Here is a 55,784-nt window from a genome sequence, read left to right on the forward strand (position 1 = left end):
TTTGCCGAGTAGATTTCTCATAAGTCCGACAGACTCCTAGCTGTTGAAATTACTATTTTGACGAAGGCTTATAAATCTTTGTAAATAGCACGAACGCCTTCCGGCTCACATACCAGCAAAGTATCGCATCCTGCCTGTAAGGCCTGTTGAGCAGCCGAAGATACATCTTCACCTACACCTTTCATGCATAGATCATCAGACCAGATCCGGCCAAAAAAGTTCATGCGATCACGCAGTACATGGCGCACCCAGAATGGTGAAAGCGTTGCGACCTCTTTGACGGTGTCGGTATAAATCACATGTGCGGTCATGATATGTTTCAACCCTTCCGGGATCAGGCGTGAAAATGATTCTGCTTCACTCAGGATGGTCGCCAGCGGTGCATCGACTTCAGGCACTGCCACATGCGAGTCTGCATTGGCACGGCCATGGCCGGGGAAATGTTTACCAACAGCTTCAATGCCGGCGTCTTGTAAGCCGCGCATGCAGGCCGTGGCCAAGGCAGTTACTTGCTCGACATGATCACCAAACGCACGTTGCCCGATGATGCCATGTCCATCCGGATGAAAGAGATCCAGTACTGGCGCGCAGTTATGTGTGAAGCCAAGTTCGTTGAGTGCTTCACCAATAGCCAGGCTATCCTGATATACAGCCTGAATGGCTGTGCCTGCATTGCGTTCATACATCACACCGTACTCTGCTGCATGGCGGCGATTATTGAATGGAGCCCATGGCATACGGTTCACACGTCCACCTTCTTCATCAATAGCGGCCCAGGTCTGTTGTCCGGTAGTCGCCCGAACTTCAGCCAACAGCGCTTTCACCTGTTCCGGGCTTTCAATATTGCGCGCAAACAGGATCACGCCCAAGGGTGGTTTCTCTTTGAGCCAGACTCTTTCTTGTTCAGTCAGCGCTGTCCCCAGCAAACCGATAATCAGATGTTCATTCATGCGTACAGCTTCCTGTTAACGTTTTTAGCCGACTAACTAATTATATGACTTAACGAATGTCCGCTTTCGGCCAGAAGCGGTCATTCGGCTAAACTTATTAATTGGCTACCATCCGCCCCAAACAGTCTCTTTTGTAAAAGTGAGCTTTGGTACTTCTATACTTTTACCATCATGCGATACTGGAATGGATAGGTAGAATATTTCTTCTACGGATGGTGGTTTTACTTTAAACATAACAGAAAGCGAAACGACCTCTACCGCAGAGTTTTCGGTACGAGCTTTTGCTTCATATGTCTTCGATTCTTGAGTTGGAATCCAGGTCCTTTTCACTCTTGGAGGTTGTAACACTGAAATGTACTCTCCTTCATGGTACATCTTTCCGGTACTCAGTTCAGTTTCAATGTCACATATGTTCTGCCCTACACTAAGAGAGATTGGGCTATATTTAATCCCCTTTGAATCCTCATATTGAATGCTAGCAGGGCTGATTGAATAATTTCCTTCAAGTGAAAGCATTGATACTGTTACAATAAATACAGGCTCATTTTCTAAGCTTGGCATTGTTCCAAGCGGCACTGGGGGGATCACCATAAAGAAGGTCTTCTGCCCATAGTTGCAGGAAGACACTTCAATCACTAAAGCATTTTCGCCTTTATTTTCATTAGATGCTTTCCAAAGAGTTGTGGATGGTTCATTTAATTGAGTGGGGTGAGCCTCCCATCCATCTAGGTTGTTAATTTTCCCTATACTGGCGATTCGATGTGCAGAACATCCGGATAAAATAACTATTAAAGCAATAAACAACGATAATATCTTCATCTTATTCCGTCCCAATATCTATTTTGTGAATGGCTATTACCAATGTTCTGAATGTCCGCTTTGGGTCGGAAGCAGTCATTTATTTTGTATCCATACGTACATCCAGTTTATCGCGCAGAGCATCACCCAAAAGGTTTACCGCCATGACTAGTGAAAAGAGAATCAGACCGGGCCAGATGACCAGTGTCGGTGAGACCAGCATTAAACGTGTGCCTTCACGAATCATGGTGCCCAGAGACGCATCCGGTGGTTGCACACCCACACCAAGGAACGATAGCCCGGCTTCACCGATAATCACGGCAGCCAACCCGAAGCTGGCTTCAATCAACAGTGGTGCGGCGATGTTGGGTAGCAGGTGACGCACGGCGATATAGGGAGCGGTGGAACCATTGGCGATAGCGGCCTCTACAAAGGGCACCGATTTAAAGGATAAGACCTGCACCCTGGCTAAACGGGCAAAACCGACCCAGCCGACAGCAACCAGTGCCAGAACCAGATTTTCAATGCCGGGGCCGAGCATGGCTGCCATCGCAATAGCCAGCAGGATGCCGGGAAAGGAGAGCACTATATCAGCGAAGCGCATGAGCAGTGCATCCAGCCAGCCGCCTACCCAACCGGCCAGCATGCCGATGCTGATACCAATGATACCACCAAGAAATACGACGGTGATCCCAACCATGAGTGAGAGTTGCAGCCCCTCGGAAAGTCTTGCGAGCAGATCGCGGCCAAGCGCATCGGTTCCTAGCAGGTGGGATCCGCTCATCTGTGCGAGTACAGCATGCAGATCAATGGCATGACCATCCAGCCCGTTGAAAAGTGCCACTAATAGTACCAGTACAGGCAATGATAGGCAGACGATGACCAGTTTATAACTTGAATTAGACATTGCGCTGTCTTGGATCAAGCCATAGGCCAAGTAGATCGGCAGCCAGATTAGCCAACACATAAAATGAGGCGATGATCAGTACACAGCCCTGCACGAGCGGATAATCGCGGCGTTGAATGGCTTCGATGGTTAACAGCCCCAGTCCGGGCCAGTCAAATACGGTTTCCGTGATGACGGCTCCGCCCAGTACGGCCCCTAATTGCAGTGCAAACATGGTGACAACGGGCACAGCCGCTAGTCTTGCAGCATGCCTCCACCAGATCCGTTGTTCAGAAACACCGAAGGCACGAGCAGTGCGTGTGGCATCCATGCTCATCGCTTCCAGCCAGGATGAGCGTGCCATGCGTGATAAAATTGCAGCTAAGGCAGTACCAAGGGTAACGGCCGGTAAAATCATGGAGCCGGGTTGATCCATACCGGATACAGGTAACCAGCCGAGTCCTACAGAAAACAGCAGCATCAACATTGGTCCCAACCAAAAATTGGGAATGGACACACCGACCAATGAAAAACCCATAGCCATCACATCCTGTGATTTGCCAGCATGCTTGGCTGCCCAGTAACCCAGTGGCAGCGCTAGTACAATGGCAAGCAGTAGACTCACCAGAGCCAGTTGGGTGGTAGCGGGCACACGCTCAAGGATGCGTTCCAGCACTGGTCTGTGATCAACAAGGCTGGTGCCCCAGTCACCGGAGATTAAACCGGATAAGTAGTTACCGTATTGCATGAGAATGGGTTGATCCAGATGCAGAGCGATGCGCAGTGCTTCACGATCTGCCGGCATGGCCGTTTCTCCAAGCAGGGCATCCACCGGATCGCCGGGTACCAGATGTAGTAAAAAGAACACCAATGTAGCCACGCCGAGCAGCGTCGGTATGGCCTGCAATGTGCGTGTAAATACAATCTGCCCAAACATGCGGGCAGCCTAGCCGCGAAGAAGGTCGGAAAGAAGTCCTCTAAATCGAGACTGATATTTTATAACGAGGAGAGTGCCGCCATCTGTTGATCTGCCCAGAGCATTGATTCAGTCTGCAGGCGTGTCAGATCGGCATATTTGATGCGTTTGCCATTTTCACTGAATGCCTTGATCACATCCCAATCTCCCGTTTCCAGGGCTCTGGCTACAGCAAGTTTTTCACCCATTGTTGAATTGGCATCAATCAACCCATTATAAACGTGTTCCGCCAGAGATACTTCAACGAGTGACTCCTGCATGGAGCAGTCCAGCAGGGCATCAAGAATAGAGAACAGACCGGTAAGGAAATCATCCTCGATAGCCTTGTCTCCCATCTCCCTTGCCAGCATTTCAAGAAAACGGGCACGCCACAGAGCCTGCCTGATTAACTCTTTCGGTTTATTTTCAGCCAGTGATGTCATGGTAAGCAGCGTCAGCCAGCGGCGAATATTATTCAGCCCCAGCAGACTCAACGCCTGTTCAATCGACTGCACCTCACGCCTGAGCGCAAAAGCTGCAGAATTGATATATTTTAACAAACGATAAGAGAGCGTCACATCCTGTTTCACCACATCAAACATTTCATCAATCGAGGTGGCTGTCATAGCCTGCTGCATTGCGCGCAATACCGACATCCGTGATTCCGGTGGCTTAGTGCCACTTACAGTATCGGGTTTGCAGTAGAAATAACCCTGATACAGATCAAAACCCAGGGCTTTGGCTTTTTCAGCTTCTTCATATGAATCAATTTTTTCGGCCAGAAACTTCACATTCTTATGTCTGAATGCCTTGATGATGTTGGCCGGGTCTTCCTCAGCCTCAATCCAGTCCACCTTGATGATATCAATCAGATCAATGAATGGCTGCGCATGTTCAACGCTAATCACATCATCGAGAGCCAGTGTATAACCCGCATCTTTTAGATTTCTGCAAGCCGCCAATACTGCAGGGTTGGGATTAACATGTTCAAGTACTTCCAGAACGACTTGCTGTTGTGGTAATGCTTGAGAAAGTTCGGACTCATGCAATAAAAATGACTCGTCTATATTGAAGAATACGGGCAATGCACCGGCTATATTTTCCAGCCCGATATCCATAACGGCGTTGACCATCACCTGCGAGGTCATTTCAGCCCCAGACCCCTGAGCCCCGCCCCGAAAGAGCATCTCGTATGCAATCACGTTATAATCACGATCAAAAATAGGTTGGCGACCAATCAAAATTTCATTTGACATGCGGGATCTCCCAAAGAAAACAATATGCATGTGGGTACGCAATTATTATGCCATCAAACAGCTCTTGCCATGCGCGAGCGGCATCGACATGATTTCGCGTATGCAGACACAACATTTTGACGCGGAAGAAATTGCGAAGTTCGAAGCCATGGCTGAGGAATGGTGGGACCCCACCGGTAAATTTAAACCTCTACACCGTATCAATCCACTCAGACTTGATTATATCGCACGTCAGCTGGACATGAAGCAGGCGAAAATTCTCGATGTGGGCTGTGGTGGAGGCCTGTTGGCTGAAGGGATGGCGGTGCGTGGCGGAACCGTTACTGGAATTGATCGCTCTCCTAAGGCATTAAATATAGCGCGTCTGCATGCCGAACAATCGGATGTGCAAGTTGAATATGTTGAGAATGATGCTGAACTTTGGGCTGAATCACATGCTGAATATTATGATGCGGTAACGTGTCTGGAAGTGCTTGAACATGTGCCGGATGTGCCGCGTACGGTGGCAGCATGTGCCTCCATGATTAAACCCGGTGGCCATTTCTTTTTTGCCACATTAAATCGTAATCCTGTCTCTTATGTAAAAGCCATTCTGGGAGCGGAATATGTGCTCGGCTGGTTGCCCAAAGGGACCCATGAATATGCTAAATTTATCAAACCATCGGAAATGAACAGTGCACTGCGCGCAGCTGATCTGGAGATCAAGGATTTGCGCGGCATGAGTTACGCGATGTTTAGTGATCATTTTTCACTTTCAGATGATTTGTCTGTCAATTATCTGGGCTTTGCAATTAAACCAGCTTAAGGATTGACCCAGAGAAGAAGCTCCTATTTAGAGGGCTTACCACAATAGTGCTAATGTCATCGGGTTTGCTTGTATGGCGGTTTGTGATCAAAGCGCATCGACTGATCAGATGTTGCCCATTGGCAGAAAAATATTGTGAGTTATAATGCCGATATGCGACTTATCATGCTGGATACAGAAACTACCGGGTTATCACCGCTAAAGGGTGACCGCATGGTTGAAATTGGTGCTATTGAAGTACTCAACCGAAAAGTGCTATCCGGTGATAAGCATGTATTTCATCACTATATTAATCCTGAACGGGATATCCCTCCGGAAGTTGTCCGTATTCACGGTATTGATAACAAAAAAGTGAAAAATGCTCCCACCTTTAAAGAGATTGCACAGCAGTTTCTGGATTTTATCGAGGGGGCAACGCTGGTTATTCATAATGCCTCATTTGATTTGGGTTTCATCATGAATGAGCTGCGTTTGCACGGCTTGCCTAATATTCAAAATATCCCGGTCATTGATACGCTGGCGTTTGCGCGTAAGAAACATCCTAACCAGAGAAATAATTTGGATGTGCTGTGTGACCGATACAATGTAGAACGTGGTCACCGTGAATTGCATGGCGCGTTACTTGATTCGGAATTGTTGGCCGAAGTATATCTGGGTATGACAGGTGGTCGTCAGTTTTCACTGGGTATGGATATTCCCAGTCTGCCGGCATCAAGCTTTGTTCAGCTGCCCGAGCAGTCACGCGGTCGTGATGAACAGGCAGAGACGGCCAGCATGATGCAACGTAAGCCGCTAACGATTGAAGATCACGAACATCAAGCACACATGTCTATGATGCAGCGCATTCATAAAGAGAGTGGCGGCAAGTCTATCTGGCATCATCCTGAGCTAGTGTGACTGGCTCTGTCTGATCAATGATGGAACGGTTTTTGCGAATCATGGATTGAATCGTTTTGACATATGCCATACCACGTTCAGAGTAATTTTTTAGTCCATTTGCTAACAATTCTGCCTGAATAGGCTGTTGCTGTTTTTGCAGCTTACTGCGAATTGTTCTCAAGTTTGCATAGGCACCGGATGAGTTGATGTTTTTCATGTAGGCGCGCACAGACTTGGTCTTGTTTTTAAAGTACCTGACTTCATGTGCAGCACCTTTAGCGCGTTGCTTGGGCACAATGCCGCAGCCTTTCTGAAAACACCATTGGCCAAAATAATTATTACCTTCACGGGCAAAACGGGATGTGCCCCAGGCAGATTCATTGGCTGCCTGTACCAGAGCTAGCTCAACGGGAATGATATTGACGCGGTTGAGCAGGTTATTCCAGAATGTTTGATCCGGGGTGGTAGGCATGGTGATGCCATATGTTGAGGACAATGTTGCTAAGGTCGCGCTATCTTGTTTACTTAGTACTTTTTTATGCTTTAGTTGCATGATCTGTTGACGCTGTTGTGAAATTTTATTGTTTTCATCTACGATAATGGGTTTCATCAGTGCAAAGAAATTACTCTTTTTCTGCTGCACAGGATGTTTCACGATCGCTTTTTTCACAACAGGCGCAGGAATGGTGGTTTCAACGGCTTTAGGCTGTTCGACAGGGGCAGGCTTTGTATGCGTAGAACAGGCAGACATGACGACTGCTGCAGTCAGCCAGATCAGGGCGGTGGTAAGAGCTTTAATGACTCTTGGAGAGTGGAATGAAAACTTTCGCATCGGCGGAGTATGAATGCATGCACGGTTTTCTCTGTGATGCATGTCACATCGTTATTTCCCGCATAGATTGCTTGTTAGCTTTTACTATGGAATGCATCTATCACAGCGCTTGAATGAGAACTAACGGACAAGTTCTATGTTTGTCTATACGCTGCCGGACATGACAGCAGAGACTTCTTCAACGGTGCCTTCCAAACAAACGGCCTCATTTTATGATCTTGGGCCAGAGCAGGTATTGCAGGCTATCGAAAGTGTTGGTTTTCTATGTGACGGGTATCAACTGGGGCTTAATTCTTATGAAAACAGGGTGTATCAGATTGGCATAGAAGATGGGGAGTCTATCGTTGCCAAATTTTATCGACCCAACCGTTGGCGGAATGACGCTATTATAGAAGAGCATGATTTCACGCTTGAGCTGGAATCTTTGGATATTCCGGTTGTACCACCACTATTGATTGATGATAAGAGCCTGCACCACTACAAAGGCCATCGCTTTTCGCTTTATCCTTTGCAGGCGGGTCGGGCACCAAACCTCGAAAACAAAACACATCTGGAGCAGCTGGGACGTTATTTTGCACGCATTCATGCTTTAGGTGCGGTTTCGGATTTTGAACATCGCCCTGCCTTGGATGTGCATACGTTTGGTGATGATGCCTATGAGTTTCTTATGGAGCATGCATTCATACCGCCGGAGCTGGAGGCGGCCTATGAAAAGGTGATCGAAGATGTGCTGGAGACCGTTGAGCAGGCCTTTGAGAATATTGAGCCCCGATATATCCGGCTGCATGGTGATGGCCATCTGGGTAATATTTTGTGGAAACACGGTTCTCCATATATTGTTGATTTTGATGACGCGCGTATGGGGCCGGCAGTACAGGATTTATGGATGTTTCTTTCCGGTGATCGTGCGCAAATGAGTAGTTCACTGGATACAATCTTGCGTGCCTATAGTGAGTTTCATGATTTTGATTGCTGCGAACTCTCCCTGATTGAACCTTTGAGAACATTGCGAATCATTCATCATTCATCATGGTTGGCTAAACGTTGGGATGATCCGGCTTTTCAACGTGCCTTTCCCTGGTTTAATACACAGAATTTTTGGCAGGATCATATCTTGTCGCTTAAAGAGCAGGCGGCTGCCATGCAGGAGCCGCCACTGCAATGGATCAAGTAAGTTATGAGAGAGGAATAAATGAGCGCTGAAATGAAAGCCAGATCAGAATCAAAACGCAGTGATAAGATGGCACTGTGGATGTTATTGCTTGTCGGTATTGTTACTGGAGCTGTTTTTTTATGGACAAGCTCTCAGTACCAGCAGAGCAGTGGGGCAGTGAGTACCCATGTTGATGATCAAGGTCATTTACATGTATTGGGTGTCACACTCGGCGTTAGCAGTTTGACTCAGACGGAAGATATTCTGCAGAGTAAAAGTGATGTGGCCCTCTATATCTATCCTGAGGGGCATGCCAAGGCAGGACTAAAGTTAGAAGCTTTTTTTCCGGCTATTGCCGACCACACCAAAGTGGTGGTGTTGCTGGATGTGGAAGATAGTGAGCTACAAGCGATTGCTATGCGTGGCACGGTGCCGCGCCTCTATCCCAATCAAGTAGCACGCATGAATCTTGCTCCTGATGATGTGACCAGTGTACATGATGCCATTGTGAAAGAGCTGACACTGATTCCAAATCTGAATGTGACAGCAGAAAACCTGAAAGCGCGTTTTGGAGAACCGGATCGAATAGTTTCTCTTGGAGAGGGGCAGGATCAGTATGAATATGATGCGATTGGACTGAAAGCTGTCATCAGCAAAGAAGAACCGCCTGAATTACATTTTTCTAATCCCAAAATGTAATCGTGCGAATAAAATGATTGCTGAGCTATGTCTTGTTTTATAGCGAATAGTCATTGGCTGGTCGCATCCAGTAATTTGATTTATAAAGGGTCTAAGAGATCAAATGAGCATCATTTAATGATGCATCATCATGCCGCTGCGGGAGATGGTGATGATGCCAATGATGATAAGTATGACTGCGGCGATGCGCATGGCGTTGTTACGTAATGTTGGGCTCATGTTGTGCAGTGCCGATGGGATGAACATCATGGCAGGGACGGTGCCTATGCCAAAAACACACATCATCACCGTGGCTTTGTATGCATTGCCTGAGGCTAGAGATAGCGACAGAGCTGCATAGACGAGGCCACAGGGTAACAGGCCATTGGCTAAACCAAGTGCATACCAGCTTTTGGCGCGCGCATGAGATGAGGCGCGCTGAGCCAGTTGAGCCAAACCTGTTTTTCTACTTGCCCAAGTGCTGAAGTGACGTAACGGATCCGGTAACCAGCCAACCAGATTCAGGGCGAAAATAATCATTACGCTACCTGCTAATATGGCCAAGGCACGTTGCAGTAAGTCGCCGCCAAATGCGCTTAGAGCAACACCACTGAATCCAACCAACAGACCGAGCAGGCTATATGTGCTTATGCGGCCGCATTGGTAGATGAATAATCCACCCCACCATGTTTTGCTTTGGCTCATGCTTACGGCTGTGACCAGTCCACCGCACATGCCAATGCAATGCAGACTGCCCATAAAACCGAGAGAGAGCATTAGCAGTAGCGCCGATGGCAGTGTGTCAGTCATGCTTGAAGTTGTTTGGTTTGTCGGTTGTTGTTGAGCTTGTGTTGTTCTGTGTTTGATCGACGTCATCGTCATCCAGAATGCGATGAGCTGGGCCTTCCATGTCATCATACTGGCCATTTTTTACAGCCCAGAAGAAGACCAACACACTGACCAAGCCAAGCAGAATCATGCCAGGAATTAAACCATAGATAACACTCATGTTTTCTCCTGTATCAGCGATAATTAACACCAAACTTCATCCGAACGATAACATTAATAGTGGGATCGGGCGATTGACAGTCAGGTATTATTATTATATTATGCAATAATAATATATATTATTAAGGAGATTGATATGAAAAAAACTGTAATTGCGATTGGTGCTGCAGCAATATTGTTAAGTGGGATGGCTGTTGGAGAAGCGTTAGCAGCTCCTCAAAGTAAGTGTAAGAGTTGCCATACCTTTGATCAAGGTGGCAAACATAAGACTGGGCCAAACCTGTTTGGCATTATGGGTAGTAAGGCAGGTAGCACAGATTTTGGAAAATACAGTAAGTCATTGAAAGCAGGTGACTGGGTCTGGGATGATGAGAACATGAAGGCCTGGGTGTGTAAATCTAAAGATGCGATCAAAAAGTTGTCTGGCGATGACCATGCTAAAACTAAAATGGGTAACCAGAAGAAGTGTGATGCCAAAGCAGATGCGGTAGTTGCATTTTTACATACGCTTAAATAAATCAACAGCAAGATAGCTCCGGCGTCATTCCCCCTCCCTTTATGACGCCGGGGCTTTTTTTGTCCTAATTCAACACAGTCGGAACCAAAAAAGGTTACATTCAATGCCTTCGTGGTAAAAGTTTTTGTGCAGTTTTACAAGGTTTGATCGGTAAGAGACTAAGATGTAATCAATCAGGTCTTTTATTGCGCATATGCCGTCTGATAAGGATGGCATTTCCAATGACCACCAAAGAACTCAGTGGCATGGCGATCGCAGCGAATAGTGGTGTTACCCATGCCGCCATTGCAGCAGGGACCAGCATGATATTATAAGCTAGTGATAGGGTTAGGTTCTGATGGATGGTGGTGATGGTGCGGTCACCCAGATCAAGTGCCCAGGCGATGCGACTCAAATCACTGCTCATCAATACGATATCGGAACATTCCATCGACACATCTGTGCCACTGCCCATGGCGATACTGATATCGGCCTGCGTTAATGCGGGTGCATCATTGATGCCATCGCCGACCATTAATATATGTTGACCACTCTTTTGCAGGGTTTTGACGTGATTAGCTTTATCTTCAGGCAATACGCCTGCAATCACGTGAATTGGAGCATTTGCATGCGTGGATAAGCGTTGTTGCAAGTGGTTGGCAGCAGCTTTTGAATCACCGCTTAACAGGGTGATGCCAAGACCGTGTTGGCTCAAATTAGTGATAAGATCAAAGGCCTCGTCTCGCAGTTGATCTTCGATGCGAAGAATGCCGAGTAGTTTACCATCTACTGCAACCAGCACTGGCACGGCCATGCTGGATTCGATGTGATTACATGATGTGGATATGGCTTCAGGAAGATGGATGCCTTGTTGCTGCATTAAGCGCTGGTTACCAATCCATACCTGTTGTCCATCCACCATTCCGCTGACTCCCATGCCTGGCAATAGTTGCGCATGTTGGCAGTCGAGGAAATGTAATCCTTCTGTTACTACTGTGGCACATACTGCTTTAGAGATAGGGTGGGAATAGCCTCGTTCTACTGCGCCTGCGAGCAGCAGTAAGCGTTCTTTGCTGTTTTCAGTATCATGCTCATCTACAAGCAAAGTATCTGTTACACGCATCTGGCCGGTTGTTAGCGTGCCTGTTTTATCCAATACCACATGGGTGATTTTTGAGAGACCTTCCAGCGCTTCGCCATTGCGTACAAGTACGCCGTTCCGTGCAGCAAATGCAGTGCTAACGGCAATCGCCATTGGGGTGGCTAAGCCCAGGGCACAGGGGCAGGTGATAATGAGGACGGCTGTTGCAGATAGCAGGGCGGTGTTAAAATCGAGTGTTGTCCACCAATAGATAAAGGTAAGGGTGGCAAGTAGAAGCGTGCTGCTTACAAACCAGGGTGCAATTCGATCTGCTATGCGCTGAATAGGCGCTTTTGAGCCCTGAGCAGATTCAACCAGATGAATAATACGGGCCAGCACAGTGGCCGATCCGGTTGTTTTCACTTGCATAATGAATGGGTTTTCACCATTGACAGTACCAGCGAATACAGTGCCATTACGCTGCTTATGCACAGGCAAGGGTTCACCGGTTAACATGGATTCGTCAATATGGGAGTTGCCTTCAATGATGGCACCATCAGCGGGTACTTTGTCACCCGGTTTGATGCGCAGCAGGTCACCGGGTATTAATTTACGCACTGCAATGCGTTCTTCACTACCATCAGCCATGATGCGGGTTGCCATGCGTGGTTGTAACTCCATCAATCGCAGTGTGGAGGCAGAAGCGTTTTGGCGTGCCAGAGCTTCCAAGTATCGGCCGATCAGAATGACAAATAGAAAACTTACAACGGTATCAAAATATACGTGGGGGCCGCCTTGTATGGTTTGCCAGAGTGAGTATGTGAAAGTGGCCAGTGCACCGATGCTAATGGGCAGGTCCATGGACAGCGTACCGTGGCACACTCCTCGCCAGGCAGATTTGAGAATAGGGCCACCTGAATAGAGTAATACTGGTGTGGCAATTGCGAAGCTAATCCAGTGGAAGAAATGACGGTACTCAATGCTGATGCCAGAAAACGCACCGGCATACAGTGCAATGGATATCCACATGATGTTCATGGCACCAAAACCAGCGAATCCTAAACGAAATAGTAGTGCTCGGTTTTGTTGATGAGCTGCGCCTTCAAGGTGTTCCATGTTAAATGGTATAGCGGTATAACCGAGCGCAGCCAATCGGGTCATGATCTGCGTCAGGGATACGGTTTCAGCTCGCCATTGCAGCAACAAGCGATGATGGACCAAATTGACCTCTGCTTTGATGATGCCAGGCATACCAGCAAGGGCTTTCTCAATCAGCCATACACAGGCCGCACAATGAATACCCTCAACCATGAGGCGCGCCTGTAGTGATCCATTGGACAGATTCTGGGTGAATTCCTGTTGTACTTCGCTAAGATCATATTGATCTATATCCGCGGGTGCTTCAGGAGGTGGCGTTATATTGCTTTCATATTTTTGTAGGCGTTGATAAAAATTATCCAGACCAGCCTCATGGATGACCTGGCATACACTTAAACAACCAGAGCAGCAAAAAAGGTGTTCTTCATCCGGGGCGTCTGTTTGTTGGATAGTACCAGTGCAGGCGGCCGAGCCATTGGCTGGCAGACCACAATGAAAGCACTGTTCGTTGACTATGGGCAATGGAGTTTCTTATAAGCAGATAAGCTATTATCACTGCATATTTGTAACGATATGAAAGAAACACAAAAGCTGGAATGTATTGAGTTCCTTTGTGCCCTTGTGTTGTTGCGGTGAAGGTTGTTCACTGTTTTTCGACAAAAATACGTTGTGCGGTATCAAAGCGCTGCTCATCAGCATCGATACGGGCAATCAGATCCCAGTGACCGGGCATTGGGAATGAAACCGGTGCTGTGAAAGTACCTGTATCGGTGAGTGATAATTCGATGTCAAAATCATGACTGGCATCGCTCGGGCGGTATGCTGTCAATATGACATGACCTGAAGATACCGGGGTTCCTGCATGATCCATGACATATAAACGACAGGTGACCGGCGTGTTGGTGGTAATTTTGTCGGGTAGCATCAATTGTAAACGCCACGCAGATGAGGCTGCATCATCACGCAGTTTAGCATCATGAAAATAGCTTTTTCCACGTTCATAATAATCCTGTACAACGAGATTGGGAGGAGAGATGAATGCGTAGGTGATAAAGATGATGTTGACCGCAACGGTAATGCCAACAGCAGCAAGGATGATACGTAACCAGGGGTTTTTGAGATCTGATTTTAGTTGTTCACTGAACATATTATCCTCTTGTGGTCTCTCTTCGTTGATATGAGATAGTTATTTTTTAGGGCCAATAAAGACAGACTTTTTCTTGATCTTAATATTATCAGTCGAATTGATGCTCTCAAGTATAAATCGAATTTTAGTTTTTTTCTTTTTGAGCTGTGCAGGTGTTGCGCGCAAAAAGACGTGGAAGGGAATGATTCCTTCAGGTTGAAGGGTGATAATATCCCCGTCTGGCATTTTGATGTTGACGCCATCCAAGCCAGTTACGACCAGTTTAAACGTAAGCTGTTGAGGGGTTTTGTTCACAGCTTTAATGGTGTATCTATTTTGAATGCTGCCGTTGCTCATTAGTGTGAACAGTGGCTGCCTCTCATGTACTACAGATAGTTCTACGGGAGGAATATGTGTTAAGCCGTAGATGATGCCAGCAAGAGATAAGAGTAATACGACACTATAGGTGATGACACGTGGACGTTTGTACAGTGGTGGCAGTGTTTCTCCGGATAGCTCTTTTCTTGAAGCATAACGAATCAAGCCACGCGGGCGATTGACTTTATCCATGATGCTATCGCAGGCATCGATACACATGCCGCAGGTGATGCAGCCTTCCTGCATGCCTTCTCGAATATCTACGCCAGTTGGGCAGACACCAACGCAGAGGCGACAATCGATACAGTCGCCCTTCTTATTGTCATCACTACCTCGTTTTACCTTGCCGCGCGGTTCACCACGCGCCAGATCATAAGTGGGAAGCTCTGTATCTTTATCAACCATGACGCTCTGAATACGTGCGTAGGGGCACAACCAGAAGCAGACCTGCTCACGCATAAAACCGGCAAACACATAGGTGAAGAAGATGAGAGACCCGATGGTTACCCATGCAATCAATGGAGCCTGAAGGGTTACAACATCAATCCATAATTGATATGCATCTGTGAAATAGGCGGTGAATGTAACTCCGGTGAGTATGGAGATGAGTATCCAGAGCAGATGTTTGAGCAGTTTTTTACTGAGTTTCTTCACTGTCCATGCTGCAGTATCCAGCTTTCGACGTTGGATGGGGTTGCCTTCAATTTTATCTTCCAGCCAGGTAAACCAGTCGGTCCAGATCGTTTGAAAGCAGAAATATCCACACCACACACGTCCGGCAACGGCAGTAACAGCAAACAGGGTGATGGCCAATAAAATCAGAACCAGAGAGAGCATCCAGACATCTTGCGGCCAGATGGTCAGAGAGCCGAGGTGAAACTGGCGATGTGGAATATCAAACAGGATAGCCTGATGATCTTCGCTGCGGAAGTAGGGCAGAATGAAAAAGGATAACCAGAGACTAGCTGCATACCATTTATAAGTGCGGAAGCGCCCCGGCATACGTTTGGCATGAATGGTTTCTTCACCTGCATTGATATTCCAATGATGGGCATCGGTGTAGAGCGCTTCTATCTCTTTCTGATCTTGTTCCGACATTTCAACTCCCTGTTGAATTCAAATACAATCCATATATGCCGATATTATAATATATTGATATAGCAAAGGCCAGAGTGGTCGTTTTGTTCTTGCACGAAAAAGGGAGGCTCTATGAACCTCCCCCCCTCCAGTTTTATTGTTATAAACTATTCCGAGTCGTCGTCGCTATTCATAAGTACGTACATTTTATAGGCCGCATAAAGGCCGATTAAAATAGTGCCGCCGACTGCGAGAAATGTTCCAATGACTACTGCATCCATATCTTTCTCCTATTTCCCGCCACCGAATTGATGTACTTTGACGGCTAGCATTTTGATCGCTTCAGGGCTGAGTTTTTCACCAAAAGCAGGCATAATAGCTATGCGTGTATTGGGTACTTCATCCGGATCTTCATTGACACCATAACGAATGGTGCGCAGCACTTCTTCCTTCGAGCTGCCAAAACGCCAGATAGCATCGGTAAGGTTGGCAGCACCACTGCCTAAGTCATTGATGGCACCACCTGCAGCATCTTCACCATGGCAATCTGCACAGCCAGACGCATTAAAGTGAGCCAGCCCTTCAGGAGTTGCTTTGCCTTGTGCTGCAGCGATCACGAAATCAGCCAGTTTGTTGATTCCGGCTTCATCAATTGTGTCGATATGAGCTGGCATGGAGCCTTCGCGACCATCCGTAATGCTTTCGACGATAGTGTCAAAATCACCGCCAAATAACCAGGCATCATCAGACAGATTAGGGAACAGGCCAGGAGCACCTTCTCCTCCGGTGCCATGGCAGCCAGCGCAGCTATCACCAAAGATAGCTTTAGCAGATGAGTCGGCAAAGTTACGCATACCAGCATCAGCCATGAGAGCCTGCCCATCCATTTCTGCAACCTTCTTTAAGTAGGGTGCTTTGATGGCGTCATTTTCAGCGACTGCTTCTTTGAACTCTTTAATCTGAGTCCAGCCCAAGATTCCTTTGGTATAATCATTGACCAAAGGAATGGCTGGATAGAGTACAAAGTAGATGATGCAGAATATCCAGCTGGCATGAAAAGAGATCATCCACCAGCGTGGTGGTGGGTTGGTTAACTCGCGGATACCATCCCACTCGTAACCCGTATCCGGGACTTGTTTCGGCTTATTTTGTTTGGCCATGACCAGTCTCCCTTTTCATCTCTTCATTATTGTCGTTGTGAATTACAAAATCACGGTACTGCTCAAAGTGATCGCGGTTGGATGGTTTGAATACCCATGTGTAGAGCCCAATCATTAGTGCTGAAAGGATTAGAACAATAACCATTCCGGTCCAGTCAGCATGCGTCATGGCATCCCAGTCGGTAGAGAAAAATTCAATGAGACTATTCACGATAGTCTTTTCCTTTTTCGAAGTTCACCATGGTGCCAAGTACCTGTAGATAGGCGACGATGGCATCCATTTCTGTTTTACCGTGTACTGCTGCTGCAGCGCCTGCAAAATCAGCTTCCGTGTATGGAACGCCAACCATGGCCAGGGCCCGTAGTTTTTTCTCGGTAAGATTCTCATCAATGATGTTCTCTTCAAAGAATGCATAGTTTGGCATCACAGATTCAGGCACCAGCGAGCGGGGTGCGCGCATATGCTGAACCTGCCATGCATTGGAGTACTTGCCGCCAACACGAGCCAGATCGGGTCCGGTGCGTTTGGAACCCCACTGGAACGGGTGATCATATTTTGATTCAGCCGCTAGTGAGAAGTGACCGTAACGTTCTTTTTCATCACGGAACGGACGTATCATCTGTGAGTGGCAGAGGTAGCAGCCTTCACGGATATAAACATCGCGGCCTTCCTGCTCCAGGGCAGTATAAGGGCGTATGCTATCCTCTTCTTTGCTCAGTTTTTCAATGGTGCTGTCCAGATAGTAAAGTGGAACGATTTCCACGATGCCGCCAATGGATACCACGATGGCAACCATGATAATCAAGCCCATGACGTTCTGTTCCATTTTCTCCTGCAACGACTTTTTTTCGCGCCGTTTCTGAGGGTCGATGGAGCGGCCCAGGTAGTTTTGGATAACTCTTAATAGTCCCATGACTTCCCCCTATGCCTGTGCCGCAGCAGGTTTTGATTCATCTGCATTGGATTGGTCAGCGCCTTTAATGGTCATTACAATATTGTACAGCATGATCAGAGCGCCAAGCAGTACTAATAGTCCGCCGACAGAGCGCAGTACGTAGTAGGGATGCATAGCAACAACCGTTTCTGCAAATGTGTACACCAAATTGCCATAATCATCAGTGGCACGCCACATTAGGCCCTGCATAAGACCGGATACCCACATGGCACAGATGTAAATCACTGTACCTATGGTGTGAATCCAGAAGTGTGTATTAACCATTGTTACGGAGAATATCTTGGTGTTCCACAGGCGCGGAATCAGGTGATAAAGAGCACCAATGGATACCATGGCTACCCAGCCCAACGCACCGGAATGTACATGTCCGATAGTCCAGTCTGTATAATGAGACAGAGCATTGACTGTTTTCAATGACATGACCGGACCTTCGAAGGTGGACATGGCGTAGAATGCCAGTGATACAACCATGAAACGTAATACATAATCATCACGCAACTTGTTCCATGCACCGGATAGCGTCATCAGTCCGTTCACCGCACCACCCCAAGATGGGATGATCATGGCGATGGAAACTGCTGCGCCGAGTGAGCCTGCCCAGTCTGGTAGAGCAGTGTATTGCAGATGATGTGCGCCAAGCCAAACATAACCGAACATCAGAGCCCAGAAATGCAGCACGGATAGTCGATAAGAGTAGATTGGCATATCTGCTTGTTTAGGAATGAAATAATACATGATCCCCAGGAAACCAGCTGTCAGGAAGAAGCCCACAGCATTGTGTCCCCACCACCATTGGATCATGGCATCGTGCACACCGGAGTATATAGAATAGGAGTGCGTCAGAGTGACCGGAATTGCCAGTGAATTCACCACATGTAGATAGGTGATCATGATCATCATGCCAAGGAAGAACCAGTTGGCCACATAGATATGTGAGACCTTTCTGTTGACGATAGTCATGATGAAATTGAACATATATGAGAGCCAGACAACGGCGATGAGGATATCAATCGGCCATTCCAGTTCTGCGTACTCTTTGCCCTGTGTCCAGCCCATCGGGAAGGAGATTACAGCGGCAACAATAATCAGGTTCCAGCCCCAGAAGGTGAACCATGCCATTTTGTTGCTCCACAAGGGGACACCGCAGGTGCGTTGTACAATGTAAAAGGCTGTTGCCATCAATGTGCAGCCGCCAAAGGCAAAAATTACGGCATTCGTATGCAAGGGACGTAAGCGACCAAAACTCATATATTCATTGAAATTGAGGGCGGGGAATGATAGCTGCCATGCAATAAGATCACCGACCAATGAGCCGACGACAAGATAAACAGCGGCACATACTGCAAATGCTTTTACGATCGTCATATTGTAATTGGGGTTTTCCGGGGTGCTTTCGACCACAGTATCCACCTCCTGATGTGTTTTAAAGTTCATTCGGAATACTACTTATGGAGTTGTGCTTGTATATACTTTTTTTATGGTTAATTTTTATACATGGCAGATGCGCATTTAAAGGCTGGATGTTAGTGCTGTTGCGGATGTTGAAATGGCGTAGGCAACACTGCTCTGTGAATGCTGGGACGAAAGAATCATGCGAAAATACAGAACTGTTTAGGATATTTCCGGGTCATTGGTTTAATTAGGTGTTGCGTGGATTTTAGCAACTGATTTTTTATACTGGTTTATCTGCCCGGATGTAATGTTGTGGATATGTCGAAACGGAAGCCTGTTTTTTTTTAGCGTGCAAGTGACTTTATACCATGCAATGAATTGATTGTCGTTTTGGCGAGCCTGACATCTTTGATGTGGATACCAAATTAATAGAAATGAACAGGTGTTCATAAAGAACCATGTTGTGGTTTATGTAAAACTAAGAAAGATTCCTAACAGGGTCAGACAGACCAAACCCAGCGATACAAAGAATGCGAATGCGATTTTTTCAGCCGTTGTGCGTTTGGCTCTGTATTCTAGAATAACTTCGTCAAACATGATCCTCACCTCTCTTATAAAAAATGAGGCAATGATCAGTTTTCAGTCAATGTGATAATATGATGTATATCACACTTTACATGGATGCAGGTATTAGTGGTGGTTTTGTTCTATGGCATGAATAAGCGTGGTTAAAAATCGGTTGGCTGTCGCAGATAATTGTTTTTCTTCCGTTTTTCTGGCGATATAGCCGTTGATGAAATCAACTTCAGTGGTATGCCCTGCTTCAATGTCTTGCCACATGCTGGTTTTGACTGGACCCATGGAGAGTGTGATGTGGATATGTTTGTGAATATCACCTTCTCCAAGGTTAATGCCGAATGATTGAGCGAGTGCGACTGTTTCCTGCATGGCCTGTTCTACAATGATAAGTGTTTCGTGATTGGCTGCCGTGTCGTGGGCATAACGACGGGTGATCGCCGTAATAGCATTAAATCCACAGTTCCAAAGTAGTTTGCGCCATAACATGGCGGCGGGGTCTGATTCGATACGAATGGGAACCGATGCACGTTGAAATGCTTCCATTAATGTGTGGAGATAATGATCGCCTGATCCTGTTTGCCAGAGTCCCATGCGAATGCCGCCGGCAGCAGAGTGAATGATATGGCCGGGTTGCGCTATTCTGGCTCCGATAAAGGCGCTGCCTGCAGCAATGCTGTTGTTTGGGAAGGTGGTGCGCAGTAGATCAGGAGCTTCGACGCCATTTTGAAGTGTGACCAGCAGCGTATCCGGGGAGATGAAAGGCTGAATCGTCGAAAGCATGTTGGATAGACCAGTCATTTTACAACATAAGATAATAACCTGACATGTGTTGAGATCTTCAGCTTTATCGGTGGCGCTGATAGCGATGGATATTTCAGTATTTTCAGATTTATGTCGTAATCCATGCGCTTGCAATGCTTTCAGATGGTTACCGCGCGCAAGCAATAATACATCAAAACCAGCTTGTTGAAGTTTACTGCCATAGTGGCAACCGACGGCACCTGCACCTGCAAATCCTATCTTCATATGATTCCCTCCATGACCCAGCATCAATACGACGCTATGCTTGCGATCCTTCACGACTATAACCAAAGGGGTTAGAGATGCCAAAAGAACAACTGCGCAAAGATGCTTTTGAATATCACAGTAAACCAAAACCGGGTAAAATAAGTGTTCAGCCGACCAAGCCTTGCGTCACACAGCGGGATCTGGCTCTGGCATATACACCTGGTGTGGCGGAACCCTGTCTGGCAATTGAAAAGAATCCTGAACTGGCCGATGAGTTTACCTCCCGTGCCAATCTGGTTGGAGTGATTAGTAATGGTACTGCGGTACTTGGTCTGGGCAATATTGGTCCTTTAGCCAGTAAGCCGGTAATGGAAGGAAAAGGTGTATTGTTCAAACGTTTTGCGGATATTGATGTGTTTGATATCGAATTGGCTGAAAACGATCCGATGGCGTTTGTTGAAACGGTAGCGCGCATGGAGCCCACTTTCGGCGGCATCAACCTGGAAGATATTAAAGCACCTGAATGTTTTATTATTGAAGAAGAACTGAAAAAACGTATGAATATACCGGTGTTGCATGATGATCAACACGGCACAGCGGTGATCCTGGCGGCGGCTTTTCTAAATGCTCTTATTTTGCAAAATAAAAAAATTGAAGATGTGAAAATTGCCTGCCTTGGAGCAGGGGCGGCCGGCTTTGCCTGCATGCGCTTGATTGAACAGCTTGGTGCAACACGTGAAAATATTCTGTTTCTGGATCGTAAGGGTGTGATCAGTAAAGATCGCAATGAAGATCTGCCGCCGCATAAAGCATATTACGCCACAGAAAGAACTGAGCGTACGCTTGAGGAAGCGATGGCTGGCGCTGATGTGTTTGTCGGCCTGTCACAGGGCAATATCGTGAATGCGGATATGCTTAAATCAATGGCCGACAAGCCGATTGTGTTTGCCATGGCTAATCCAGACCCTGAAATTGATTATGATCTGGCTATGAGTGCCCGCGATGATCTGATTATGGCCACCGGGCGCTCGGACCATCCTAATCAGGTGAATAATGTGCTTGGTTTTCCATTCCTGTTCCGTGGTGCGCTTGATGCCAGAGCCACTACATTTAATGAAGAGATGAAAGTTGCTGCCGTGCATGCGCTGGCTGAGCTAGCCCGACAGGATGTGCCGGATTCGGTGTTGAAAGTGTATGGTGTCAGTGAGTTGCGTTTCGGCCCTAAATACATTTTACCCAAACCATTCGATCCTCGCTTGATTGAGGTGGTGCCTGTTGCAGTTGCCAAAGCTGCCACTGAAACTGGGGTTGCACGCAAGCCAATGGTAGATGCATCGGCATATGCGCAGGAACTGGCTGGGCGTATCGATAACTCACGCCTGTTTATGCGTATCATTTCTGATAAGGCGCGTGCGCATTCTATCCGGTTGGTGTTGCCTGAGGGTGAGGATGAGACTGTCATTCGTGCTGCTCTTGAAATGAAGGATCAGGGTATTGCTGATCCGATTCTGATCGGTCGTGCTGATCGCTTTCAGGCAAGTTGTCGCAGCGCTCAGATAGATGCTACTGGCCTTACTCTGATTGATCCAAGTGTTGATGATGCGCGTTTCACTGCACTTGCGGATGCCTATTATGAAGATCGTAAACGCAATGGTGTTCTGCCAGCTGATGCCAGAAAAGCATTGCGAAGTGATACGAATATGCTTGCAGCAATGCTGGTACGTAGTGGCGATGCTGATGGCATGCTGTCCGGACGCACGGCACATTATCCCAATGTGTTACGTCCAATCCTGAAAGTGCTTGGCCATAATGAAGATGGTGTGCGCCACCATGTTTATGGTATGTATTTGATGATTATGGAAAACAGCGCCTATTTCCTGGCTGACTGTACGGTGAATGTGGATATGAATGCTGAGCAGTTGGCAGAGTTGGGTGAGCTGGCAGCAGAGACAGCTATTTCACTGGGTTGTGAAGCGCGTGTTGCAATGCTGTCATTCTCCAACTTTGGCAGTGTCGAGCATGCAGAAACTAACAAGGTTGCAGAGGCGACCCGTCTGTTGCATGAAAGAAGACCGGATCTGATTGTAGATGGTGAAATGCAGGCCGACACAGCGGTGAACAGTGCTATTCTTAAAGATTACCCTTTCAGTAAATTAAAAGAGCCAGCCAATATTCTGGTATTTCCGACCATGCAGGCCGGTAATATCTCTTATAAACTATTGCGTGAATTGGGCGGCGGCACTGCCATTGGTCCGATTCTGCTGGGCTTGCCTGAGCAGGCACATGTCTTGCAAACCGGCGCATCGGTTGATGATATCGTGAATATGGCGGCCATCGCCGCTGCACGAGCCGCCGATCAGTAAAGCAATCAGTCAAAAGGATTCACCGCAGAGGACGCAGAGTAGGGTCAAAGGCATCAATATGTATGGTTTTACTTTGCGTACTCTGCGGTAAATTATTAATTATTCGGGAGCTAATCACCGTGACGTTTCAAGATCTTATACTTACATTGCAGCAATTCTGGGCCAAACAGGGCTGTGTGTTGCAGCAGCCTTACGATAGTTCGATGGGAGCAGGTACATTCCATCCTGCCACTTTCTTACGTGTCTTGGATGATAAAGACTGGCGTACTGCTTATGTGCAGCCATGCCGTCGTCCGACCGATGGGCGTTATGGTGAAAACCCCAACCGCTTGCAGCACTATTACCAGTTTCAGGTGATTTTAAAACCGGCACCGAACAATATTCTTGAGCTCTATCTCGACTCCCTGCGCACCATAGGTATTGATCCTGAAGTACATGATATTCGTTTTGTTGAGGATGATTGGGAATCGCCAACGCTCGGAGCGTGGGGTTTGGGCTGGGAAGTCTGGCTCAATGGTATGGAGGTGACGCAGTTCACCTACTTCCAGCAGGTAGGCAGTGTTGAGCTTACACGTACACCGGGTGAAATTACTTATGGTTTAGAGCGTTTGGCAATGTACCTGCAGGGTGTGGATAATATCTATGACCTGGTCTGGGTTGAGGATGCCGATGGTAAGCAAGTTACGTATGGTGATGTGTTCCACCGCAATGAGGTGGAATTTTCAGCCTATAATTTTGAGCAGGCTGATGCGGCCAGATTACATGAATCATTTGATCATGCAGAGGGCGAATGCAAACGATTGACCGAACATGACTTGGTCTTGCCTGCTTATGAGGAAGTGATGAAAGCATCGCATGCATTTAACCTGTTGGATGCGCGTGGAGCCATCTCAGTAGCGGAACGGCAGCGCTTTATTGGCCGCGTGCGCGGGCTTGCCCGTACCGTGGCGAGAGCTTATGCGGGGGAGCAAGCATGACAGAAGCAATGGGTGTTGCTTCTGTCATGCGCGATAGTGCTGCATCTCATGCAGCAGTGAGAGATTTTTCCAGGATGAATATGAAATGAGTGAATTACAGCCTTTATTGATTGAAATTGGAACAGAAGAGATACCTGCCGGTGTTGCGCCGCGTATGGGAGAAGCATTGAAGGTGGCAGTTGAGAAGCTGCTGGCCGATGCCAATGTGGCACCACAATCACTGCGTTTGGGTGTAACGCCGCGCCGCCTGCTATTGCATGCTGATGCTTGTCCTGTAGTGCAGGCTGATGCTGAAGAGACACTGTGGGGGCCACCGGAGCGGGTGGCATTCCCTGATGGTAAAGCCGGTGGAGCAGCAATCGGTTTTGCTAAGAAGTCGGGGCTGTCATTGGATGATTTTGAGTTGGCTGATAAAGGCGATGGTAAAGGCAATTACATGAAAGCTGTGCGCACGGTGAAGGGGCGTATGGTTGCTGATATGCTTGCTGAAGCCATGCCTGCTATCTTGCGTAAGTTACCTAGTCCCAAGCAGATGCAATGGCGTGATGGGGATGAGCGTAGTGATGCCTTTATCCGTCCTGTTCGCTGGATGGTCGCAAGGCTTGGTGATGATGTAATTGATTTCAGCTTTGCCGGCATCACAGCAGGGCTAATCAGTCGTGGCCATCGTATGCATGGTTCAGAGGGTGAACTTGATGTGAGCGATCCATTTGGCTGGCTGGAAGGCCAGTGTGTGCGTGCTGATCGGGATGCACGCAAAGCGTTGATTGCCAAACAGTTGATGGATGCTGCAAGTGAAGCTGGTGTGACACTGGTTGATGATGAAGATCTATTGGATGAAGTGACTGACCTGGTTGAATGGCCACATGCGATTGCAGCACGTTATGATGATGATTTTTTGCGTTTGCCGGAAGAGGTGAGTCGTATTGAGTTGAAACATCATCAGCGCTGTTTTTCTTCGCATGATGTAGACGGAAACGTGACGCCAGTCTTTTTTACGGTAGCCAATATTCAATCTAAGAACCCAGCGGCAGTAGCGCAAGGCAATGAGCGCGTAGTGAATGCCCGCTTGGCTGATGCAGCGTTCTATTTTGATCGTGATCCACAGCAGGCGCTGGAAGCACGGGTCGAAAAACTGTCTGAGATCGTTTTTCAGGACGGTCTTGGTATGGTGGGAGATCAGGTGCGCCGTATGCGTGCGTTTGTGCTCGATAATGCCACTGCACTTGGTGTGAATGCCAATGATGCGCAGCGCGCCGCGTATTTGTGCAAGTCTGATTTAACCACTGGTTTGGTTGGTGAATTCCCTGAATTACAGGGTTATATGGGTGGTATTTATGCCCGTATGGATGGAGAGAATGAGTCTGTAGCAGGGGGCATTGCGCAGCATTATGCGCCGTCTGGTGCAGAAGATGACCTGCCGGATAACCGTATTGCGCGTGCTATTGGCGTGGTTGAGCGTGCGGATAAGTTGCTGGGTTATTTTCACCTTGGCCGTATTCCTACCGCCAGTGCTGATCCGTTTGGCTTGCGTCGTGCGGCGATTGGTTTGATTCGTCTCTTGAGTGATACCACTCAGCCGATTGATATGACGCTGGATCAAGTCATTGATGAAGTGGCAAAACAGTGGAATCAACAGCGTGTGACGATTGCCATCAGTGATGAGACTAAAGCTAAGGTACATGCGTTTGTTATTGAGCGCCTGTTGGGACTGAGCAGTGCATTGGGCTTCTCTAAAACATCTATTGATGCAGCGGTGCATTCATCAGAAAATAGACCGTTGTATCGTGAGACATTGATTGCGCGTCACTTAATGGGTTTTGAAGATTCAGATGAAGGGCAGGCGATTGCAGCAGCCAACAAACGAACAGCTAATATTTTGAAGAAAGCGGCTGATATTCCAGCGGCAGTGGATGTTGCTTTGTTTGCAGAGTCGGCTGAACGCGCCTTGTATGATGCGTTGCTGAAAGCCGAAACTGATTTCCGCAGTGCTGTATCGGTAGCTGGGTTTGATGATTCCATTGCACCTGCTTTGAGTGTGCTAGCGACACTTAGGGAACCGGTAGATACATTTTTCGATGATGTGATGGTGATGGCTGAGGATATGCAGGTGCGCGGCAATCGACTGGCTCTGTTGGCGCGTTTGCGTCAGTTGTTTTTGAATCTGGCCGACGTATCGCGCCTGTAGATTTGTTAGTGCTTTTTATTGCAAGGGGCCTTCTCTTGCACAAGTGCTATCACCTTGGCGCAGAGAAGGCGATTGCTAGCCGGTAGTTGCGTTGCTTTTGATTTTACTTTGCGTAACTCTGCGTACTTTGCGGTAAATAAAACTTTAGTGTGATAAAAGAAATGAGAGGTATAGAAATGACAGTAGCGACAGCCCGCCATATTTTGGTGGATTCAGAAGAGAAATGTGCAGAGTTAAAAGTACAAATTGAAGCAGGTTCGGAGTTTGCTGATCTGGCAAAAGAGCATTCAAGCTGCCCATCCGGTCGTAATGGTGGTGACCTGGGTGAGTTTGGCCCGGGTATGATGGTGCCAGAATTTGATGAGGTCGTTTTTTCGGCTGAAGTTGGCACGGTGCAAGGCCCTGTGAAAACGCAGTTTGGTTATCATCTGTTGGAAGTTACAAGCCGTAGTTAATTAGAATGCAAAGGTTCATGGTTGTGCTGAATGGCAATCATGCACCTTTTAGGATGGGCTGATTTTTTGCAGGATGCAATCAATCAGCATATTCTTGAATATAAAGCACAAAAAGGGCGTCTATCTCAATAGACGCCCTTTTTTAATGATTGATGGTAGAGCTGATTCTATCTGAATCAGCGGTACGGGTTTTTAAGCGGCTTTTTGAATCTTGCCTGAACGCAGGCAGCTTGAGCACACTTTTACTTTACGGGTCTGTCCGCTAACGACAGCGCGAACCTGCTGTAAATTCGGCAGGAAACGACGGCGAGTCGTATTATGCGCATGACTGACATTATTGCCTGACATAGGACCTTTTCCACATACTTCACAACGCTTAGCCATTTCAAATACCTCCAGAGAAAGGCGGCGCACTTTATGAGAATGCGATCAAGCACACAAGTAAAAAAATACATTTTATTTTGCGGCTGTGTATTGAGATCTGTTTCTGAAATTATTTTTATGGCGTAAGACTATGATTTCATTGTCTTTATGGTCACTTGAAGGCGATTTTTAAGCTATTCTCGTTCTATCAGTTCAATAGCATATCCATCCACATCTTTCACAAAAGCGATCACAGTTGTGCCATGTTTCATAGGGCCGGGTTGCCGGGTAATGGTGCAGCCAGCCGCGCGAATACGCTCACAGATGCCATAAATATCATCCACGCCGATGGCGATATGACCAAAAGCAGTGCCTTGTTCATAGGCTGATGTGTCCCAATTGTGGGTTAATTCAATCACGGCATTCTCTGATTCATCCCCATAGCCGACAAAAGCGAGTGTGAAACGACCGGCAGGATAGTCTTTGCGGCGTAGTAGTTTCATGCTCAGAATACGGGTGTAGAAGTCAATGGACTGATCCAGATCGCCAACGCGAATCATAGTATGTAATAGTCTCATGATGTTTTGTCCTCATCTGTTGGTAGTACATCGTCTTGTCTGGCTAACCAGCGCACCTGCATCATCCAGACAGGGCTGACTAACAGTGTCATCGCTATGACGATCACGGTGAGTTCATGTAGTTGGGGGGAGAGTATGCCTGCAAAGGTACCGACAGCGGCGAGTAGAAATGAGAATTCTCCAATCTGACTGAGCAGGCCTCCGGTAATCAATGCCATTCTCCAGCTTTCACCGAGCGCGCGCATGACAAATACATTTACGCCGGAGTTGAATAGGAATACCGCTGTGGTTGCCCCCCATACCAGCCATAGATGTGACATCAAATAATCCATATTTACCATCATGCCGATAGAAAGAAAAAAGATCATGACGAAGATGACATACACGGACTCCAGATGTTGGTGAATCCAGTCAGACTGATTACTCGATGCCAATAGCATACCTGCAAGGAAAGCTCCGAGGCCGGCAGAAAGCCCCAGCCATGATGTGAGTGTGGCGGCACCCAGACACAATAGCAGGCCGAGCAGTACACGCTTTTCAACGCTGCCCTTTAAAAAGCCGGGGATCTGCAAAGCATCTGTTTTCATCAAAAACACTACCAATGTGATGATCGCCAAACCGCCGCCAACCTGTTTGATCAGTTCGGTGCTATTGAATTCACCATCACCCATTAGGCTCAATACAATCATCATTGGTACGATGGCTATATCTTGAACGAGCAATACACCAACAGCATTCTGTCCGAACGGCTCATCCATTTCTCCTGCATCCTGCAACTCTTTGAGCACCACCGCTGTGCTGGAGAGAGAGATGACAAAGCCGAATAAAATACCGAGGTTGGTTGGCAGATCAAACATCCAGACCAGTGCTACACATGCCGCGACACTGGTGGCGATTTGAACGCTTGTACCGATAAATGCGATGCGCCAGCGTTTCATAAGTCTGGGAATGGAGACTTCCATGCCAACAAAAAAGAGCAACATGACCACGCCGATCTCGCCGATTCGGGTTACCGTATCCTGATCAGAAATGACGCCCAACATGGTAGGGCCAAGCATAATGCCGGTAATGATATAGGCGACCACAATAGGGAGTCCTAAACGTACGGTGAGATAAGCCAGAGCCAGTGCGACCGATAATACAATCGTGATGTTCATCATCATGGGGTCTAAGTGCATGTGTTTTCCTTTATTCTTATTTTAAAGTCATTATAGGAGAAAAATGATATAGTGCATACGAGTGGATTAGCAAGGTTCATGCAATAAATCATTACTGGTGTTGAAAATATATGTGTGAATGAGCTATGATCTGGCATCTTCAATGTGGTTTGATAACCGTTGAGTGTTGTGATTGGGAGTCCTTGTGTCTAAAAAGGTACAGCGTAATGCGCCATGTCCATGTGGCAGTGGCAAGAAATATAAAAAATGTTGTAAGGTTAATGAACGCGACCAGATGGTGGCCAGTGGTCACCGACGTGATGGGGTAATGCATGCGCTAACCTGGGTCAGCGATCATTATACGAAAGAGACCGACCAGTGGGTGGATCAGGTCTGGTTGTCTGATATCTCTGAAGAGCAGCGCTCAGGTATTGCGCTTGCCGATGCTACAATTCGCAGTATTCACGATGTTAATCTGTTGGAGTATTTGGTAGCCGCTGGACGTTATAGTGATATGGAGGGTGAAGACCGTCCGTTGGAATTAATTTTGAATGCACCGGAGTTGACTCTGGATGAGGCACAGCGAGCCTACCTCAAGCAGTTGTCTGAGCGCCCATTGCGTCTATATAAAGTGATAACATGTGTGGCGGGCGAAAGCTTTACGGTCAGTGATGCGATGCTTGAAAAAGCTGAACAGATCACCATTAATGACGCCTATGCCAGTCGCATGTTGGATGTGGAAGATGTGGTGGGTTTACGGTTGATGCAGACGCCTGCCGGCTGGGAAGCTTCCGGTGCGGTTTATCATTTTCCTACTGAATATTTGGAAGAATTGGGTGATCTGTTGCGTGCGGCAGATGATGATGCGTTTAGTGCAACCATGATTCACTTTTGGCTTAAATTAGTGGCTGCGCATGTCTGATGCGTTGATGCAGGCTGACCTTAGCAGTCTGAAACTACTGCACCGCGGTAAGGTGCGCGATATGTATGAGGTGGATGATACACATATTCTTATTGTGACCACTGATCGTTTGTCTGCCTTTGATGTGATCCTGCCAACGGCTATCCCGGGTAAGGGTGGAGTGTTGAATGCTGTGTCCGATTTCTGGTTTAAGCAATTGTCACATGTCGTAGCCAATCATGTGTCGGATATGAGCCTTGAAGAAGCCATCCCCGATGCAGTAGAGCGCCAGCGCGTTGCTTCACATGCCATTGTAGTGAAGCGCTTGAAACCCGTGCCTATTGAGGCAATTGTGCGCGGTTATCTGATTGGTTCAGGCTGGAAAGAGTATCAAAAACAGGGTTCTGTCTGTGGTATTACACTGCCTGAAGGGCTTGGTCTGGCTGATCAGTTGCCTGAACCGATTTTCACACCTTCGACCAAGGCCGATGTTGGTGATCATGATGAGAATATCAGTTTTGATGTGATGGCTACCATTATTGATGCCGATTTGGCTGAGCAAATTCGTGATGTGAGTCTGGCTCTGTATAAAGAGGCTGCTGCGTTTGCCTTGCAGAAGGGTATTATTATTGCTGATACCAAATTTGAGTTCGGACTTGATGAACATGGTACTTTAACACTGATTGATGAAGTGCTTACGCCTGACTCTTCACGTTTCTGGCCTGTCTCAGAATATAAGCCGGGCATGAGTCCTCCGAGTTTTGATAAACAGATCGTACGCGATTGGCTGGAGACACAGGATTGGGACAAGAAAGCGCCTGGCCCTGTATTGCCGGATGAAATCAAACATAGAACATCAGAAAAATACTTGGAAGCACTGACCCGTTTAACGAGTCTGAATTAATGGATCTAGTGACTGCAGTTGCTGCGGTAGCTATTGGTGTAGCACTGCTTATTTGGGGCGCTGATCTGTTTGTCGATGGTGCATCCTCAGTCGCTAAAAATATGCGTGTGCCACCGATGGTGATCGGTCTGACCATCGTCAGTATAGGTACGTCACTGCCTGAAATGATTGTTGCTGCCATGGCTGCGTTTGATGGAAATCGTGATCTGGGTATTGGTAATGCGATCGGTTCGAATATTGCCAATATCGGGCTGGTGTTAGGTATTACAGCGCTGATTATTCCTCTGACGGTAAAATCGTTAACCTTAAGGCGTGAGATGCCGGTACTGTTTCTGGTTACTGCTTTGGCATTTGCATTGATGGCTGATGGCGAGTTGAGCTTTAATGATGGTCTGATTCTGATTGTCGGGCTTGTGATGTTATTGGCATGGATGACACGCATAGGCATGAAAGATCGCCATGATCCACTCATTGAAGAGTTTACCGATGCCATTCCTGATAATTTAAGCATGGGTAAATCGGTGCTATTTTTTATCGTGGGACTCGTGGTGTTGATTGTTAGCTCACGTATGGTGGTTTGGGGAGCGGTGGATATCGCCCACTATCTGGGTGTCAGTGATCTGATTATCGGCCTGACCATTGTAGCGATCGGTACCAGTTTGCCTGAGTTGGTTGCGTCCGTTGTCAGTGCCTTGAAAGGTGAGGCTGATTTGGCCATTGGTAATGTGATTGGCTCCAATTTGTTTAATATTTTAGCTGTTCTGGCAATGCCGGCCTTAATTCATCCGGGGGCGTTTGCTCCGGAAGCACTGATGCGTGATTTTCCGATTATGCTGGGCTTTACGTTTGCTCTGTTTGTTGTCTCTTTTGGTCTAAAGGGTGGCAAAGTGACGCGTTTTGAGGGTGCCTTGCTGGGTTCTGGTTTTGTGGCGTATTTGTTTCTGTTGTATTTACAGGCGTGATGTTGTGATTATTTGATGCGAGTCGTACATGCTCGATGCAATGCATTGGCATGTATTGGCATACTTATGTATGAGGCGTTACCTTTGCGCCACTAAGATTTTGGAGAGTAGAGATGAATTTTGCTGATCGTGATGGTGTGATTTGGTTTGATGGCGAAATGGTGGACTGGCGAGAGGCCAAGATCCATGTGTTAACGCATACACTGCATTATGGCATGGGGGTATTTGAAGGTGTGCGCGCCTATCATGCTGATGAAGGTACGGCGATTTTCCGGCTGCAGGCACATACTGATCGCCTGTTTCGTTCTGCTAAAATCATGAATATGGAGATGCCGTTCAGTAAAGAAGAGATCAATCATGCGCAGCTTGCAGCGGTGCGTGAAAACAAGCTGGATTCTGCTTATTTGCGACCGATGGTATTCTACGGCTCTGAAGGTATGGGCTTGCGCGCAGATAATCTGAAAACGCATGTCATCGTTGCTGCCTGGAGCTGGGGAGCCTATCTGGGGCAGGATGCGCTGGAGAAGGGCATTCGTATCCGTACTTCTTCATTCTCCCGCCATCATGTCAATGTTGCCATGTGTAAAGCCAAAGCGAATGGTAATTATATCAACTCCATGCTGGCGCTCTCTGATGCTCAGCGAGATGGTTATGATGAAGCATTATTGCTGGATGTGGATGGTTTTGTAGCAGAAGGTACTGGCGAGAACTTCTTTATGGTCTATGACGGTGTGATCTATACGCCCGAACTGACCAGTGCACTCGATGGCATTACCCGTGCAACCGTGATTCAGCTGGCCAAAGAAGAGGGTTATGAGGTGCGTGAAAAACGCATTACCCGTGATGAAGTCTATGTGGCTGACGAAGCATTCTTTACCGGTACTGCCGCAGAAGTCACACCAATTCGTGAACTTGATGGCCGCACGATCGGTTGTGGCTCACGCGGGCCTGTTACCGAAGTGCTACAACGCAAATATTTCGATGCTGTACACGGTAGAACGGGCACCCACGGAGATTGGCTCTCATACGTGAAATAAGCACACACATTTCACATATCAATATAATAAAAAGGGCGCCTGTGGGTGCCCTTTTTATTTTACTGTGTAGAAGAAAGGCATGGCTTGAGTGTTGAATGGATCTGTCAGTCGGGCAGAAGTTTGATGGTTGCTTGCGCAGAGGTCTTATCAATATCGATCATGATCTCGCAATGCTCGTTGCATTCATCAACCGGTGTAGGGTCATCGGAGCAGCTGCACCCGGCAATGATGGCTTTGTAAAAGATGGCTGCTTTCACCTGAATGGATGTGTCTGATGCTTGTATCTGAAGAATCATCGCTTCGATACCATTATCCAGGGCATAACTGCCATGCGTTAGCCCCTGCTGCAGAGGCAGCTCATGGCAGGAGAGTGATTCGATCTCCTGCTTGATGACTGCTTTAAAACCAGCCGTACCCAGTGCTTTGCGTGTGTTGGGAAACAGCGGTAGAGCTTGCATTACCCTGCGCGGGTGAAGGTGAATTCATCATCCGATGACATCTCGGCATTGAAGCTATAGTCCGCGATATCGAATGCTTTTATCTGTTCAGGGTTTTCGATGATGTTCTCGATGATATAGCGGGACATAAAGCCACGCGCTTTTTTGGCATTGAAGCTGATAATGCGATATCTACCCTGACGTAACTCTTTGAATACAGGGGTGATGATGCGGCCGTTAATGTTGGCTGTTTGCACGGATGAAAAATATTCGCTGGATGCTAGGTTGATGAGCACATCATCACCTTGCGCAGCCAGCGCATCATTGATGCTGTTGGTGATAATATCTCCCCAGAATTGGTAGAGGTTATTGCCTCTATCCGTAGTGAGTTTTGTACCCATCTCCAATCGATAGGCTTGCATCAGATCGAGCGGGCGCAATAGTCCATAGAGGCCGGAAAGAATGCAGAGGTGATTTTGCGCATAGGTAATGCCCTCGTTATTTAATGTTGCCGCATCCAGCCCCTGGTACACATCACCATGAAAGGCAAACAGTGCTTGTTTGGCATTCTCAGTGGTGAACGGTATGTGCCAATCCTGATAGCGCTGCATGTTCAGATCAGCCAGTTTCATGGATAGCTTCATTAAATCAGCTATTTCAAAGCTATCCTTTTGGGCCATAATATCTATTAGTTCTGCGGCATGTTCCAGATGCATGGGCTGAGTGAAATCAGCAGTAGGGCATGGGGTGGTGAAATCGAGTTTTTTGGCGGGTGAGATGGCAATCAGCATGGCCATATACTATGCTTGCAGTTAGGAAGGACAATCTTGTTTGTCAGATGGGTATATCGACAGGGTGACATGCAGTGGAGGGTGATACCGGCGTGGAAGAAGTCAGCAGCTATTGTAAAGCATTGATGCGACAGGCGATTGCGTTAGCGAAAAAGGGCATGGGCACTACACACCCGAATCCGCGCGTGGGTGCGGTGGTTGTGAATCATGGTGAGATCGTTGGTGAAGGTTGGCATGAGCGGCCGGGTGGGCCACATGCTGAAGTGATGGCCTTGGGTAATGCCGGAGAAAAAGCGCGTGGTGGAGCAATCTATGTCACGCTTGAGCCATGTGCGGCACACGGACGTACACCAGCCTGTACTGAAGCGATTCGTAGAGCCGGCATTAAACATGTGATTTTTGCCTCATCCGACCCCAATCCTGTCATGGCAGGAGGAGCTAAAGTATTGCGGGCAATGGGTATTGAAGTTACTGCTGGCGTGTTGAGCGATGAAGCGGATGCTATCAATAAACCATTCTTTCACTATCAGCGTACCGGTCGCCCCTATGTGATTGCCAAGGCTGCGATCTCGCTGGATGGCAAGCTGGCGACACATACTCACCATTCCCAATGGATCAGTGGTACGGGATGCCGTGAACATGCACATGAACTGCGGGCTACATGTGATGCTGTCCTGGTAGGTGCAGGCACGCTGAAACACGATAACCCATCTTTAACGGTACGTGATGTGGAGATGGTCGGTAATGTGCCGTTAAGGGTAGTGTTATGTTTTGAAACACCAGTGTTCAGTGCTGCGTATAAAGTGCTATCTGACGAAGCCCCAACACGTCTGTATGTCCGTAGTTTGAATGAACATGCTGATGCCTGGCGGGAGGCTGGGGTGGATGTGCAGCATGTCCCGAGTCTGTTGTCTGTATTAAAACATCTCGCCGATGATGGTTATCTGCAGTTACTACTTGAAGGTGGTGGTGCCCTGCATACCTCTTTTTTAGAAGCAGGATTTAGTGATGAAATGGTGCTGTACCAAGCGCCTATCATGATCGGTGGCCGTGATGCTGTAAGTTTATGGGGGGGCACGGGGGCACCAACATTGGATCAGGCCATTCGTTTGTCAGGTGTTGAGCGTCTGAGCATGGGCGATGACCAGATGATTCGTGGCACTGTGGTTTATCCGGATTAGCTGATTGGGCCAGTGATGCGGGGTATGATGATTAACCTGCGGCGCTGGCCACTGTTCTATCCTGTTGTCGTTGCAGTTATCGGCTTGGCACTAACACGCACAGACCTTACCGATATTCCGACTGCTTGCGTTCTTTTGGCGCTGTTTATTGCTACTCTGCTATGGTTTCGACAGTACTTGCTGGCCTTGTTATTGATGTTGGGGGTGCTGTGGGGGCTGGGTGATTTAATCTTTGATGCTTCGCGTGTCGCCGTGGATAGGCAATGGTTGAATGGTGATATAGTTGTGACGGCAGATGTAGAGAAGCTTGAGCAGTTACCTACTGGCCGACGTTATCTGTTGCGGCATATTCGATCTGATCATGATCTGCTTTTACCTGGCAAAGCACTGCTTTATCAATACAGAAATCGAAAGCATACGAGCGATGTTTCCATACAGGCTGGTCAACGAATCAGTGCCCGCGTGCGTTGGCGTGAGCCGCGGAATTACCGTAATCCGGGCGCCTTTGATTATCGTGCGTGGTGTTTTGACAGGCAGGTAGCTCTGATTGGCTCTGTGCGTGGTAGCCCTGAAATCATTGTCTCAAATGTGTCATGGCTAGAGATGCAGCGTCAAAAGGTGCGTAGGATCATTTCTAAGGTGGCAGCCGGCCATGATAATGGTGTGTTATCTGCGTTGCTGTTGGGTGAACGGGCACAAATCACAGAATCGGTGAACCGTTTTTTCTCAGCCAGTGGTACTGCGCATCTGCTGGCAATCTCTGGAATGCATATCGGTATGGCTGCGGCATGGGCCTTTGCATTGGTGTGGTTTGTGTTGACCCGGCGGGAGTCGTGGATTGTACGTTTTCCTGTGCGAAAGATTGCACTGTTCAGTGCTTTTCTGGCGGCAGCTGCTTATGCCAGCATGGCGGCTTGGCCGTTGCCCGCTATTCGGGCTACGGTAATGTTGGCTGCCGCAGCACTGGCCTGGCATCTGTCTTCGCGTAGTGAACCGATGAATACGCTGTTGGCAGCACTGGCTTTGATATTGTTGTTTGACCCCTCTGCCATTGCATCGCTCTCGTTGTGGTTATCCTTTATAGCGACAGCAGCGTTGCTTCTATGGGCTTTGAAACTGGATCGGAAGGAAGAGCTTGCTTGGTATCAACGTTTGTTCGGGGGGATGCGATCACTATTATGGATCTCATTGCTGGCGACATTGGCAACCCTTCCCATGATTATCTCTACCTTTGGTCGTATCCCGGTCTATTCTATACCGGCTAATATGCTCATGGTGCCGCTGTATGCACTGTTTGTGATGCCAGCTGCGTTATTGGGAGAGTTGTGTGCGTTATTGGGGCTGGATGCTTGGGCCTTGGGGTTGATGCAGTTTGCATCCGTGGCGGTGAATCAGGGTTTGAATCTGTTATCACTGCTGGCATCACTGCCTGCCGGAGAGTTGTGGGCAGTGGCTCCGTCGATGCTTTTGAACGCACTGTATGGCACAGGGATGTTACTGGCCGGTTACCTGTTCTGGTCTGAAAAGCAGCTGAGAGCAGCGGGTGTGGCTGCTATCGTACTTACTATATATATAGTAGGTGTTTTGTTTGAATCAGAGGTGAAGCAGCCGCAATGGATTGTTTGGGATGTGGGGCAGGGCGCTGCTTCGACACTGCTATTGCCGGGAAACAGCGTGGTTGTTGTTGATGCGCCGGGACACAGTGGGAGTAAGTTTAATGGTGGCACAAGCGTGGCGGCCGGCTTGCGGTATTTAGGCTTGTCACATATTGATGTGTTGGTGTTGAGTCATGCGCAGTCGGATCATCTTGGCGGGGCGCTATCGTTAATGCGGCAAGTCAATAGTGTGGGAGAAGTGTGGTTGCCGGATGTTGCCGATGCTCACGCGGATAAAAGGGTGAAGGCGATTGAGACATACGCAGCGGAGAAACATATTCCAATACACTGGAAAGGGCGTGGGGATGAACGGCTTGTAGTAAAATCTGACTATCGACTGTCGCTGAAGGTGCTTTGGCCTCCGCGTGCGTTGTCGTTGCGTAATGCGAATAACACATCATTGGTCTTGCTGGCAGGTGTAGATGATCAAAAGACGGGGGGAAAGTTCAACCTTCTTTGGCCGGGCGACATAGAAATTGGGGCAGAAAGGGCGCTTGTGAATACTGGACTGGAAAAGGTCGATGCTATGCTGATACCGCATCATGGCAGTCGCAGCTCGAGTCATCAGGCATTTGTGCAAGCATTGCAGTCTGATTGGGCGGTGGCACAGGCAGGTTTTGCTAACCGTTATGGTTTTCCTGCTAAAGCAGTGGTGGAGCGTTATCTTGAGCGTGGTGTCGAAGTGAAAAACACAGCGGATGGGGCAGTTATGATACGTTGGACAGGAGCAAAACAGGGGGCTGTTTTGCAGCAATGGTCAATAAATGCCGGCCATCGCCGTGACATGGCACGATCATGGTGGCAGTCATGGTCGGCAGGGCAACCGCATTAATATATAAGGGTTTACTCTGTGAAACTTGGCGTGCTCTACGGTAAATGGTTTTAAAATTTTATTGCAATTGCCCTACCATGGTCGGTGTTGATGATGACTTTTGCCGTGGGCTATTCATAATTGCCGCGCGTGAATGCAGAGTTTGGTGTGTGGATGCAGTTGTATTTGTGAAATATAAACGTTTAAAGTGAATTCATTTGAGTAAATTAGTGCATAACTATTTGAATGAAGCGCAATCGACGGGCGAGTGATCGGTCGTTATGGAGGTGTCAGTGTTAGAGTTTATCCAGCAGGGCGGCATTGTGATGTATATTTTATTGGCGGCATCGGTGTTATCGCTCACGATTATTTTTGAACGTGCATGGAGTTTACGTCGCTCGGTCGTGATTCCGTTGACAGAAGTAAAATTTGTTGAGAAGGCTGTGCGTGAAGGTGATGTGAAAAAAGCCATGCAGTCGTGCCAGTCCAATAATACAGCCATGAGTCGTGTGTTGTGGGTGGCGCTGTCCAATCGTGGCGTGCGCCGTTCGGTGATGAAAGAGATCCTTGAAGAGACCGGGCGTCAGGAAGTGGCTCATATGGATCGTTTTATTGGTGTGTTGGGTTTGATTGCTGCGATTGCTCCGTTATTAGGCTTACTGGGTACGGTGATTGGTATGATCGAAGTGTTTCAGCAGATCTCACTGGTGGGTGTTGGTAAAGCCGATGTGCTGGCTGGTGGTATTTCAAAAGCTCTGAATACCACGGCGTTCGGGCTCTCCGTGGCCATTCCATCGTTGGTGGCATACCGTTTCTTTGAATCACGGGTCGATAGTTTTGTGCTGGAGATTGAGCAGCATGCGATGCGTTTTGTTGAGTTGTTGAAAGGGGAGCGTGCATGATTCTGCGCCCTAAAAAACGTATCGATTATCTGGTGGATATCACGCCACTGGTCGATGTTGTTTTTTTGATGCTGATTTTTTTCATGGTATCAACAACCTTTAATGTGAGCTCTAGTCTTAAGCTGGATTTGCCATCGAGTAAGGCAACTGTGCAGCAAAAGGAAATCAAACAGATAACAGTAAGTATTGATGCCAAGGGTGGTTTTTATATTGAGGATAAACTTGTTGCGGATGCTGACTTGCGTAAACGTATTTTGAGTCTCTCCAAGGGTGACCCGAATATGCGCGTGGTGCTGCGTGCCGATGCTGAGACACACCATAAACGGGTGGTATTTGTGCTGGATACATTGCGTGGATTACATATGAGTAAAATTGGCATTGCTACAGTTGCGCCAGCTGAGGGTGAAAACTAATGCGCGTTGTACAAAAATTTGGTGGTACGTCGGTAGGTTCTATTGAGCGTATTAAAAAAACAGCCGATATTGTGCAGGCAGAGCTTGAGCGTGGCGTGCAGGTGGCTGTGGTGGTTTCTGCTATGAGTGGAGAAACCAATCGTCTGTTAGCGTTGGCTAAAGAGATGAGTGAGCAACCGAAGGGACGTGAGATGGATGCTCTGCTGGCAACGGGTGAGCAGGTTAGTGCTGCCCTGCTGGCGATTGAGTTGCAGGCGCGTGGCATTGCTGCATATTCATATAATGGTGGACAGGCTGGTTTTGTAACGAGCGGGGATCATGTGCGTGCTCGTATCAAGCATGTGGAAGGCGCACATTTGATAGCACATCTGGAGGCCGGAGAAGTGCCTGTAGTGACTGGCTTTCAGGGGATGGATGAAAAGGGAAATATCACGACCTTGGGACGTGGTGGTTCGGATACATCAGCTGTGGCGCTGGCTGTTGCTGTTGATGCAGATGTGTGTGATATTTATACGGATGTGGATGGTATTTATACGACCGATCCCCGTATGGTGCCCAAAGCACAGAAGATGAATCAAATTAGTTATGAAGAGATGTTGGAGTTTGCATCTTTAGGGGCAAAGGTGTTGCAAACGCGTTCGGTTGAACTGGCCATGCGTTTTCAGATGCCTCTGCATTTGCGCTCCAGTTTTGAGCCGGTGCAAGGCACGATGGTAGTTGGAGAGGATGAAACAATGGAGAGAGCAGCAGTGTCCGGAGTGGCCTACAATCGGGATGAGGCCAAAATCACTATTATGGGGATTCCTGATCAGCCGGGTATTGCAGCCAATGTCTTTGGGCCAATTGCTGCTGCAGGCGTGAACGTGGATGTGATTGTACAGAATGTTTCAGAGCAGGGTTTTACTGATATTACATTTACCGTACCACGCAGTGATTACAAACAGACCATGGGAATTATGCACATGCTGTGTGAGCAGATGCAGGGGCGAGTTGTTAAAGGTGACGACGGTGTTGCTAAAGTATCCGTGATTGGTGTTGGTATGCGTTCGCATGCTGGTGTAGCGAAGGATATGTTTGATGTTTTGGCTAAAGAAGGCGTCAATATTCAGATGATCACGACCAGTGAAATCAAAGTGACAGTGGTGATTGAAGAGAAGTATATCGAATTGGCTGTGCGTACATTGCATACCGCTTTCGGACTTGATCAGGCAAACAGCTAAAGGTTTTGAATCTTTAAATGATAGGTGTTGTGTTTGCGCTGGCATGTTGGGCGTTGTTTTTTTTGGCGCCACATAATATTTCTACAATGGATTTAAATCGGGAGGCCATTGCCGGGGGAGAATACTGGCGGCTGTGGACCGCGCAGCTCACACACTACAAACTTTATCCCCTGATTATGAACAGCGTCATTATTGCGGTAATGGGCTTGGTTGTCAGGCGTTTTGCAAAAGAGTACCAGGTGGCCTTGAGTCTGCTTATTGCGATGCCTGCCATGACTGGTTTAATGTTCATTATGGTGCCCGGTTTCACTGTATATAGAGGGGCATTTGGTGTGGCTGCAGTGATAGCAATGATGGGGATCTGGTTTCTGATACTTGAGACCAGGCGATTCTCATTGGGTTATTGGGCAGGAATCGCATTGTTTTTGTTATTTGTCTCCAAAGTAGGCATGGAAACAATGGCGGTGTTTTCACCTTTGCATGCGCATCCTTTGCTGAGTGTGCGTATGGATTGGTTGATGCAGTGCATAGGCGTGTTGATTGGTTTGATGGTTTTCAATGCATTGCACCAAATTCATGTGACCAATGCCCATAATCTAAAACAGAAGCAGCGTCGGCATGCTGCAAAAGCTGCATCGGCGGCATCCATGGCAGCAGTGCAGCGTAAGAAGGTAAATGACTAATGTCGGAAATTGCAGTTGCTCTGTTGCATTATCCTATTTTAAATCGTCATGGTGAAACCAGTACGACTGCTATCACCTCCATTGATGTGCATGACTTTGCCCGGACCTGTGCCTTTTATGATGTGGGGCCGGTCTATTTTGTGCATCCTGCTGCCGGCATGCATGCACTGCTTGGTGATATGACAAATTATTATCTAAGCGGGGCTGGTGGTGAGAAAAACCCAGCCCGAAAAACGATGTTACAAGCAGTTCGATGTGTGTATTCATTGCAGGAAATACTCGATCAAGACGATTATCAGCTTTGGTACACTTCAGCCACGCCACCGGCGGCTGATTGCATTGATCCTTCTAAGTTGCTGGAAATAGAGGGAAAACATCTTATAGTATTCGGAACGGGCTGGGGATTGGACCTGAAAAACCTGCGGGAAGAAAATGGATGGTTGTCACCCATCGAAGGTGTGGGTAAAGTGCGCCACCTTTCTGTCAGGGGTGCACTAGCGATATATTTGGATCGTTTGCGGCGCTAGTAAAACTGACACAAGTTTCGGAGGCAAAACAATGCGCGCACTGGATGATGTAACTAAGGATCAGCTACGTGACGATATCCCGTCATTCCGCGAGGGCGATACTGTCCGCGTGAATGTTCGTATTATCGATTTTAAAGATACCAAAAACGGTGTGGTGAAAACCGAGCGCCTGCAGGCTTATGAGGGTGTTGTAATAGCACGTCATAACAATGGTATTTCAAGCAGCTTTACGGTTCGTAAGATTTCGAACAATGTTGGAGTGGAGCGTGTGTTCCCTCTGCATTCACCAATGTTAGAGAGTGTTAGCGTTATTCGTCACGGTCGTGTGCGTCGTGCTAAGCTTTATTATCTACGTGAATTGCGTGGTAAAGCGGCTCGTATTCGCGAGCGCCGTTTCTAAGCTTTATTACATAATTTTTTAAAAAGGGAGCTTCGGCTCCCTTTTTTTTGTTGAAATTATATTTTAGGAAAGGTTTAATGTGACTTTGTTTTAACCGCTATTTAATTTAACGTTTATAATTGCTTGAGTTGTTAATAAAAATAAGTCAGTCTGGCGACCTGAATTTATTTAGGGATATTCCTAATGCTGGGAGGCATATATGTTAGGTGAATTTATTGAAGCGTCCATTGATTTTACAAATGCTGACATTTGGCAAATGTACGGTGTTTTGACAGTTGTGTTTTTTGGGATTGCTATCATGATGTATAAAGCATCACTGAAAGACGATTAATTAATTTTTTTATATAAAGGGAGGATTGGAATGAAGCGTTTAATGATGTTAATCAGTGCTGCGGCACTGCTGAGCCTGAGCTGGACTGCTGCATCTGCTGTGGCAGCGGTACATGATGGAATAAGTGGTGGCGTTGGTGATGCTGCTAAAGGCCGTATTATATTTGATAGTGGTAAGGGTGATGATGTGCCTGCCTGTGCTGGTTGTCATGGAACAGGTGGTATGGGTTCTGATGAAATGAGTACGCCTCGCCTTGCTTATCAAGTTAGAAAGTATGTTTGGAAGCAGTTGGAAGATTTTGCTTCTGGTAAGCGTTGGGATAATAAAATGTTCCAGATGAACGATATTGCTAAGGCTTTGACCAGGGAAGAGCGCCGCGATGTAGCTGCTTATGTGCATACGCTGAAGACTCCTACCCTGGGTTCTGATCTGGATGCTATGCGTAGAGAAGGTTCTGAAGATGGTGAACCAATTGGTGTTGTGCATAAAGGTAAGATCATTGCTGAATATGGTTTGCCTGATCATGGTGTGCCTGCATGTATGAGTTGCCACGCATTCCACGGCCGTTCTGCCGGTAATATGTATCCGGCTATTGGCGGACAAAAATATGTTTATCTGAAGCATGAGCTTGAGGCATTCCGTATGGGTGCAACCTCACCTTCATCTGAAGATAACATGGATTCACGTGATAACGATCATAATGCTCAGATGCGTAAAGTTGCAGTGAATATGACTGATGAAGATATTGCTAATGTAGCGGCGTTCCTGACAGTGGCGCGTCCATCAACTGGCGGTAATCCTTCTGCACCACGTCATTGATCTGTAGATAATCATTGATTCGATAAAATGGGAGGCTTTGCCTCCCATTTTTTTTATCTGAAATAAGCTTGGTTTTATCATTTAGGCGTTGTTGGTCGAGATGGTTATAGTGTCAATCAAATGATGGACAAAAAAAGAGAGGCAATGATGCCTCTCTTTTTTTATGTACTCAGGTGGAATGTTGCGTTGTTGTATCTGCTTGATTGAATAAGTTGTTTGTGAAGGTCGGGCTAAGTTATTGGGTGTTTGCCTTATGAAACGTAACAGGTTCTTTATCAGGGAATCTAACCGTGATGCTGTTGTTGAAAATTTTAGATGTATTGATTAATAAGGGGCCGCTCCAGAATCCGCCCAGAGCGATGCCGATCGTGTTCTCTTTAATGCCGGAATATGGTGATATCAGTTTAATTGACGGTTTGTTGTTGGGGAATTCTATTTTGGCAGTTTCATCGGGATAAAAGCGAATTTTTCCAGTGTTGTCGCTATTTACCCATAGGCCTGAAAGTTGCTGATTGACGGCTTCATCAATAGGAGTTTCGTTGGATTGAATGCAGCCTGATATGAGCAGCCCTGAGAGTATGAAGTAGCCATTTTTTTTCACTGTTTGCTCCGGATTTTGAATTGGTGACCCGCAATGCTGAGTTGGTCGTTGTCGATGTTTTTAAGAATGGTTACGGTTTCATTGCTAAACCCATGTTCATGCTGAATGGAGACAATGTAGATATAAAAGTCACCACTAAAGCGCGGGTCTTTGCTTTTGGATGAAATGTTGAATGATAAAATTTCACCTAAGGATGATTGAAGATCTTCCATGCTTTTTTGCCATGCGTCCTTGGGGGTGGTTGCAAAAAATGATGGTTCAAAAAGAGTTTTCGCTGTATTCCAATCTTGCGATTGGATGGCTTGGTGAAATTGTTTCAGCAGAGTGTCGGCCTGTTGTTGATTGTCGGCCTGAATAAGACAAGATGGTAATAGAAAAAGACAGCAGAGAATAGCAATGAAACGACTGCGCATGTAGGGCTCCTTGTTGCAAAGATAGATTGATGACGGATAATGCCGACCCTATGACAGATGACACCAAACACCCACTAAAAACTGGCGAAAAACTCTTATTTATTGTTGCAGGTATATTTATACTGTTTGCATCAATTGCCTTTGGTATTATGCAATATGTAATGGCAACGAGTGACACCCCCATTTTTGATCAGAAAACGCATTATAATCTCACTGCAGAAGGCAATCAGGGTTCTTTGATTTTTCGGGAAAGCGCATGTACTGAGTGCCATCGCGCCATGCGTGGTGGAACCAATATGGGTAATAATCTTGATGGTATCGGCAATAAACGCGGATTAAAATGGATTGAAGCTTTTTTGAAAGATCCCGAAGCTGTATATGGGCATGAGACAATGGATCATGGTCCAAAACCCAAGCAGGCTTCTTATGTGGCTGAAATGTCTGAGCATGATCGTCATCTGATGGCTGTTTTTTTGTCTGAATTGATTTCAGAGCAGGGGTCTGCTTCATCATATGTGCCGCCTAAGGGGGATTCTCCATTTATTGATTCTATGGTTGACACCTGGGCGCCGAATAATTGGAAAGATAAATATACAGATATACGAGAAAAACCTGCAGATTTAAATAATGAAGCAACAACAGGAGTGAAGTAATGCAACGCCAGCCTTGGGAAGATCCGGAATATATTAAATACACCCTGTGGTTCGTATTTGCATGTATTATATATAGTATTATTGGCTTTACGTGGGGAGCCTTGATGGGTGGTATTCACGAATTCAGGCACTTTGTTGATCACCGTATGCATGGTAATTTGATTGTGCGCGCACATACGCATATTAATCTGCTGGGTTGGGTTGAGATGGCAATTTTTGCAGCGGTGTATTATATCGTACCTCGTCTGGTACAGCGTCCAATTTACAGTCTTAAGTTAGTGAAGTGGCATTTCTGGATTCATAACTTTGGTCTGATTGGTATGGTGGTGTTCTTTACTACTGCCGGTGTTGCCGGTGGTATTGCATCCGAGCACGTTTCTCCGGCAGAAGTTGAGGCTATTGTAAAACCTTGGCTTGCTACCATGGGTATATTTGGTTCTATGGTGCTGTTGGCTAACTTTATCTGGGCCTATAATCTATTCCGCACATGTTCCAATAGAGATAAGGGCTAATGATGATTAAGTTAAGACAACTGTCGTTCTTGCTGTTGATCTCACCAGTGTTGCTGTTGTCGGCATGTGATGATATGGACTTTGGTACTGGTGGTGGTGGCGTATTTACTGTTGGGCAGGATGTGCCATCCTTGAGGACTAAAACTCTGGCTGACGTTGGTGGTGATATGTCGAAAATCACCAGTTACCGTTATCCGGACCCCCGCATGTACCAGCTCTCCTTTGATGATGCATTGAAAACAGGTAAACCTATCATTCTGGAGTTCGCTACACCGGGTCATTGCACCCAGTGTGACCAGCAGTTGCAGATGCTGAAGGTCGTGATGGATACGTATGAAGATAAGGTTCTTTTTTTACATATGGATCAATATTATAACCCGGAAGCGTACGATGCATTTCAGGTGCGTGGTGAACCTTGGACGTTTGTAATAAACGGACAGGGTAAGGTGCAGCACATTGCCCCCGGACGCATGTTATACAGTGAATTGATGCCTGTGTTGAAGACATTGTTGGGGGATGGCAAGGATGGCTAAGTCGTGGAGAGAGGTTGAATGCGAGTTGCATCCGGATAAAAGCGGCATCTTATGGGATCTGTTGTTGTATGTGCCTACTGTATTGTTTCTCATTCTATGGGGGCTGAAGGTTTGGTATGGCACTGATGATCAGTGGATGGGTCAGGGCTTAATGTTTCTTGGTTTTTTCTTCTTGCTGGTTGGTGGCGGGCGTATTTTTCGCCGTCTGTTGTTGTTGCCGTCGGTGCCTGTGGCATTGGATGTGCGCAAAGAACAAATTACCTTCCGTCTGAAAAATGGAAAACGCCGTCTCTTGATGAAAAATTTGCGTTTTTTTTCGGACAAAGCAGGCAAGTCTTTCGGTTTGACGGGTGTCGATGATGCTGGTGCAAAACAGCAGTATGTGTTTCATAAAGGGCAATTTACTGCTGAAGATTATGCTGCCGTGACCAAGGCACTGGAATTTTATAAATAGTTTTGTTTGATGGTTTTAAAAAAAGTCATTGTTGCCCTGGTAGGGGCAAAACCAATAGGTTTTATTGTAAGTGGTTGATCTGTAAGGAAGATGTGTGTGTGGCTTTAGCCTTACTGCTTTGCCTTATTTGAGGCGACGACTTCTCAGGATATCCCATGCCATCCAGCCTACAAGCAGCGCCCCAAGGCAGACTGCAACTATGATGCTGATGACTTCAGTCTGTTCGTCAACCAAGCCTCCAATGAAGATATGGACGGTATAGCCAAGGATAAAGAGAGAGGCGCATCCGCTGATGCCGTAGATAATCAATTCACGCATAACTGAATCATGAAAGTTATTTTATGCGCTGGCAATAGTATTTAATAACCTTGAAGGATTTATGGGGTTGACACTCATAGGAAAGATTACAATACTTGCGAAGTATTAAAATAAATTCATATTTTCTTAATAGGGAGAGGGCATGAAAAATTCAATATGGTTAATTATCGTTGCGGGTTTCGTTACTGGAATGGGTAACGGGTCTGTATTTACCATTGCTACACAGTTGGCAGTGGGTCGCGGACCGTTTCCTGAAGCTGGTTTATGGGGTTCGGATGCATATTCACCGTTCACCTTCGAAGGTTTCGGTAACTGGGTAATGATTGTGTTTGGTCTGGCGTTCGTCTGGATTCTGGCTTCAGCACTTAAATTGCATGCGGTTAACGAAGGTTATCAGAAAGAATAATAAATAAATCTAGGTAGGGAGAGTAATATGGCTGGTTTTGCATCAGTATTGGGTATTATTTTGGCGTTCTCAAGCATGTGGTTTGCATGGTACTTGTTAATGCCGGGTCAGCATGACGAAGAGCATGATGAGTAATATCGGTTATAATTGGTTTTAAGTTTTAAGTATATTAAAAGGGGAAATACATGATTAAATATCTGTTTGCGAAAGAGAAGGATATTCCTGGCGGTACTGCAGCAATCTTCTTTAGTTTTTCAGCAATTATGTGGTTTATTATTGGTACGGGGATCGGTTCGTTTAATGCGGCCAAGCTAGCGTTCCCGGATTGGTTTACACATTTATATGCTCTGCAGTTTGGTCATATGCGCCAGGTGCATGTACATGCTGTAATTTTTGGTTGGATCACCGGTGCGTTTGCTGCATCAGCGATGTATGTTGTACCTCAGCTGGGTAACACCAAATTGTGGTCTGAGAAACTTGGTGTTTGGAACTGTTTCTTATGGAACGTCGGCCTTGCGCTTGGTTTGTCAACATTGTGGTTCGGTATGACTTCAGGTCGTGAGTATTCTGATTTCATCTGGCCAATTGATATATATATTGCGTTAGTGATGGTGTTGCCACTGTTTATTAACATCTTTATGTCTATTGTTACACGCCGTACACAGGGTATCTATACTACAAACTGGTTCTTTGCTGGTTCGTTCTTCATGCTCATTATTGTGTTCCTGGTTGGTAACGCACCTGAGTTCTTCCACTTAACAGGTTTGAACGAAGCATATATGACATGGTGGTTTGCACATAACGTGCTTGGTCTGTTGATCACGCCGGTTGCAGCAGCTATTACCTACTATATCGTGCCTAAAGTAACGGGTAACCCGCTGTATTCACATCGTGTTGGTCATTTGCACTTCTGGTCAATTGTTGTGTTCTACTCAACACCAGCTGCACATCACCTGATGAGCTCTCCACTTCCTGAGTGGTTGAAATCATTCGCATCTGTTGAAGGTGTATTGATTCTGGTTCCTGCGGTTGCTTATGTATGTAACATTTTGCTGACCATGCAGGGTAAATGGGCAATGTTCGTTGAGAATGTTGAAATCAAGTACACCATTACTGGTGTGTTGCTTGCAATCCCGTTGAACATGCAGGGTGGTTTCCAGCAGACACGTGCAATTAACTGGTATGTACATGGTACAGGTTGGATTGTTGCACATGCTCACTTGGCACTGCTTGGCTTCTCAACGTTCGCTGAAGCAGCTGCGGTATATTACGGTATTCAAACTATCGCACGCCGCAAACTGTACTCACTGAGTCTGGCTAACTTCCACTTCTGGATGTTGTTGATCGGTTTCTCTCTGTACTGGGTTTCTATGACTATCGCTGGCCTGATTCAGGGCGCCGGTAAAATCTACGAAGTACCATACATGGATATCGTGATTGCTGAGCATCCTTACATGATCGTAAGATGGTTGGGTGGAACTATGGTATTCCTGGGTAACTTCGTATGGTTGTACAATATGTACATGACTGTGAAAGCAGGTGATAAACTACCTGTAGGTCTACAGCCACAGGATGTTGCATACGTACGCTAAAAGATTGGGCTGGAGCCCCGCTAAAGGGCTCCAGCATTTTTTATACAGATTTTAAATTAATAGGGAGGAGTTAGAATGGGATTCCGAGAGTACCGAGTTGGATCGATTCTTTTTGGCGTAGCCTTGTCAGGATCGATGTTTGTAACAGTGTATATGCCTGGTTTAGATATATCAGGTGTATCATCTACAGCCACAGCATTAGAAAAACAGTTGACCTATGGTAAGAACAGTGGGTTTGATTACGGCGATTTGTTCCTGCATGGAACAGATAAACCAATAAAAGTGATTCTGAAAACAGATCCGGTTACTGGTGCTAGTATTGATGATACTGCTGCATACGTCTTTAAGCCCGGCACATCATTTCCAAGTGGTTTGATTCATGACCATATTTTGGGAGAGAAAGTACAGGCATTGAGTACATCTGAAGGTAAAGTTGGTCAGGCTAATCAAGCTGCCGGTGGCGTTTTTCTGGTAACTTCAAAAGTAACCAATGGTGTTGAAACTCCATATATTGAGTTTGCAACAGCAACCAAGGGTTGGGGTGTTGATGCAACCTTAAGTGCTGCATCTGAAACCATCCTTGCTGGTGCAGGTAAAACAATGTTTGTTCGTGAAGGTTGCTGGTGGTGTCATACACTGCTGCCTGAGCAGACACATGATTGGCAGTCCTTTGGTCGTCCGCCAGTTCTAGGTGATTTCAATGGTGAGTCTCCAACTACATTTGGTTCTGACCGTAAAGCACCTGATTTGTTGCATGTTGGTTCACGTAACTCATCTAAAGAATGGATGACGTTACACTTCTTTAACCCACGTCTGGTTCAGCCACATTCAATCATGCCGCGTTATGATTACTTGTGGGGTCCTAAAGACAAAGCTGGTAAAGCAATTGATCTGGCTAAATGGGATGAAGAGTTTGTTGCATATCGTGATGGTGAAAGTGTATATCCACCAGATGTTCCTGAATACGCCGATGATTCTGAAATCCGTTATTTGATGGATTTCGTTTTGAACTTGAAATAAGGGGGGGATAGAATGTCTAAATTTTTACCATTATTTGATGGTCTGAAACTTAATAGTCCACTGAAAACAATGTCTGATGATGCTGGCGTTGAAAATGCCAAACACATTTGGGAAAACGAAAGTCTCGGTGGTATTGCTGAAAATAATAATCCTCTACCGCGTCCTGTGGTTGGGTTGTTACTATTGACCTTCATCACTGCTATGGCATGGACCTTCCCATTGTTTGGTCAGCGACCTAGTGCGGCAATCTATTCTGATTATATCGGGATATATAAGTCTGATCCTGTGCAACGTATATTGAATGATACTACATTAACTTCCAAAGAAGCTGATGAAAGAGCTATGGCAATGATTGAAAAAGCATTGGCAGAGTTTCCGTCTAAGTATGAATTTCAGCGTACACAGCACCCAATCACTATGAGCGATCTACGCATCATGGAAGATAAATTGATTGAGTTGCAGCAGACACCTGGTATTGATCTTGAAGAGTATTCTATCATTGGTAACGAAATTGTGGTTGCGAATTTTGAAGGTAACTACAAAGCAGACGGTACCCGTGAAAAGAAACAGCCTTGGTGGGATAAGGGATACAAGACTGCAATTTTCTGGTTCCTTGGATTCTGTCTAGCTGTGATCATTACTGTTAAACGTCTTCCTCCGATCGACTGGAAGCCAGATCACAGTGTAGCACATTGATAATAATAGATTAGGAGATTTGATATGATTGATATGGATAATGCTCAATTTGCAGGCTTACTAATTATTGCAATTGCTCTACTGGTACCTGTTTTGTATAGCTTTTTTGTGGATAACCACAAAAAAGGTACGCCAGATCCACGCAATAGACAGTTTTAATATAGTCGTTAAGTTGTAAAAAAATGCCGCCCTTTATGGGCGGCATTTTTCGTTGTGGTTAGAATTGCTTTCTATTTCATGCATCGGCTCTACAATGCCCCATCATGAATAGATTTTTGTCTTACATTACTACAGTGGCTATATCGTGTTGCTGTTTGTCAGGTATAAGCCAGGCCGCTGAGGAACCGGTATTTGATCTGGGTATCGAAAGTATGCGTAGCCAGGAATACAGTATCGGTATTTTTATCTTTATGATCATATCCATGCTGGTATTTGTTGGTGTGATTGTCCTGTTTTATCAAAAGACAGATATGAGTAATGTAAAAACCGGTGAAAAAGCATTGATGGGCTTGATTGTCCTGGGTGTGATTGTTTCGGCAATATTTGCGGCTGTACAGATGTTAGACGGATTCTTGTTTTAGTAGGTTGAGCATTAAAGGAGTGTGTAATGGTTGAGTGGAGTGATGGTTGGACAATATATATATGGTTGATCAGTGGCGTTGCTATTTTGATTGCCGTGGTCTTTGGTCTGCGTTGGGCGAGTAAGAATGAGCAGTTTGATGAAGATATTAAGTATCTTGTTTTTGATGATAACGACCGTGATAAAATGTCACCTGAAGAATTTAAAAAATATCAGGAAGCAACTGCCAAGCAGGAAAACCGCCGTAGTGAATTGTTGAACCAGGCGCATGAGGGTTCCAAGTAACAGATATGCGAAAAGGTGATTGGTTAATTACAGGGCTGATCGGCTTGGTTGTCGTTGGGGCGATCGGAAAGGGTGCTTATAATTTATTTCATCCGCTCAAGGATGAAGGTATTCCTTTTTATTCAACGGCTAGTCATGAGGTGCAAGCAAAAGCATCTGATATGTATCGCGATATGGGTTGCCGGGACTGTCACTCTATATGGGGCGTAAAAAACCCTATGGAGAGCGTGCCGGCACCTAGTCTTGATGGCATTGGATCATTACGCAGTGAGCAGTGGTTATATGAATATTTTTCTGCTGAAAACCCGCAGAAAATCATTCCGACGCGTTTAAAAGCTAAATATGCAATGCCTTCGTATGCCTCATTATCAGAAGACGATCGTCGTTTCATGGCTAAATACTTTTCCAGTCTGCGCGTTAAGGATTGGTATCTGGAAAAAGTAAAAGCTTCCGAGTACAAAAAATTGACAGGAAATCCTTATCCTAACGATAAATAATTAAGCAAAGATCGTAATCGACTGACGGAGTCTTCAGATATGCAAAAACAATTACCACAACCTTGGGCGCCCAAATGGCAGCGCTTTTTAGTCGCTTTCTTTGCCGCAGGTTTGATTTATCAGCTTGGCCATTTGTTGTTTGGTGTACGGATTGAACTATTTTGGGGTGTGGCAGGTTATGATCTTGCATGGGTTGCAACGATGTTTATTCTGCCTGTAGTGACGGGGATTGTGGTCGGTTTCATCTATGGCTGGGGTGGAAAGCTGGTTGCACATTTTCCTCCGCTGATCATTCTCGGCATTGATTACTATTCAATGATGCACGGTACAGTACCTGAAGGTGCTAAATTAATTCCGCTCATGTGGTGGGGCTTCTTTGTCATTTTGAATATGGAGTTCTGTGCTGCCGGTGGTGTGATTGGTGAACTATTGTTGAAAAAATACTATGGCACTTGGGATTTACCGGGTACATCAGACTATGCTCCTGCTGACTCTGAAATTATACCAAGAGATGACGGTAAATAAGAATTATAATGTCGCGACAAGCTATTTCAGAAAAAGAGTTAATAAAACGTAAACGACTCGGTATGGCGATATTATTGACATGTGTTGCTGCTGCTATGATCGGTGGTTCATTGCATGTGATTGAACTTGGTTCAATGCGTATGGATGAGATGCGTGGTAAAATTTCCTATGACATTGCCGAAGTGGATGATCATGTTCGCGCTGCCGGTGAGGATATTCGTATTCAGGCCGCTCATGAAGCAAGAGAACATGATAATGAATTCTACTCTGTTGATACGCTGTCTGAACTGGTGAGCGCGGATGTCAAAGCAGAATTAGATCAAATGATCTTTATAGCAGCAGGTAGCTTTGAAATGGGTACCAACGCTTCGCGAAGTAACGAGACTGACCAACCTGCTCACTATGTTGATGTACCGGCTTTCTGGATAGATAAATATCCGGTCACCCAGGCTCAATATGCCCACTTTGTTGTTGCAGAACATTATCGTGCCCCATTGAACTGGGAAAAAGGCAAGATCCCTACGGGCCTTGAAGAGCATCCGGTGACATTAGTATCCTGGTATAATGCGCGTGATTATTGTGCATGGGCTGGCAAACGTTTGCCACAAGAGGCTGAGTGGGAAAAAGCTGCTCGTGGTACGACAGCGAATCGTTGGCCATGGGGCAATAAGATGGATGTGAGCCGTTTAAATACGTATTACAACATTGGTCATACCACGCCAGTACGTCAATATGAGCATGGATCGAGTCCTTATGGTGCGATGGATATGGCGGGCAATGTAACCGAATGGGTATTTGATGAATTCAAACCGTACAACGTAGTGAAGGGTCAACGTATCTCATTTCAACCATTAAAAGATCAATTTACAGGTACGGGTAGTGAAGATGTGGAACGCACAACGAACCGAGTAATGCGCGGTGGGTCATGGAAAAGTGATCCATTTTCAACGGAAAGTTATCATCGCAATTATTCGTTGCCGAATATGGCCTCTGACTTTTATGGTTTTAGATGCGCATCCAGCAAACAAATCAATGAGGTGAAACCATGAACGGCTTAAAACAAATCAAATTCATGATGTTGTTGATACTGAGTTTATGTTGGGCAATGCCTGCCTGGGCTGTTGATAGCTATCGCTATTTGCACGTTAGTATTGATACACCATGGGCTATTTTTGTATTGCTGTTTTTTATGGTCTTTGCACCCATGGTTCTGGCCGTTGTATTATATTGGCGTTACGCCTTGAAAAAAGACGAAGATGATCATGATGCGTAAAAGTCTTTTTCTCTGTTTCTCCCTGTTGATGTTGTGTACAGGTTTTAACGCTGTGGCAGTTGCCGCGGGTGCAAATGCACAGATTGGGTCAGAATCAACTGCAGTTAATGAACATTCCTCTGATGTTATGCGGCAATTTAATGAGGAAAAGGCGTTGGCTGCAGAGCGTGCGATCTCTACCAATCGTAAACATCAAATTCTGTTTTGGATGGGCGGCGCACTTTTATGCCTGGTTCTGCTGGCAGCCGGTTTTGGTGTAGCGATGGGGATCTTTGGTAAGGATGTGTTCCTCTGGCATGTATTGTCTGCCGGCTTGGCGACAACACTTGCGATTGCCCATGCCGTAGTTGCTTTTGTCTGGTTCTACCCAGATCGATTGTTGTAGTACGCTCTTTTCACACGCTGCCACTATTATTTAGCATGAATACATCCAAACAAGCTTCCATATTACTATTGTTATATGGACTATCGGGTGTAACTGCACTGGCTTATGAGGTGCTTTGGACACGGATGCTGAGCTTACTGTTTGGCGTCACTGTGTTTGGTGTGGTGATAACTGTTGCCGCTTTCATGTTGGGTCTGGGACTGGGTAGTTTCATGGGCAGTCGTTGGTTCTCATCCATTAAAAACACACTGCGTTTGTTGGCTGGTATTGAAGTTTCTGTGGCAATATATGCCTTGATGCTGCCTGTGTTGATGCAATGGGTGCAAGGCATGTGGCTGTCTGTTGATGATGTTCAGACATGGCAGTTCTGGCAAATGTTTTCTGCTCTATGGGTGTTATGCATTCCCGCTACAGCATTGGGGTTTGCTTTTCCTGCGATGCTTCGCGTTGGTAAAACACTCAAGGTTTCTCTCGGTTCTCTGTATGGTGTAAATACAATAGGTGGCGCACTTGGTGCGCTGTTGCCATTACTGTTATTGCCTCTGTTTGGCTGGCTCACTTCCCTGCAGTGGGTGGCTGCATTAGGTGCGGCGATAGCGTTTGGTTTGTTTTACTTATCGTTACAAACGAAAGATGAACCTGTAAGTGATGGTACGCCCGTGCGCGCAACATTCCCGCAAATAAGCATGTTGTTGGCCTATGCCGGTATGGGGGCGGGTGCTTTGATGCTGGAAATTGCATGGACACGTGCATACGGCATGATTCTATTGCGTACGGAATATGTATTGGCCGTTATTCTGGCTGTTTTTCTGATTGGCATAGGGCTAGGGAGCGTAGTGGCAAGACATCTGCCGCGAGAGCGTGCTCTGCAGGTCTTACCGATGCTTGTCGCTGTGATTGCTATTGTTGGCTTATATCTGTTTCCATACGTCAATGATTGGGGACAAGGTGCAATATTTGATTCACTCCTGGCTGCATTGTTGTTTCAAGGAATGTTGATTGCGTTGTGCACCTTGCCAGTGACGCTGGCATTGGGGGCATGGTTGCCGTTGATCGCCAAGCATGATGAGGGTGCATTTCTATATGCAGCCAACAGTGTGGGTGCATGTGCAGGAGCCTTATTAGCAGGCTTTGTTCTGATTCCCTGGATTGGAACGGCAGCTACATGGTTATGCGCGGCAGGCTTAGTCATGTTGTGTGCCTGTTTCTGGCTGCAACAAGGCAGACGATTGCTGAGCGCTGTGATCAGCTTGGCACTGTTTACAGCACTTTCCTGGCCAGTCTGGCAGTTGCCTTCAGCATCAAGATTGTTGCAGGCTGAACTGCCTGCTGCTGCGGATCTGTTTGAGAGAGAAGATGCGATTTCAATTACGCACGTCATACAACGGCAGGATGGTCAGCGGCTGCTATTAGCTGATCTGCAGCGTATGGATGCATCCAGTGATCCGACATCTGTAGCGGTACAGCAAAATCAGGCACGGTTACCGATGTTTTTGCAGGCGAATGCTACCGATGTACTGTTTTTGGGATTGGGAACCGGTATTACGGCCTCCGGGGCATTGCCATGGTCACAAGCGAAGATTGAAGCTATTGAACTTTCACAAGGTGCTATCACAGCTGCGCAGTACTATTTTGATAAGGTGAATAGTCATGTGCCATCCAAAATCAGTATTGTGCATGATGATGCACGCCGGTTCCTCATGCGCAGTGGAAAATCTTATGATGTGATTGTTGGTGATCTATTTCATCCTGATATGGTTGGTCGGGGCGCATTGCTTTCGGTTGAACAATTTCAACGTGCTAAATCACATTTGACTGAACAAGGATTATTTGTGCAATGGTTGGCATTCAATCAATTTGATAAAGAATCCATGCAGGTTGTATTGCGCAGTTTTGCACAGGTGTTTGAAAACAATGCGTTGTTTGTAGATGGGTATCGTCTCGGCATGGTCGGTTTTATGGGCCAGCAAAAACGTGCGGCTGAATTGATGCGCGCGGCACCTGCAGATGATCTTTGGGGTGGTGAAGGCGGTTGGACATGGTTAGGGCGTTATTGGGGTGCAGCAGCCGATCTGGTGGGTGATTCTGGCTCGAGGCTGGTACAAGGTGAATGGTCACCGGTGATTGAATTTGATCTGCCGCATCTGCGACATAAAACAGCTGTGCTACCGGAATTGATGCAGTGGTTGATGGCCCATCGCACCTCGTTCAAAGAGGCTGTGCATGTTTGGACGGTGAATACATCAGACGCTTTGGCTTTCAAGCGTGCCTGGGCAAGTACTGAATTAAGCATACGTGCTCAGATCGATATGCTGCAAAACAAACCGGGTGTGCAACGGCTGCAATCCTTGGCATATCGCGCCAATGCTAAAGATCGTTGGGCAGGCTTTGCTTTGGCTGACGCGATGTTTGCCAGTTTAGAGCATGGTTTGCCA

The 55,784-nt window shown here is 46.6% G+C and carries 65 protein-coding genes (1 of these 65 running past the window's edge); 40 read left to right on the forward strand and 25 right to left on the reverse strand.

The window, feature by feature from the left end; translation table 11 throughout:
- Positions 1-68: 68 nt before the first annotated feature.
- The 5 genes from nagZ to D8Y20_RS06135 all read right to left on the reverse strand — a co-directional run bounded on the left by nagZ (position 69) and on the right by D8Y20_RS06135 (position 4,845).
- A complete protein-coding gene (nagZ, locus tag D8Y20_RS06115; protein WP_121542161.1) occupies positions 69-950 on the reverse strand; it encodes a beta-N-acetylhexosaminidase in 882 nt (293 codons plus the stop codon).
- A 105-nt stretch (positions 951-1,055) separates the two neighbouring features.
- Positions 1,056-1,769 (reverse strand): hypothetical protein, encoded by a 714-nt coding sequence (locus D8Y20_RS06120; RefSeq protein WP_121542162.1) that lies wholly within the window; start codon positions 1,767-1,769, stop codon positions 1,056-1,058.
- 79 nt (positions 1,770-1,848) lie between these two features.
- On the reverse strand, positions 1,849-2,655 hold the full coding sequence (locus D8Y20_RS06125) for an ABC transporter permease (protein WP_121542163.1): 807 nt from the start codon (positions 2,653-2,655) through the stop codon (positions 1,849-1,851).
- A complete protein-coding gene (locus D8Y20_RS06130; RefSeq protein ID WP_121542164.1) occupies positions 2,648-3,571 on the reverse strand; it encodes an ABC transporter permease in 924 nt (307 codons plus the stop codon). The genes D8Y20_RS06125 and D8Y20_RS06130 overlap by 8 nt, the downstream gene beginning before the upstream one ends.
- A gap of 59 nt (positions 3,572-3,630) precedes the next feature.
- Positions 3,631-4,845, reverse strand: a complete 1,215-nt coding sequence (locus D8Y20_RS06135; protein WP_161957591.1) for an EAL and HDOD domain-containing protein — start codon at positions 4,843-4,845, stop codon at positions 3,631-3,633.
- A gap of 100 nt (positions 4,846-4,945) precedes the next feature.
- Between D8Y20_RS06135 and ubiG the strand changes: the two genes are divergently transcribed.
- Together ubiG and dnaQ are read left to right on the forward strand one after the other, a co-directional pair.
- Positions 4,946-5,650, forward strand: coding sequence for a bifunctional 2-polyprenyl-6-hydroxyphenol methylase/3-demethylubiquinol 3-O-methyltransferase UbiG (gene ubiG, locus D8Y20_RS06140; RefSeq protein ID WP_121542243.1), 705 nt, complete (start codon positions 4,946-4,948; stop codon positions 5,648-5,650).
- Between the two features lie 153 nt (positions 5,651-5,803).
- The gene (gene dnaQ, locus D8Y20_RS06145; RefSeq protein WP_121542244.1) at positions 5,804-6,547 is read left to right on the forward strand and encodes a DNA polymerase III subunit epsilon; all 744 of its coding nucleotides are present in this window, start codon (positions 5,804-5,806) and stop codon (positions 6,545-6,547) included.
- Here the strand turns inward: dnaQ and D8Y20_RS06150 are convergent.
- Positions 6,519-7,361: a glucosaminidase domain-containing protein gene (locus tag D8Y20_RS06150; RefSeq protein ID WP_121542245.1), complete on the reverse strand. Its 843-nt coding sequence runs from the start codon at positions 7,359-7,361 to the stop codon at positions 6,519-6,521. The two genes, dnaQ and D8Y20_RS06150, sit on opposite strands and share 29 nt — an antisense overlap.
- A gap of 160 nt (positions 7,362-7,521) precedes the next feature.
- On the opposite strand from D8Y20_RS06150, the gene D8Y20_RS06155 reads away from it, so the two are divergent.
- Both D8Y20_RS06155 and D8Y20_RS06160 read left to right on the forward strand, forming a co-directional pair.
- Complete coding sequence (locus D8Y20_RS06155; RefSeq protein WP_121542246.1) at positions 7,522-8,535, forward strand: serine/threonine protein kinase; 1,014 nt, start codon at positions 7,522-7,524, stop codon at positions 8,533-8,535.
- 18 nt (positions 8,536-8,553) lie between these two features.
- Positions 8,554-9,213 carry a hypothetical protein gene (locus D8Y20_RS06160; RefSeq protein ID WP_236075291.1) on the forward strand — a complete coding sequence of 220 codons (660 nt, stop codon included), beginning with the start codon at positions 8,554-8,556 and terminating at the stop codon, positions 9,211-9,213.
- Between the two features lie 114 nt (positions 9,214-9,327).
- Here D8Y20_RS06160 and D8Y20_RS06165 read toward each other — a convergent pair whose 3' ends face one another.
- Together D8Y20_RS06165 and ccoS are read right to left on the reverse strand one after the other, a co-directional pair.
- Entirely contained in the window at positions 9,328-10,002 is a 675-nt protein-coding gene (locus tag D8Y20_RS06165; protein WP_121542166.1) for a sulfite exporter TauE/SafE family protein, read from the reverse strand.
- On the reverse strand, positions 9,995-10,201 hold the full coding sequence (gene ccoS, locus D8Y20_RS06170; RefSeq protein ID WP_121542167.1) for a cbb3-type cytochrome oxidase assembly protein CcoS: 207 nt from the start codon (positions 10,199-10,201) through the stop codon (positions 9,995-9,997). The genes D8Y20_RS06165 and ccoS overlap by 8 nt, the downstream gene beginning before the upstream one ends.
- A gap of 135 nt (positions 10,202-10,336) precedes the next feature.
- Here ccoS and D8Y20_RS06175 point away from each other — a divergent pair, with 135 nt between their 5' ends.
- Entirely contained in the window at positions 10,337-10,717 is a 381-nt protein-coding gene (locus D8Y20_RS06175; RefSeq protein WP_121542168.1) for a cytochrome c family protein, read from the forward strand.
- A 169-nt stretch (positions 10,718-10,886) separates the two neighbouring features.
- Here the strand turns inward: D8Y20_RS06175 and D8Y20_RS06180 are convergent, their stop codons facing one another.
- The 9 genes from D8Y20_RS06180 to D8Y20_RS06215 all read right to left on the reverse strand — a co-directional run bounded on the left by D8Y20_RS06180 (position 10,887) and on the right by D8Y20_RS06215 (position 20,569).
- A complete protein-coding gene (locus tag D8Y20_RS06180) occupies positions 10,887-13,397 on the reverse strand; it encodes a heavy metal translocating P-type ATPase (RefSeq protein WP_201265555.1) in 2,511 nt (836 codons plus the stop codon).
- Positions 13,398-13,518: 121 nt separating this feature from the next.
- On the reverse strand, positions 13,519-14,022 hold the full coding sequence (locus D8Y20_RS06185) for a FixH family protein (RefSeq protein ID WP_121542169.1): 504 nt from the start codon (positions 14,020-14,022) through the stop codon (positions 13,519-13,521).
- 39 nt (positions 14,023-14,061) lie between these two features.
- A complete protein-coding gene (gene ccoG, locus D8Y20_RS06190) occupies positions 14,062-15,477 on the reverse strand; it encodes a cytochrome c oxidase accessory protein CcoG (RefSeq protein WP_121542170.1) in 1,416 nt (471 codons plus the stop codon).
- Positions 15,478-15,746: 269 nt separating this feature from the next.
- Positions 15,747-16,616 (reverse strand): cytochrome-c oxidase, cbb3-type subunit III, encoded by an 870-nt coding sequence (gene ccoP / locus D8Y20_RS06195; protein WP_121542171.1) that lies wholly within the window; start codon positions 16,614-16,616, stop codon positions 15,747-15,749.
- The gene (locus D8Y20_RS06200) at positions 16,600-16,827 is read right to left on the reverse strand and encodes a cbb3-type cytochrome c oxidase subunit 3 (protein WP_121542172.1); all 228 of its coding nucleotides are present in this window, start codon (positions 16,825-16,827) and stop codon (positions 16,600-16,602) included. The genes ccoP and D8Y20_RS06200 overlap by 17 nt, the downstream gene beginning before the upstream one ends.
- On the reverse strand, positions 16,820-17,530 hold the full coding sequence (ccoO, locus tag D8Y20_RS06205) for a cytochrome-c oxidase, cbb3-type subunit II (protein ID WP_121542173.1): 711 nt from the start codon (positions 17,528-17,530) through the stop codon (positions 16,820-16,822). Before ccoO ends, D8Y20_RS06200 begins: the two co-directional genes overlap by 8 nt.
- Before the next feature lie 9 nt (positions 17,531-17,539).
- Entirely contained in the window at positions 17,540-18,937 is a 1,398-nt protein-coding gene (ccoN, locus tag D8Y20_RS06210; RefSeq protein WP_121542249.1) for a cytochrome-c oxidase, cbb3-type subunit I, read from the reverse strand.
- A gap of 495 nt (positions 18,938-19,432) precedes the next feature.
- The gene (locus tag D8Y20_RS13900; protein WP_255418407.1) at positions 19,433-19,561 is read right to left on the reverse strand and encodes a hypothetical protein; all 129 of its coding nucleotides are present in this window, start codon (positions 19,559-19,561) and stop codon (positions 19,433-19,435) included.
- Between the two features lie 93 nt (positions 19,562-19,654).
- Positions 19,655-20,569: a ketopantoate reductase family protein gene (locus D8Y20_RS06215; RefSeq protein WP_121542174.1), complete on the reverse strand. Its 915-nt coding sequence runs from the start codon at positions 20,567-20,569 to the stop codon at positions 19,655-19,657.
- Between the two features lie 77 nt (positions 20,570-20,646).
- Here D8Y20_RS06215 and D8Y20_RS06220 point away from each other — a divergent pair, with 77 nt between their 5' ends.
- The 4 genes from D8Y20_RS06220 to D8Y20_RS06235 all read left to right on the forward strand — a co-directional run bounded on the left by D8Y20_RS06220 (position 20,647) and on the right by D8Y20_RS06235 (position 26,534).
- On the forward strand, positions 20,647-22,914 hold the full coding sequence (locus tag D8Y20_RS06220) for an NADP-dependent malic enzyme (RefSeq protein ID WP_121542175.1): 2,268 nt from the start codon (positions 20,647-20,649) through the stop codon (positions 22,912-22,914).
- Between the two features lie 62 nt (positions 22,915-22,976).
- Positions 22,977-23,891, forward strand: a complete 915-nt coding sequence (locus tag D8Y20_RS06225) for a glycine--tRNA ligase subunit alpha (RefSeq protein WP_121542176.1) — start codon at positions 22,977-22,979, stop codon at positions 23,889-23,891.
- A gap of 85 nt (positions 23,892-23,976) precedes the next feature.
- Entirely contained in the window at positions 23,977-26,079 is a 2,103-nt protein-coding gene (gene glyS / locus D8Y20_RS06230; protein WP_121542177.1) for a glycine--tRNA ligase subunit beta, read from the forward strand.
- A 176-nt stretch (positions 26,080-26,255) separates the two neighbouring features.
- A complete protein-coding gene (locus D8Y20_RS06235) occupies positions 26,256-26,534 on the forward strand; it encodes a peptidylprolyl isomerase (RefSeq protein ID WP_121542178.1) in 279 nt (92 codons plus the stop codon).
- Between the two features lie 192 nt (positions 26,535-26,726).
- Here the strand turns inward: D8Y20_RS06235 and rpmB are convergent, their stop codons facing one another.
- The 3 genes from rpmB to D8Y20_RS06250 form a co-directional block, all read right to left on the reverse strand.
- On the reverse strand, positions 26,727-26,918 hold the full coding sequence (gene rpmB / locus D8Y20_RS06240) for a 50S ribosomal protein L28 (RefSeq protein WP_121542179.1): 192 nt from the start codon (positions 26,916-26,918) through the stop codon (positions 26,727-26,729).
- Positions 26,919-27,091: 173 nt separating this feature from the next.
- Positions 27,092-27,475, reverse strand: coding sequence for a lactoylglutathione lyase (gene gloA / locus D8Y20_RS06245; protein ID WP_121542180.1), 384 nt, complete (start codon positions 27,473-27,475; stop codon positions 27,092-27,094).
- A complete protein-coding gene (locus tag D8Y20_RS06250) occupies positions 27,472-28,653 on the reverse strand; it encodes a cation:proton antiporter (RefSeq protein WP_121542181.1) in 1,182 nt (393 codons plus the stop codon). Before D8Y20_RS06250 ends, gloA begins: the two co-directional genes overlap by 4 nt.
- Positions 28,654-28,837: 184 nt before the next feature.
- On the opposite strand from D8Y20_RS06250, the gene D8Y20_RS06255 reads away from it, so the two are divergent.
- From D8Y20_RS06255 to D8Y20_RS06270, 4 genes are all read left to right on the forward strand, one after another.
- Positions 28,838-29,554: a YecA family protein gene (locus tag D8Y20_RS06255; RefSeq protein WP_121542182.1), complete on the forward strand. Its 717-nt coding sequence runs from the start codon at positions 28,838-28,840 to the stop codon at positions 29,552-29,554.
- Positions 29,547-30,437 (forward strand): phosphoribosylaminoimidazolesuccinocarboxamide synthase, encoded by an 891-nt coding sequence (locus D8Y20_RS06260; RefSeq protein ID WP_121542183.1) that lies wholly within the window; start codon positions 29,547-29,549, stop codon positions 30,435-30,437. Before D8Y20_RS06255 ends, D8Y20_RS06260 begins: the two co-directional genes overlap by 8 nt.
- Positions 30,437-31,399 (forward strand): calcium/sodium antiporter, encoded by a 963-nt coding sequence (locus D8Y20_RS06265; RefSeq protein ID WP_121542184.1) that lies wholly within the window; start codon positions 30,437-30,439, stop codon positions 31,397-31,399. Before D8Y20_RS06260 ends, D8Y20_RS06265 begins: the two co-directional genes overlap by 1 nt.
- A 113-nt stretch (positions 31,400-31,512) precedes the next feature.
- Complete coding sequence (locus tag D8Y20_RS06270; RefSeq protein WP_121542185.1) at positions 31,513-32,436, forward strand: branched-chain amino acid transaminase; 924 nt, start codon at positions 31,513-31,515, stop codon at positions 32,434-32,436.
- Positions 32,437-32,540: 104 nt separating this feature from the next.
- Here the strand turns inward: D8Y20_RS06270 and D8Y20_RS06275 are convergent, their stop codons facing one another.
- Together D8Y20_RS06275 and yaaA are read right to left on the reverse strand one after the other, a co-directional pair.
- Positions 32,541-32,894, reverse strand: coding sequence for a hypothetical protein (locus tag D8Y20_RS06275; protein ID WP_121542186.1), 354 nt, complete (start codon positions 32,892-32,894; stop codon positions 32,541-32,543).
- Positions 32,894-33,664: a peroxide stress protein YaaA gene (yaaA, locus tag D8Y20_RS06280; RefSeq protein WP_121542250.1), complete on the reverse strand. Its 771-nt coding sequence runs from the start codon at positions 33,662-33,664 to the stop codon at positions 32,894-32,896. Before yaaA ends, D8Y20_RS06275 begins: the two co-directional genes overlap by 1 nt.
- 74 nt (positions 33,665-33,738) lie before the next feature.
- Here yaaA and ribD point away from each other — a divergent pair, with 74 nt between their 5' ends.
- From ribD to D8Y20_RS06325, 10 genes are all read left to right on the forward strand, one after another.
- Positions 33,739-34,845 (forward strand): bifunctional diaminohydroxyphosphoribosylaminopyrimidine deaminase/5-amino-6-(5-phosphoribosylamino)uracil reductase RibD, encoded by a 1,107-nt coding sequence (gene ribD, locus D8Y20_RS06285; protein ID WP_236075294.1) that lies wholly within the window; start codon positions 33,739-33,741, stop codon positions 34,843-34,845.
- Positions 34,846-34,869: 24 nt separating this feature from the next.
- Positions 34,870-37,332, forward strand: coding sequence for a DNA internalization-related competence protein ComEC/Rec2 (locus tag D8Y20_RS06290; protein WP_201265556.1), 2,463 nt, complete (start codon positions 34,870-34,872; stop codon positions 37,330-37,332).
- 272 nt (positions 37,333-37,604) lie between these two features.
- Positions 37,605-38,213, forward strand: coding sequence for a MotA/TolQ/ExbB proton channel family protein (locus D8Y20_RS06295; RefSeq protein ID WP_236075295.1), 609 nt, complete (start codon positions 37,605-37,607; stop codon positions 38,211-38,213).
- Complete coding sequence (locus tag D8Y20_RS06300) at positions 38,210-38,626, forward strand: biopolymer transporter ExbD (protein ID WP_121542189.1); 417 nt, start codon at positions 38,210-38,212, stop codon at positions 38,624-38,626. Before D8Y20_RS06295 ends, D8Y20_RS06300 begins: the two co-directional genes overlap by 4 nt.
- Positions 38,626-39,846, forward strand: coding sequence for an aspartate kinase (locus D8Y20_RS06305; protein WP_121542190.1), 1,221 nt, complete (start codon positions 38,626-38,628; stop codon positions 39,844-39,846). Before D8Y20_RS06300 ends, D8Y20_RS06305 begins: the two co-directional genes overlap by 1 nt.
- A gap of 17 nt (positions 39,847-39,863) precedes the next feature.
- A complete protein-coding gene (locus tag D8Y20_RS06310) occupies positions 39,864-40,529 on the forward strand; it encodes a hypothetical protein (RefSeq protein ID WP_121542191.1) in 666 nt (221 codons plus the stop codon).
- Positions 40,529-41,056 carry an RNA methyltransferase gene (locus tag D8Y20_RS06315; RefSeq protein WP_121542192.1) on the forward strand — a complete coding sequence of 176 codons (528 nt, stop codon included), beginning with the start codon at positions 40,529-40,531 and terminating at the stop codon, positions 41,054-41,056. The genes D8Y20_RS06310 and D8Y20_RS06315 overlap by 1 nt, the downstream gene beginning before the upstream one ends.
- Before the next feature lie 31 nt (positions 41,057-41,087).
- Complete coding sequence (rplS, locus tag D8Y20_RS06320; protein ID WP_121542193.1) at positions 41,088-41,456, forward strand: 50S ribosomal protein L19; 369 nt, start codon at positions 41,088-41,090, stop codon at positions 41,454-41,456.
- 199 nt (positions 41,457-41,655) lie between these two features.
- Positions 41,656-41,787, forward strand: a complete 132-nt coding sequence (locus tag D8Y20_RS13905; RefSeq protein ID WP_255418408.1) for a hypothetical protein — start codon at positions 41,656-41,658, stop codon at positions 41,785-41,787.
- 30 nt (positions 41,788-41,817) lie between these two features.
- Positions 41,818-42,606 carry a c-type cytochrome gene (locus D8Y20_RS06325; protein ID WP_121542194.1) on the forward strand — a complete coding sequence of 263 codons (789 nt, stop codon included), beginning with the start codon at positions 41,818-41,820 and terminating at the stop codon, positions 42,604-42,606.
- Between the two features lie 235 nt (positions 42,607-42,841).
- On the opposite strand, the gene D8Y20_RS06330 is transcribed toward D8Y20_RS06325, so the two are convergent.
- Positions 42,842-43,207 carry a hypothetical protein gene (locus D8Y20_RS06330; RefSeq protein ID WP_121542195.1) on the reverse strand — a complete coding sequence of 122 codons (366 nt, stop codon included), beginning with the start codon at positions 43,205-43,207 and terminating at the stop codon, positions 42,842-42,844.
- Positions 43,204-43,620, reverse strand: a complete 417-nt coding sequence (locus tag D8Y20_RS06335) for a hypothetical protein (protein WP_121542196.1) — start codon at positions 43,618-43,620, stop codon at positions 43,204-43,206. Before D8Y20_RS06335 ends, D8Y20_RS06330 begins: the two co-directional genes overlap by 4 nt.
- Before the next feature lie 29 nt (positions 43,621-43,649).
- Between D8Y20_RS06335 and D8Y20_RS06340 the strand changes: the two genes are divergently transcribed.
- Genes D8Y20_RS06340 through D8Y20_RS06355 form a run of 4 tightly spaced genes read left to right on the forward strand, consistent with a single transcriptional unit; the run spans position 43,650 to position 45,772 of the window.
- The gene (locus tag D8Y20_RS06340) at positions 43,650-44,273 is read left to right on the forward strand and encodes a c-type cytochrome (RefSeq protein ID WP_121542197.1); all 624 of its coding nucleotides are present in this window, start codon (positions 43,650-43,652) and stop codon (positions 44,271-44,273) included.
- On the forward strand, positions 44,273-44,785 hold the full coding sequence (locus D8Y20_RS06345) for a cbb3-type cytochrome c oxidase subunit I (protein ID WP_121542198.1): 513 nt from the start codon (positions 44,273-44,275) through the stop codon (positions 44,783-44,785). Before D8Y20_RS06340 ends, D8Y20_RS06345 begins: the two co-directional genes overlap by 1 nt.
- Positions 44,785-45,318, forward strand: coding sequence for a thioredoxin family protein (locus D8Y20_RS06350; protein ID WP_236075296.1), 534 nt, complete (start codon positions 44,785-44,787; stop codon positions 45,316-45,318). Before D8Y20_RS06345 ends, D8Y20_RS06350 begins: the two co-directional genes overlap by 1 nt.
- The gene (locus tag D8Y20_RS06355) at positions 45,311-45,772 is read left to right on the forward strand and encodes a hypothetical protein (protein WP_121542199.1); all 462 of its coding nucleotides are present in this window, start codon (positions 45,311-45,313) and stop codon (positions 45,770-45,772) included. The genes D8Y20_RS06350 and D8Y20_RS06355 overlap by 8 nt, the downstream gene beginning before the upstream one ends.
- Before the next feature lie 123 nt (positions 45,773-45,895).
- Here D8Y20_RS06355 and D8Y20_RS06360 read toward each other — a convergent pair whose 3' ends face one another.
- Positions 45,896-46,090, reverse strand: a complete 195-nt coding sequence (locus D8Y20_RS06360; RefSeq protein ID WP_121542200.1) for a hypothetical protein — start codon at positions 46,088-46,090, stop codon at positions 45,896-45,898.
- Between the two features lie 142 nt (positions 46,091-46,232).
- On the opposite strand from D8Y20_RS06360, the gene D8Y20_RS06365 reads away from it, so the two are divergent.
- The 13 genes from D8Y20_RS06365 to D8Y20_RS06420 all read left to right on the forward strand — a co-directional run.
- Positions 46,233-46,496, forward strand: a complete 264-nt coding sequence (locus D8Y20_RS06365) for a hypothetical protein (protein ID WP_121542201.1) — start codon at positions 46,233-46,235, stop codon at positions 46,494-46,496.
- 185 nt (positions 46,497-46,681) lie between these two features.
- A complete protein-coding gene (locus D8Y20_RS06370; protein ID WP_121542202.1) occupies positions 46,682-48,088 on the forward strand; it encodes a cbb3-type cytochrome c oxidase subunit I in 1,407 nt (468 codons plus the stop codon).
- A gap of 75 nt (positions 48,089-48,163) precedes the next feature.
- The gene (locus D8Y20_RS06375; protein WP_121542203.1) at positions 48,164-49,108 is read left to right on the forward strand and encodes a cbb3-type cytochrome c oxidase subunit II; all 945 of its coding nucleotides are present in this window, start codon (positions 48,164-48,166) and stop codon (positions 49,106-49,108) included.
- Positions 49,109-49,120: 12 nt separating this feature from the next.
- On the forward strand, positions 49,121-49,804 hold the full coding sequence (locus D8Y20_RS06380; RefSeq protein WP_121542204.1) for a cbb3-type cytochrome c oxidase N-terminal domain-containing protein: 684 nt from the start codon (positions 49,121-49,123) through the stop codon (positions 49,802-49,804).
- Positions 49,805-49,828: 24 nt separating this feature from the next.
- A complete protein-coding gene (locus D8Y20_RS13910) occupies positions 49,829-49,963 on the forward strand; it encodes a hypothetical protein (RefSeq protein ID WP_255418410.1) in 135 nt (44 codons plus the stop codon).
- 104 nt (positions 49,964-50,067) lie between these two features.
- Positions 50,068-50,385, forward strand: coding sequence for a hypothetical protein (locus D8Y20_RS06385; protein WP_201265557.1), 318 nt, complete (start codon positions 50,068-50,070; stop codon positions 50,383-50,385).
- A gap of 26 nt (positions 50,386-50,411) precedes the next feature.
- Complete coding sequence (locus D8Y20_RS06390) at positions 50,412-50,669, forward strand: hypothetical protein (RefSeq protein ID WP_121542205.1); 258 nt, start codon at positions 50,412-50,414, stop codon at positions 50,667-50,669.
- A 5-nt stretch (positions 50,670-50,674) separates the two neighbouring features.
- Positions 50,675-51,166 carry a c-type cytochrome gene (locus tag D8Y20_RS06395; protein WP_121542206.1) on the forward strand — a complete coding sequence of 164 codons (492 nt, stop codon included), beginning with the start codon at positions 50,675-50,677 and terminating at the stop codon, positions 51,164-51,166.
- 39 nt (positions 51,167-51,205) lie between these two features.
- Positions 51,206-51,691: a hypothetical protein gene (locus D8Y20_RS06400; protein ID WP_121542207.1), complete on the forward strand. Its 486-nt coding sequence runs from the start codon at positions 51,206-51,208 to the stop codon at positions 51,689-51,691.
- 8 nt (positions 51,692-51,699) lie between these two features.
- Positions 51,700-52,740 carry an SUMF1/EgtB/PvdO family nonheme iron enzyme gene (locus D8Y20_RS06405; protein ID WP_121542208.1) on the forward strand — a complete coding sequence of 347 codons (1,041 nt, stop codon included), beginning with the start codon at positions 51,700-51,702 and terminating at the stop codon, positions 52,738-52,740.
- Positions 52,737-52,964 (forward strand): hypothetical protein, encoded by a 228-nt coding sequence (locus D8Y20_RS06410; RefSeq protein ID WP_121542209.1) that lies wholly within the window; start codon positions 52,737-52,739, stop codon positions 52,962-52,964. Before D8Y20_RS06405 ends, D8Y20_RS06410 begins: the two co-directional genes overlap by 4 nt.
- Positions 52,954-53,349: a hypothetical protein gene (locus D8Y20_RS06415; RefSeq protein WP_121542210.1), complete on the forward strand. Its 396-nt coding sequence runs from the start codon at positions 52,954-52,956 to the stop codon at positions 53,347-53,349. The genes D8Y20_RS06410 and D8Y20_RS06415 overlap by 11 nt, the downstream gene beginning before the upstream one ends.
- 35 nt (positions 53,350-53,384) lie before the next feature.
- Positions 53,385-55,784 carry the 5' portion of a spermidine synthase gene (locus D8Y20_RS06420; protein WP_121542211.1) on the forward strand. It continues 174 nt past the right edge of the window, so the window shows 2,400 of its 2,574 coding nt (coding positions 1-2,400); the start codon lies at positions 53,385-53,387; its stop codon lies off the right edge, out of view.

The organism is Mariprofundus sp. EBB-1, from assembly GCF_003665155.1.
Taxonomy (GTDB): domain Bacteria; phylum Pseudomonadota; class Zetaproteobacteria; order Mariprofundales; family Mariprofundaceae; genus Mariprofundus.

Coding starts and splice junctions, on each gene's coding strand:
- nagZ (WP_121542161.1), bottom strand. CDS start 950: ATGAATGAACATCTGATTATCGGTTTGCTGGGGACAGCGCTGACTGAA.
- D8Y20_RS06120 (WP_121542162.1), bottom strand. CDS start 1,769: ATGAAGATATTATCGTTGTTTATTGCTTTAATAGTTATTTTATCCGGA.
- D8Y20_RS06125 (WP_121542163.1), bottom strand. CDS start 2,655: ATGTCTAATTCAAGTTATAAACTGGTCATCGTCTGCCTATCATTGCCT.
- D8Y20_RS06130 (WP_121542164.1), bottom strand. CDS start 3,571: ATGTTTGGGCAGATTGTATTTACACGCACATTGCAGGCCATACCGACG.
- D8Y20_RS06135 (WP_161957591.1), bottom strand. CDS start 4,845: ATGTCAAATGAAATTTTGATTGGTCGCCAACCTATTTTTGATCGTGAT.
- ubiG (WP_121542243.1), top strand. CDS start 4,946: ATGCAGACACAACATTTTGACGCGGAAGAAATTGCGAAGTTCGAAGCC.
- dnaQ (WP_121542244.1), top strand. CDS start 5,804: ATGCGACTTATCATGCTGGATACAGAAACTACCGGGTTATCACCGCTA.
- D8Y20_RS06150 (WP_121542245.1), bottom strand. CDS start 7,361: ATGCGAAAGTTTTCATTCCACTCTCCAAGAGTCATTAAAGCTCTTACC.
- D8Y20_RS06155 (WP_121542246.1), top strand. CDS start 7,522: ATGACAGCAGAGACTTCTTCAACGGTGCCTTCCAAACAAACGGCCTCA.
- D8Y20_RS06160 (WP_236075291.1), top strand. CDS start 8,554: ATGAGCGCTGAAATGAAAGCCAGATCAGAATCAAAACGCAGTGATAAG.
- D8Y20_RS06165 (WP_121542166.1), bottom strand. CDS start 10,002: ATGACTGACACACTGCCATCGGCGCTACTGCTAATGCTCTCTCTCGGT.
- ccoS (WP_121542167.1), bottom strand. CDS start 10,201: ATGAGTGTTATCTATGGTTTAATTCCTGGCATGATTCTGCTTGGCTTG.
- D8Y20_RS06175 (WP_121542168.1), top strand. CDS start 10,337: ATGAAAAAAACTGTAATTGCGATTGGTGCTGCAGCAATATTGTTAAGT.
- D8Y20_RS06185 (WP_121542169.1), bottom strand. CDS start 14,022: ATGTTCAGTGAACAACTAAAATCAGATCTCAAAAACCCCTGGTTACGT.
- ccoG (WP_121542170.1), bottom strand. CDS start 15,477: ATGTCGGAACAAGATCAGAAAGAGATAGAAGCGCTCTACACCGATGCC.
- ccoP (WP_121542171.1), bottom strand. CDS start 16,616: ATGGCCAAACAAAATAAGCCGAAACAAGTCCCGGATACGGGTTACGAG.
- ccoO (WP_121542173.1), bottom strand. CDS start 17,530: ATGGGACTATTAAGAGTTATCCAAAACTACCTGGGCCGCTCCATCGAC.
- ccoN (WP_121542249.1), bottom strand. CDS start 18,937: ATGACGATCGTAAAAGCATTTGCAGTATGTGCCGCTGTTTATCTTGTC.
- D8Y20_RS13900 (WP_255418407.1), bottom strand. CDS start 19,561: ATGTTTGACGAAGTTATTCTAGAATACAGAGCCAAACGCACAACGGCT.
- D8Y20_RS06215 (WP_121542174.1), bottom strand. CDS start 20,569: ATGAAGATAGGATTTGCAGGTGCAGGTGCCGTCGGTTGCCACTATGGC.
- D8Y20_RS06220 (WP_121542175.1), top strand. CDS start 20,647: ATGCCAAAAGAACAACTGCGCAAAGATGCTTTTGAATATCACAGTAAA.
- D8Y20_RS06225 (WP_121542176.1), top strand. CDS start 22,977: ATGGTTTTACTTTGCGTACTCTGCGGTAAATTATTAATTATTCGGGAG.
- glyS (WP_121542177.1), top strand. CDS start 23,977: ATGAGTGAATTACAGCCTTTATTGATTGAAATTGGAACAGAAGAGATA.
- D8Y20_RS06235 (WP_121542178.1), top strand. CDS start 26,256: ATGACAGTAGCGACAGCCCGCCATATTTTGGTGGATTCAGAAGAGAAA.
- rpmB (WP_121542179.1), bottom strand. CDS start 26,918: ATGGCTAAGCGTTGTGAAGTATGTGGAAAAGGTCCTATGTCAGGCAAT.
- gloA (WP_121542180.1), bottom strand. CDS start 27,475: ATGAGACTATTACATACTATGATTCGCGTTGGCGATCTGGATCAGTCC.
- D8Y20_RS06250 (WP_121542181.1), bottom strand. CDS start 28,653: ATGCACTTAGACCCCATGATGATGAACATCACGATTGTATTATCGGTC.
- D8Y20_RS06260 (WP_121542183.1), top strand. CDS start 29,547: ATGTCTGATGCGTTGATGCAGGCTGACCTTAGCAGTCTGAAACTACTG.
- D8Y20_RS06265 (WP_121542184.1), top strand. CDS start 30,437: ATGGATCTAGTGACTGCAGTTGCTGCGGTAGCTATTGGTGTAGCACTG.
- D8Y20_RS06270 (WP_121542185.1), top strand. CDS start 31,513: ATGAATTTTGCTGATCGTGATGGTGTGATTTGGTTTGATGGCGAAATG.
- D8Y20_RS06275 (WP_121542186.1), bottom strand. CDS start 32,894: ATGCAAGCTCTACCGCTGTTTCCCAACACACGCAAAGCACTGGGTACG.
- yaaA (WP_121542250.1), bottom strand. CDS start 33,664: ATGCTGATTGCCATCTCACCCGCCAAAAAACTCGATTTCACCACCCCA.
- D8Y20_RS06290 (WP_201265556.1), top strand. CDS start 34,870: ATGATGATTAACCTGCGGCGCTGGCCACTGTTCTATCCTGTTGTCGTT.
- D8Y20_RS06300 (WP_121542189.1), top strand. CDS start 38,210: ATGATTCTGCGCCCTAAAAAACGTATCGATTATCTGGTGGATATCACG.
- D8Y20_RS06305 (WP_121542190.1), top strand. CDS start 38,626: ATGCGCGTTGTACAAAAATTTGGTGGTACGTCGGTAGGTTCTATTGAG.
- D8Y20_RS06310 (WP_121542191.1), top strand. CDS start 39,864: ATGATAGGTGTTGTGTTTGCGCTGGCATGTTGGGCGTTGTTTTTTTTG.
- D8Y20_RS06315 (WP_121542192.1), top strand. CDS start 40,529: ATGTCGGAAATTGCAGTTGCTCTGTTGCATTATCCTATTTTAAATCGT.
- rplS (WP_121542193.1), top strand. CDS start 41,088: ATGCGCGCACTGGATGATGTAACTAAGGATCAGCTACGTGACGATATC.
- D8Y20_RS13905 (WP_255418408.1), top strand. CDS start 41,656: ATGTTAGGTGAATTTATTGAAGCGTCCATTGATTTTACAAATGCTGAC.
- D8Y20_RS06325 (WP_121542194.1), top strand. CDS start 41,818: ATGAAGCGTTTAATGATGTTAATCAGTGCTGCGGCACTGCTGAGCCTG.
- D8Y20_RS06335 (WP_121542196.1), bottom strand. CDS start 43,620: ATGCGCAGTCGTTTCATTGCTATTCTCTGCTGTCTTTTTCTATTACCA.
- D8Y20_RS06340 (WP_121542197.1), top strand. CDS start 43,650: ATGACGGATAATGCCGACCCTATGACAGATGACACCAAACACCCACTA.
- D8Y20_RS06345 (WP_121542198.1), top strand. CDS start 44,273: ATGCAACGCCAGCCTTGGGAAGATCCGGAATATATTAAATACACCCTG.
- D8Y20_RS06350 (WP_236075296.1), top strand. CDS start 44,785: ATGATGATTAAGTTAAGACAACTGTCGTTCTTGCTGTTGATCTCACCA.
- D8Y20_RS06355 (WP_121542199.1), top strand. CDS start 45,311: ATGGCTAAGTCGTGGAGAGAGGTTGAATGCGAGTTGCATCCGGATAAA.
- D8Y20_RS06360 (WP_121542200.1), bottom strand. CDS start 46,090: ATGCGTGAATTGATTATCTACGGCATCAGCGGATGCGCCTCTCTCTTT.
- D8Y20_RS06365 (WP_121542201.1), top strand. CDS start 46,233: ATGAAAAATTCAATATGGTTAATTATCGTTGCGGGTTTCGTTACTGGA.
- D8Y20_RS06370 (WP_121542202.1), top strand. CDS start 46,682: ATGATTAAATATCTGTTTGCGAAAGAGAAGGATATTCCTGGCGGTACT.
- D8Y20_RS06375 (WP_121542203.1), top strand. CDS start 48,164: ATGGGATTCCGAGAGTACCGAGTTGGATCGATTCTTTTTGGCGTAGCC.
- D8Y20_RS06380 (WP_121542204.1), top strand. CDS start 49,121: ATGTCTAAATTTTTACCATTATTTGATGGTCTGAAACTTAATAGTCCA.
- D8Y20_RS13910 (WP_255418410.1), top strand. CDS start 49,829: ATGATTGATATGGATAATGCTCAATTTGCAGGCTTACTAATTATTGCA.
- D8Y20_RS06385 (WP_201265557.1), top strand. CDS start 50,068: ATGAATAGATTTTTGTCTTACATTACTACAGTGGCTATATCGTGTTGC.
- D8Y20_RS06390 (WP_121542205.1), top strand. CDS start 50,412: ATGGTTGAGTGGAGTGATGGTTGGACAATATATATATGGTTGATCAGT.
- D8Y20_RS06395 (WP_121542206.1), top strand. CDS start 50,675: ATGCGAAAAGGTGATTGGTTAATTACAGGGCTGATCGGCTTGGTTGTC.
- D8Y20_RS06400 (WP_121542207.1), top strand. CDS start 51,206: ATGCAAAAACAATTACCACAACCTTGGGCGCCCAAATGGCAGCGCTTT.
- D8Y20_RS06405 (WP_121542208.1), top strand. CDS start 51,700: ATGTCGCGACAAGCTATTTCAGAAAAAGAGTTAATAAAACGTAAACGA.
- D8Y20_RS06410 (WP_121542209.1), top strand. CDS start 52,737: ATGAACGGCTTAAAACAAATCAAATTCATGATGTTGTTGATACTGAGT.
- D8Y20_RS06415 (WP_121542210.1), top strand. CDS start 52,954: ATGATGCGTAAAAGTCTTTTTCTCTGTTTCTCCCTGTTGATGTTGTGT.